A 57,671-nucleotide genomic window follows, 5' to 3' on the forward strand; every position below is an offset into this window, starting at 1 on the left:
TGATATAAATATTCTTTAGCATGAAAACGATCCACTTCAAAATCAGCTAAAATAATAGGTTTCTTTGCACTATTTATTTTTGAAATGGCATGTAGAAGCATTTTATCCAGTGTTTCTTTATTACTTAAAATCGGTTTATGTAAAATTGGTTCTGTAGGTTTATTAATTGGTTTATTATACACATCAATCGGCAAATTAATATGAACAGGGCGTTTTTCATTCCAACATGCACGTAACACACGGTCAATTTCCTCAGCAGCATGTTCTGGGGTTAAATTAGTTTGTGCAACGGTAATTTCTCGATACATATTGGAAAAGTGATTAAACTTTCCGTCGCCTAACGTATGATGAACGAGCTCTCCATTTTCCATTACAGTTGTTGTTGGCGTACCTGTTATTTTTATAACGGGTACATTTTCAGCATATGAACCAGCAATTCCGTTAATGGCACTTAATTCCCCAACGCCAAAGGTGGTAATAAGAGCACCGATTCCTTTTATACGAGCATATCCATCTGCAGCATATGCCGCATTTAATTCATTACAATTGCCAATCCACTCTACATTTTCATGTGCTATTACATCATCTAAAAAAGCCAAATTATAATCACCAGGGACACCAAAAATATGTTCAATTCCTAATTCGCTTAGTCGGTCTAATAAATAAGTACTAACAGTATATTGCGTTTTCAAGTGAATCATCTCCTCGTTGTTTTGCTGTCTTGTAATAAACGAAAGTAGCTCTAGAGTATGGATTTAAAAATTCATTACGAGAATGTGGTATAATTTACATACAGGGGGAAAGTAGATGACACAACATAAAGAAGAACAGATGAATGAAGCATTAGCCTTATTTTACTTTGCATATAAAACATTTACTGAAAAGCCAGATGAAATTATAAAAGAGTATGGTATTCAAAGAGTACATCATCGAATTTTATTTTTTATCGCACGCTTTCCAGGGATAAGTGTAAATGAGTTATTATCACTACTAGAAATAAGTAAACAAGCTCTTCACGGACCATTACGACAACTTGTGGAAAAGGGCTTAATTGAGAGTAATGAAGCTACACATGATCGCCGTGTGAAACAGTTATCTTTAACAGAAAAAGGTACCGATTTAGAGAAAAAACTGAGCGATGTACAAAGGCAACAAATGGGTGCTATTTTTTCAAAATTTGGTGAATCGTGTGAAGAAAATTGGCATCAAGTTATGAATGAAATGGCAAATAGCCGATCAGGTTTTGACGCTTGGATATCGAAACGGGAAATACCAGTCGATCAAAAATAATGAAAAAACTTCTGTTTTTATCGTTTGAAAAAGAACAAATTTTATCCATACATTTGGCAACTATGATTTGGTCATAGAGTGAATGGATAAAAAGATACATTACTAGATACTTTATACGTGTACGCAATGGAACAATAAAATTCACATTTCCGAAAGGGGAATTATTATGATAAAACTTGTACTTATTCGTCACGGACAGAGTTTATGGAATCTTGAAAATCGCTTTACTGGATGGACAGATGTAGATTTATCAGAGAATGGATTAAGTGAAGCGAGAGAAGCAGGAGCGATATTAAAGAAAAACGGATATACTTTTGATGTAGCTTATACATCTGTATTAAAACGAGCAATTCGGACGTTATGGATTGTACTTCATGAGATGAATCTTGCCTGGGTGCCAGTACATAAATCTTGGAAGCTAAATGAAAGACATTATGGTGCATTGCAAGGTTTGAATAAAGATGAAACCGCGCAAAAATATGGTGAGGAGCAAGTTCATATTTGGAGAAGAAGTATTGATGTAAGACCACCGGCTCTTACTGAGGATGATCGCAGGTATGAAATGAATGATCCAAGATATAAAGCACTGAAAAAAGGTGAGTTTCCATTGACAGAATGTTTAGTGGATACGGAGAAAAGAGTACTTGCTTATTGGCATTCAGAAATTGCGCCGAAATTAAAGAATGGTAACAAAGTAATCATTTCATCACATGGTAACACAATTCGCTCGCTAGTAAAATATTTAGATAACCTTTCAAGCGATGGTGTCGTTTCATTAAACATTCCAACGAGCATACCACTCGTGTATGAATTAGACGATGATTTACGTCCAATTCGTCATTATTACTTAAGTATGGATGGAGAAGTACCTGAAGGGGAAATTCCGAAACATATTTCTTTTTGACATGAAAATTTGAAACACATGCTTGTCTACATATACAATGTAGATTCAAGGTAAAAGACGTGGTACCTTCTAATGTATATGCGATGTAACTAAATTTAGAAGCTTGTCCACGTCTTTTGTCATAAAGAGAGTTGCTTGTGCATGTAATGATATCGTGAGTAGTTTTTGAATGGAGGGTGATGTCATTGGTGATCTCTAACATTCGAATCGGCTTATTTATTTTAGCAATCGTTTTTCTAGTACTTGTTTTCTTTTATTGGAAAAACGAAGAGTTGTACGAGGAGAAGAAGCAACGTATTAGAAAGACTTGGTATGGGTTGTTTATAATATCAGTCACCGTGTATTTCATGATAAAAGGAATTGATTTAACCCTCTGGAAAAATCTTTTAATGTTCACTGCAATGGTTATTTTCGTTGATATTGCATTTATTTTAACACCTAATATTTCAGAAATATGGGGAGCGAAATTTAGCGATATCGGCAAGACGGTTCAATCGATAAAACGGTCATTAATTGCTTCTAAAGCAAGGGGAGAAATATACACAACAATCATTCAAAATGTCAATCCAGCAGTGTTCGGTACGATGGAATGGCATACGGAGGAAGAATACACAAAAAGCTTAAACGCATTTTTAGATTCGTATGGGGAAAAGATTGGAGCAAAAATTGTTGTATTTGAAGCGGCAAAGGAATTAAATGCAAACTTTCGCGGTATCCGTTCTCAATTTAGTACGATTATTCCATTAGAGTACATTGAGCAATTGAATGAGCAGAAAGCAGTACAAGTAGAAAATGTCGGAATTATACCAGCAAAAATAGTGAGTGATGTTTTCATTGTTATTGATGGGAAGAAAAATAACCTGCAAGATCGGGATTTTGAAAATGTATATAATTTAACAATACATCATAGTTATTTTAGTAAATAAGGACAGAAATTTTTTCTGTCCTTTTCACTTATACATAAAGGTAAAGCGAATTTAGACAAACTTGTATAAAATCGGACAATCATTCCTACACTAGCACGTAGAGGTGATTGTAGTGATAAAAGATTATGACAATGATTTTTTCAAAGAAGATAATGAAGATACAACTGATTTCTCTTTAATAAAAGGAGATACGTTGCAGCAAGTAGAAGAGTTAGAAGAAGAATTAAAAAGAAAATGATACTTGTACATGCTATTTACATTTACGATATAATATAAATAGAAGGTTGTATCTTTTTGAAAAGGGGGAGAAGAGATGGCTGAAGTAAATGTACAAAAGTCTTCGTTTTTTAAAGAAAAAAAAGAAGAACCAAATACAGATTTCTCTCTTGTGAAAGGTGCATTGACTCAAAATGTAGATCGATTAGAAAAATTTGTAGAGGCAATTCCATATAAGTATATAAAAGAGAATGCGTAAAAGCATTCTCTTTTATATACACTCTTTATGATTTGCTTATCTGCTATTTCTTTTTTGTTTAAAAATGATTTTATACATATAATACCCAAGGGCCGCAAAAAGGAATCCAATAACAGCACCAACTATTTCTTTCATAAACAATAAGTATAACGAAGCAATAATTAGTGTAAATAAGATTAAAATTAATACATACTTTGAAATAAATTCTAACCCTTTGTACACTAGTAGAATGACACCTGAAAGAACAGTGATGATGGGTAATATCCTATTTTCGAAAAAGCCTTCCTTTTTTTTGCTAGAATGCTGTTGTTTATTCAATATAAATATACTCCCATCTTAAAGGATTAATGTTTTATTAGTTTTGCTATTTCATTTTCGAAAAGATTTTTGGTTAAATACGTTATATCAAAGGAATCATTTATTATATTTCGAGTTAATAGCCATTGAGTGTTTGGTAATTCAATAACAAAGAATCCATTGTTAGAAATAACCTCATTCTTTTCTGTTGTATCTAGACGTATAATAGTGTAAATAGAGTGTGTTGTTTTTAAATCTATTATGTGTGAAAAATTATTTTAATCATAAATATATTAGATTATAATTCCAATAAAATCTACTTTTTTATAATATCAAATATTATTATTAAATAGTAGATTAATATTGGTAATTTTATGATAATTAACAAAAATGAAAAAGAGAGAATGCCAGGTAGGAGTTGAAGATACAACGGATTTCTCGTTAATAAAAGGAGATACATTACAGCAAGTAGAAGAATTAGAAGATGAATTAAAAAGAAAATGATACTTGTACATGCTGTTTACATTTACGATATAATATAAATAGAAGATTGTATATTTTTGAAGAGGGGGAGAAGAGATGGCTGAAGTAAATGTACAAAAGTCTTCGTTTTTTAAAGAAAAAAAAGAAGAACCGAATACAGATTTCTCTCTTGTGAAAGGTGCATTAACGGAAAATATAAATCGATTAGAGAAACTGATGAATAATAGCAGTTCAAAATATATACGAGTCACAAAAACAAAAGAAAATGCATAGAGCATTTTCTTTTGTTTTTTATTTAGCATTTAATTTTTCTTTTACTTTTGCAGGTAACTCAGCTTCCTGAACCTCTTCATATGACTTCACTTCAATTGATGAGATTTCATTTTTGCTCTTATCATCTTGATTTACATAAAGACATAAAAATGCATTTTCATTTAATTTCTGTTCGTTTGATGCTTTCTTACTTCTAAATGTAATTTGTTTTTTTACTCCGTCTTCGTCATAAGCAGGCAGTGTGTAGTTTCTTAAGTTTTTACCTTCAACTTTTCGATAGTTCCCTCGTCTTGTATCTGTACGTAATATACATCTTTACCAATTCGATTTAGTGATGCTCTCTCACAGCCAATAGTAAAACTAGAAAATAATAAACATAGTGTAATAATTGCTACAAACTGTTTCATTTTCTTTATCTCCTTCAATTTGTTTCTTTACACAGTATATGATTATTGTGAAATGAGAAAAATCGATATAAATTACAACATCCTTACAATGTTGTAATAGTGTTGTACATAAAATGAACATCATATTAAAAGTTAAAAGAAAAGTAAAATTATGAATCATGGTATAATGATAAAAGACTTACATATTATTTTGTTATTTTGAGAGGAGCTTAAAAATGTATTCTACTTTAGAACAATTAACAAAGCACCCTGTATTTTATCATTTTGCAGAAATTTCAAAGATTCCTAGAGGATCAGGTAATGAAAAGGAAATTAGTGATTATTTAGTTGGCTTTGCAAAAGAGCGTAACTTAGAAGTGATTCAAGATGAAGCATTAAATGTCATTATTAAAAAAGAAGCAACTGCTGGTTATGAAAATGTACCAGCTATTATCATTCAAGGTCATATGGATATGGTGTGTGAAAAAAATCAAGCAACAGTACATGATTTTGAAAAAGATCCAATTGAATTACGAATCATTGGGGACATGTTATATGCAAATCAAACGACTTTAGGCGCTGATAATGGTATTGCAGTGGCGTATGCGATGGCTTTATTAGATTCGCAAGACCTTCCGCATCCAGCACTTGAAGTAGTTATTACTACTGAAGAAGAAACAACAATGGGCGGGGCTTTTGCTGTTGATGCAAATCACTTTGATGGTAAGATTTTTATAAATATTGATTCTGAAGAAGATCATAAATTACTTGTAAGTAGCGCAGGTGGTGCGAAAGCTGTTGAAACAATTCCAGTGATTTGGGATGAAGCGCCAGCGAATACGGATGCATACCGTCTATATGTTGGTGGTTTAAAAGGCGGACATTCTGGTATGGAAATTGATAAACAACGTGGTAATGCGAACAAAGTATTAGGACGAGTATTACGCGATTTATCAGCAAATATTCAATTTGATATAAGTGAAGTTCACGGCGGATTAAAAACAAATGCAATTCCGCGTGAAAGTGTAGCTACAGTTGTATTACGTACAGAAGATGTAGAGAAAGTAGAAGAAAAACTAGAATCTTGGACGAGAGTATTACAAGAAGAAATGCGTGCTGTTGATCCAGATGTTCACGTTACACTTACAAAATTGGATGAGAAAGTAGAAAAAGTATTTGCTAAAGAGACACAAAAGCAACTTATTTCATCATTATTCTTAATTCCAAACGGCATTCAAAGTATGAGTATGGATATTAAAGGTCTTGTAGAAAGTTCAACAAATTTAGGCGTTATTGAAACGTTACAAAATGAAATTAAATTACGTAACGAAGTGAGAAGTTCTGTAAGTAGTTTAAAACAACATGTTGCAGATGAGATTAAATGTATCGCCGAGTTAGTTGGTGCAACATTTGAAATCGAGTCAGAGTATCCAGAATGGCCATACAATCCGAATTCACAAATTCGTAATTTGTTTGAAAAAGTGCATCAAGAAAAATACAATAAAGATGTTGAAATCTTCGCTGTACATGCAGGGATTGAATGCAGTGTATTCGTTCAAAAGATGCCTGAATTAGATGCAATTTCATTCGGTCCAGATATATTCAATGTTCACACTCCAGATGAACATATTAGTATTTCTTCTGTTGTGAATAACTGGGGATTCTTCGTTGATGTAATGAAGGGTACGAAAGAATTAGCTAAGTAATAATGATGAAATGAAAAGTAGCCTATAAAATTTTATAGGCTACTTTTTTGTATAGAGTTTTATTAGAAATTCATTTTTACGTCATTATTTAATTTTTGGTTTTATTTCTAGAGGAGATCGAACCAAAGACTGCTCCAGAAATTGCTCCGATTAAAGTAATAAAAATTGCACTCCATGTTGCAAATGACATTTTTACACCTCCAAATAATCAATTATTGTTTCTTAGTCTTTTGAATAGAAATGATAATTGCAATAACTATTAAGAAAATAAGTGGAGACCAAGAATAGAAAGACATGTAATATTCTCCTTTCAATATTAATTTTAAATATTTTTATAGATAAATTATCGCATTTTTAAAAAGTGAACATATAGAATATGCAATATTGCATATTAGATTATAGAACTTAATGAGGTGAAAACAGTTGTTGAATAAAAAATATAATTTATAAAGAAAGTAAGGGTTTTTTTAACTTTAAAAAGGGAAAATAATCAAAAGGTCCTCTATCTTATATAAGGTAGAGGACCTTTTAAAATGGTTTTTGTCTAATAAAAATAGTATTTAATATTTTTTGATGAGGTTTAATTATTTTGAGATTTTAAAGCTGCCTCCATAATAATAATTTTCTCCAAGTTTCATAACAGCTACATATGTTCCAGGATTATAAGCCTTAGTAATAGGTGTTACAAATCTACCATAATTATGATTCAAACCCGAGTCATAAATGGTTTTATATCTATGTAAGTTTATTTCATCATTTTCATTCCCGCTCAATTGATATATTTTTACAATACCAGTATCTTTACCACCAGTATATATAGTAACATCGAATGTATCTCCATGTTTTAAGTCACCAACTGCTAACTCTTCTATAAAATCTGCATTATGATGTAATAAAAAATAGCTTTGCCAACGACAATTATCTAAAAATTGCGATTCCTTTTGTATAAGTTGCGATTCAGCAGAAACAGGTGGGAGCGTACCAATTGTATTCGAAAATAAAAATCCTCCAACAGTCAATGCGCCAATAATTGTGGATTGCCTTAAAAGTTTCATGTTCTAAACCTCCTATTTACTTAAGGATTCAGAAATCGTTTTGTGAAAAACTGGCTGTGAAATCTAATGGATGATAATATCTTCTATAATCATATTAACATTTATTGATTTATCAGACAAATTAAAATGTAATAAGACTATATCGAGGAAGTTACGGCTATTACAGGAAAGAAGTTAGAGGTATAGTTAAGAAATCTTTATCATATGTAATTGGGATTTGTTATTTGAAAATTCGATTGTTTTAATGTTTAAATTTCAATTCATACTTTAAGTTTCAATACATCATTTTACAATTTGACTTATGTAATTTAACACGTTATGATTTTTTTATTATAACAGAAAGGCTTGAATATAATGATTCGTCGTTTGAGAAAGCTAAAAAATGTAGCAGTCGTATTAAGCTTCTAAGTGAATTACAAAGATCTACAATACTTAGAAGCGAGGAATAAAGGTATGAAGTATCCATTATATAATCATTGGTCAGAAACGAAGTATTTAAAAGATATAGTTACAAATCCACTCATTGAGGTAGGAGAGTACTCCTATTATTCAGGTTATTATGGTCATCAAAATTTTGAAGATGGCTGTGTAAGGTATTTGTGGGGGGATGCTAAGTCCCGAGCACTTTTCAATCCAATTGAACAGATGGGATGGCATCTTGATAAACTCATTATTGGGAATTATGTTTGTATTGCCAGTGGAGTAGTCATTTTAATGGGTGGTAATCATAATCATCACTCAGAATGGATTACAGTATATCCATTCGCTGAGCAAATTGAACATTCATATGAACCGAAGGGTGATACAGTCATTAAAAGTGACGCTTGGATTGGAATGAATGCTATAATAATGCCTGGCGTTACAATTGGTGAAGGTGCAATCGTTGCAGCAGGAACTGTCGTAAGTAAAGATGTTCCGCCGTATACAATAGTTGGTGGAAATCCTGCTAAGGAAATAAAGAAGCGGTTTAATGATACAGAAATGAATATGCTGATGGAAATGCGTTGGTTTGATTGGAATAGAGAATTAGTTGAGAAGGCAATGCCTATATTATCTAGCTCATCTATTAAACTATTATATGATTTTTATAAAAAGGAAGTAAAAAATAGATAAGTCTGTGAAAAAACTACATTCTGTATAGGATGTAGTTTTTTATTATAAAAATTAATAGTCTAGACTAAGGGAAATTCATCTCTAGTATAAGTATAGTAAATAGCTGAATTAAATAATAAAAATCCTTAATAGCTAATAAACAAATGCTTAACTGCCAGTTTGCCTCGATAATTAATCAGGACACACTGGTTTTATTTTTTGTAAATATGGAACAAATGGATTACTTAGATTGTCGATTAAGTGTAATCCTAAAAAATATGAAAGTACGAATCATTTTGAAAAATACAAAGGTGTTAAAAGTGTGGGTAATAAGTGTCAGTTTGTCTAAAAGAGCGGGATGAAATATTCTATATGAAAGTGGTCCTAATGTCTTATATTTAGAATTTGATAACGTTGTCTATTTTTGAAGGATTATGTCAGAATAACGCTTTTTTGAGTACAAAGATATTGGAGGTAACAGAAGTGAAAGGTATGTTTTGCAAGAGATTTATTGCAATAATAACAGTGCTTACACTATTTTGTAGCATAACTGTTATATCTGGAAGTGCATCAGCGGAAACAGTTTCTGCTATAGAAGTAGAAGCAGGATCAGCAATTTTAGTAGAAGCAAATTCCGGGAAAATTTTATATGAAAAAAATGCAGATGAATTATTAGCAATTGCTAGTATGACAAAAATGATGAGTGAATATTTAGTTCATGAAGCGGTGGAGAACGGAAAACTTAAATGGAATCAAAAAGTTAAAATCTCTGAATATGCATATAAGATTTCGCAAGATCGTTCCTTATCAAACGTTCCATTAGAAAATGGAGGCTCTTATACGGTCAAAGAGTTATATGAGGCAATGGTAATTTATTCTGCAAACGGTGCAACAATTGCTTTAGCTGAAGAGATTGCTGGGAAAGAAGTTAATTTCGTAAAAATGATGAACGATAAGTCAAAAGAGTTTGGAATGAAAAATTATAAATTTGTAAACTCAACAGGTTTAACAAACTATGATTTAAAAGGACATCACCCAGAAGGGACAACTCCAGACGAGAAAAATAAAATGTCCGCAAGAGATTGTGCGATTTTAGCACAACGTCTTATTCAAGATTTTCCGAAAATATTAGATACTGCAAAAATCCCTAAAAAAACATTTCAACAAGGTGGTAAGTATCCAATTGATATGACGAACTTTAACTGGATGTTAACAGGTTTAATTAAGCAATACGAAGGTGTAGATGGGTTGAAAACAGGAACTACCCCTGAAGCTGGGGATTGTTTCACTGGTACAGCAGAAAGAAACGGTATGCGTTTAATCTCTGTCGTGATAAAAGCAAACTCTCATGCAGCACGTTTTGTTGAAACGAAGAAATTATATGATTATGGATTTGCGAATTTTGAAATGAAGAAAGTTTATGGAAAAGATTCAGTAGTAAACGGGCATGAAACAGTGCGAGTAGCAAATGCAAAAGACAAAGATGTAGTTGTTCAAACGAAGCAAGCTGTTTCACTTCCAATACCAAAGAGCAACAAAGACGTATATAAAAAAGAATTTAAAGTATTGAATGAAGAACAAGAAGCACCTATTAAAAAAGGTGTAACAATTAGTAAAATGATTATCTCGCCTAAAGATAGTACAGATCCTGGTTTTTTATTAGGTAAATCATTACAAGTAGACCTTGTAACAAAATCTGATATAGAACAAGCAAATTGGTTCACACGTTTTATGCGTAACATCGGATCTTTTTTTAGCGGTATGTGGGACAGTGCGTTTGATATAGTAAAAAGCTAATTTTATAGTCTGAAATAAAAGCTTTCAAAGTATTATAGATTTTTATGTTGATGGCTTGGAATTGAAGAAGGCATTATTTTTTCATATTTGTCCGTCGGAACTTTTTGTATTGCTATTAAGCTAAAATAAATTTGTATCTATATAATCCCTAAAACGCTATCTTTTTTGTAGAAATATAAAAAAGGATGGAGTTTATTTTGATTTTGAATTTAAAGCACCCTGGTACAAGGATAGTTTAATAAAGTTACACAGGATGGAAGAAGATTCATTATTCAATTAAATTACAATGAAAATAGATATACATTGTGAACTATTATATAGTGTAGATATAAACAACAAAAAGGGGGAATACATATGTGGAAGCGATTTGTAGCGATTGGTGATAGTTTTACCGAGGGCATAGGGGATGAAGTTGAGAGGATTGCATTAAAAAGCTGGGTAGATCATTTTGTTCAAATATGTGCATTTGATATGGAATATGCCAATTTTGCAAAGCGTGGTTTAGTAACTAAAGAAATTCGCTCGCAGCAATTGGAAAAAGCATTAACGTTTAATCCAGATTTGGTAAGTCTAATCGCAGGTGCAAACGATGTATTAAAAGGACGTTGGAATCATCAAGAATATAAGAACGATATGGAATTTATGATAGATACATTAAGTAAAGCAGATGCTGATATTATTATAGGAAACCTTCCAGATTTTACAGTTAGGCTTCCTTTATCATCTAAAAAAAAGCAAGTAGTAAAAGAACAATTATTAGAGGCAAACGAAGTTATACGTTCACTGAGTAAAGAGTATAAGCTTCATCATGTTGACTTTTGGGATCATCATTTAGTTAATGATGATACGGTTTGGTCTAAGGATTTAATTCATCCAAACTCAAAAGGATATGTGAAAGTTGCTGAATTAATTCATAGTAGTTTACCTGTACATGACTCTTCTAAATAAGCTTTAGAGTGAACGAATCCCCAGTCGCATACAGCATATGGGTTTTGATGCGGAATAGAAGATATACGGCGTCTATAAATTAAATTTTAAGTAATTCTTTTTTATTGTATACACTTAGTTATTTTTTGTTGAAGGACCCTTAGAATAAGGGCCCTTTTTCGTGTTAAATAGATCCGCTTCTATTGTTTGTAAGAATCTTAAAATCTTCTCCTTCGAATGTAACTTGATCATAAATTAAATTTTTTTGTAAATGTGGAACAATTTCATTACTTATACTGTCTATTAAGCGTTACAACATTTTTTATTTAATTTATTAAGAAAGGAATAAACATTTTTAACTAAGGGAGAAGATTGAATTGAAAAAATTATGGATGCTGCTTTTCTTTTGTTTTGCAGTTATATTGGTAGGATGTAATAAAAACGAATCGCCAAAACAAGCATTTGAAGAATATATAAATTTATGGAATGATAGAGAATTTGCAAATATGTATGATCGTTTATCTGAACATGCCCAAAAAACGATTTCTAAAAAGGAATTCACAGAGAAATATCAAAAAATTTATGAAGGGATTGGCGTTAAGAATTTAAACGTTAAAACGAAGGGAGAGAATGCTAAAGATAAAGAACTTTTTCTTTTTGAAGTTAAGATGGATACGGATGGAGGAACAGCTTCATTTATCCATGAAGCAAAACTTGTGAAAGATAAAGATGCTTGGAAAGTAGATTGGACACCAGATTTCATTTTTCCAGGTATGAAAAAAGATTACAAAGTACGTATGCAAACAGAAGATGGAAAACGCGGGGAAATATACGATCGAAATGGGAAAGGTCTTGCAATGAATGGTAAAGCGACTGAGGTTGGAATTATTCCAGAGAAACTAGGCGAAATGGCAGCTGAAACAAAAGAAATAGTGGCACAGTTACTGGATATGTCTATAGAAGAGGTCGATCAGAAGCTTACAGCGAAATGGATAAAACCAGACTCCTTTGTACCAATTGGTATTTTAAAAGAGGGAACTAGACAGAATGATTATATTGAATTAGAAGGAGTATCATCTCGTCCAGTAAATATTCGTATGTATTCATTAGGGGAAGCAGCGGCACACTTAACTGGCTATATAGGAAATGTGAATGCAGAGGAGTTAAAATCGCTTCAAAAAAGAGGTTATCAAGCTGATGATTTAATAGGTAAGACAGGTTTAGAGAAAGTACTGGAAAATAAATTGCGTGGTGAAAAGGGTGGACGCGTATTTATAGAAGATGAGAGTGGGAAAGAGATTAAAAACGTAGCAAAAAAAGAAGCGAAAGCAGGGGAAAATGTTACGTTAACAATTGATGCTGCAATTCAAGAAAAAATCTATAATGAGATGAAAAATGAAGCAGGCTCTAGTGCAGCGATCAATCCTAAAACAGGTGAAACAATCGCACTAGTAAGTAGCCCTGCTTATAACCCAAATACAATAGTTAGAGGAGCATCAAAGGCCCAACGAGAAGCATGGAATAACGACTTGAAACTACCAATGATGAATCGTTTCACACAAGCATTTGTGCCAGGTTCCCTATTTAAAACGATTACAGGTGCAATTGGTTTGGAAACAAACACAATAAAACCTAAGGAAGAATTTAATATTCAAGGACTAAAGTGGACAAAAGATTCCTCTTGGGGAAATTATTATATAACACGTGTGAAGGATGCAAGTCCAATTGATTTTGACAAGGCAATGAAGTACTCAGATAATATTTATTTTGCTCAACAAGCCTTGAAGATGGGAAAAGATAAGTATGTAAATGAATTTAAGAAATACGGATTCCATGAAAAATTACCAATCGAATACGAATTTCCTATTTCAATCATTGCAAGAGATGGGATAAAAAATGATATTCAACTAGCAGACACGGGATACGGACAAGGACAAGTATTAATGACCCCACTTCATTTAGCATTAACATATGCACCGATTGTAAATGAAGGGAATATTCCGTCGCCTCATCTTTTAAAAGAAGCAAAAGTAGAAGGGAACTGGAAAGAAAATGTGGTTTCTAAAAAGAATCAAGAGATATTAAAGAGTGCATTAATAAAAGTCATTAATGACCCTGATGGCGCGGGGAGAATTGCTAAGGTTGATGGTATAACTCTTGCTGGTAAAACCGGTACAGCAGAACTGAAAGAGTCCAAAGAAGCAGATGGAAAAGAACTGGGATGGTTTGCAGCTTTTGATGCAAATGAGCCGGACATGCTTGTTACCATGATGATCGAAGATGTAAAAGGAAGAGGGGGGAGTAACGTACCCGGTGAAAAAATAAACCATATTTTCCGGAAATAATAATTAATTATAAAGTAAAATCTTTTACAACATTTATTTTTTGCTTAACACAAAGGTATAAATCATGCAAAACAAAGTATAATTAAGCTTCGAAAAAGCATTCTTCTTACTCGAGAATGCTTTTTGTTGTGTCTGTAGAACATTGATACCTCGTCTTTATTTTCATTTTTGAAAGGTTACCATCGTTAATGGAACAAATACAACTTGTATCTTGTCTATATATTGAAACCATAATAAAAGCGAGGGTAGTTTTATGTTTATTCAAATAAGTTCGAGGTGTGGAAATGGAACAGAAGTTTATTGAAGAATGTAATCATGAGGAGCTTGAATATGTTATAAACGATTATTGGCAAGATGTATGGAATTATTCATTTATTATTACGAAAGATCCACACTTATCAGATGATATCACGCAGGATGTATTTATAAAGGTATTTAAAAATTGGAATTCATTTCGAAAGGAGTCATCTATTAAAACGTGGATATTAAAAATTACAAGAAATACGGCAATAAACTATTTGAAATCCTCCTATTTTAAAAGGATATCTTTAGTAGGATTTTTTAGTGATGATAAACAATCCCCATCGGCAGAAAAAGAATTTTTTAATCAAGAGGAAATGAATGAAGTGTGGGATGTTGTATTAAAACTACCTAAAAAACACCGTGAAATAATAATTTTAGACGCGAAATATGAATTATCTTATGAAGAAATGGCTGAAACACTAGGAGTATCTATTGGAACTGTAAAATCTAGATTAAGCCGAGCGAGAAGTAAGGTTTCAAAATTAATTGGGGAGGGTAGTAGTGATGAACAATAAACAAAATCCCGACTGGTATAGTAAATTAAAAAAAGGTCCCATGGAGAAGCGTAAAGATGAAGAAGAGTTTATTTTTAAAATAAAGCAGTCTATATATGAAAATAATGAAGCGGATTTTGTAAAACATAAAAGACCGTTTCGTAAAAAAGCGCTGCCTATTGTAGTTGTTTTCGTTTGTACAATGTTATTTGTTATTGTTCAACAACCTTGGCTTGATGATAATAAATCACCAGTCCAAAGCAGCACTCAAATTAAGCCTAAAACGAAAGATGAGTCTGCTCAAGATCCAACATTAAAACAATTTATGAATGATTTATATCAAAGTACAAATGCAAAAAACGAAAATGACTTGAATAGAGCGTTAAATGATGAAGTTTTATTTAAAGGGAAGAGTTATAAGAAGGATGAATTGAAGTTTGATGAAGATATTTTTCATGAGTTGCAAGTTGCCCTTACAATGGGGGGAGAATTTACAAATGATACAAAACAAGCATACAAAGTACCAAGTGGATTGACAGAAAGTAATGAACCAAAGCAAGCACATTTTATATATGCAACTATTACTGGAAATAAAACAAAAATTTTAGCTGAACCAAAACGAGAATCACGAGTTTTATATGAAGTATCTAATGAAATGGTAAAAGCTTGGATTCCGGAAAAAGTGCAGAATGATGGATATATAAAAGTATCGACAATTGGCGGTAATACTGGATATGTACAAAAAGAGTATGTTTTAACTGATATTAAATATTCTTTCATGTTCGAAAAGGATCGAGAAGGTAAATGGAAAATAACGAATATTGATTCTATATGGTAAAAGAGGAAGGTTCACTTTAATGAACCTTCCTCTTGTTTTTATTCTCTTTTTGAAGTGTATTCCAAGACTCTAAAATTTCTGATGTAACGAGAGCAGCGATGTTTTTCTCTGAATTACTACCAGGAATAACGACAGAAACGGCAATTTGTGGATCTTTGGTAGGAGCATATGCAATGAAAAGAGAATGATTAATCATTCTTGCTTGCTCATTCGGAAAACCTGTAATTCCTGTTTTACCTGCGACGTCAAAGGGCAGCTTTTTAATCTCCTCTATATTTTGACTCATTCCACCTTGCACGACATTCCAAAAGTTCATCGGATAATGATTTGAACTTTCTAAAATGGGTTTAAACTTTTTTGTTTCCTTACCATTTGGACCAGTAATAGCACTTGCGATGTGAGGTTTATATTTGTCACCTTTACTAGCTAAAGTCGCTGCATATTGAGCAAGTTGAAGAGGAGTGTGTACTTCATTTCCTCCCCAAGAGGCATTTAATAAAGCTGAGATTCCATTTTCAAATTTATTAGATGGATGAAGCTCATATTGTCCGTCTTCTTCAAATGGTAAATCAATCCCTGTTTTAGAACGAAGACCGAATTGCATTAAATAATCGGTCCATATGTTTGCTACTTTTTCTATATTACCATTATTTTCGTTGAATAAAGGTAGTGCTACTTTTGCTGTCATAAATGTGTTAGATGAATTGATGATAGCCTGCCGCGGTGTAATCTCACCAGTTGGCGTTCCAGGTGCATTCACAATGTTATTTTGATTATCATACTGAAAACTACCCTTATCTAAATAAGTATCTTCAGGTTGAAAGAGCTTTTCGTTTAATCCAATTAAAATAGAAAGTGGCTTTATAGTAGAGGCCATATTTACATAAGATTCACCGTACTTTAATTTTTGAATTGCTTTATTTTGCGAAAGTGATTTAATGTTTTCTTTTTCAGGTGATGTATGTAATATATTTGGATTAAACACTGCTGAGTTGGCCATAGTTAAGATTGCGCCAGTTTTCACATCGGTTACCACAACATAACCAGCATTAATATCAGTTATTTTCTTAATTTGAGATCTTAATGCTTCCTCGGTTTTTTGCTGTAACTTAGAGTCTAAAGCTAATTGGACATCTTTTCCTTTTTGTACTTTTTGAATATTCCATAAGAACTTTTTGTTATTTATTTTAAAAATAAGAGTTTTACCCGGTTTTCCTTTTAAATCATTTTCATATTGCAGCTCAACCCCACTTTTTCCAACAGGCATATACTCTGAATTAAGGTCATTTTCTACATAACCAATTACTTGTGAACCAATTTCATGCTTGGGATAATATCGGATCACTTCATTTTTAATTATTACATTATTGGGTTTGTTCTTATTTACGAATGTAAGTTCACTCTCATTTATGTCAGAGTATAACGGTATATCATTCATAGTTTGCTGTTTACAAGATTGTTGTAAGTGTAATTTTATGTCTTTTGCAGAAATGTCATGTTGAAACTCGCTTGAAAATTGATGGAAAAAAGCTAATGTGTTTGATGTATCTAGTTTTGATATCTTTTCATCATTAAAAGTGCAATATAGAGACTTAACTTTCTTATTTGTAGCTAGTATTACACCATTTTTATCAAGTATTTGTCCTCTTTCGGCTGAAGAAGTTTCGATAGTAATTGAAAAGAAATGACTTTTAAACAAAATTATTAATATAAAACCTACAATAGAAAGAATCGCTATAAATCTCCATCTTTTTATTTTTGTATGTAACATAAAGCCCTCCCTTTTTAGCTTATTCCATATTATAGTTAATTATTTTTTTTGTAAATGTGGAACAACTTAATTATTTAGGTTGTCTATTAAGTATTACAGCATGAAGAAAGGAATAAATAGTATGAAATTTCACTTTTAAGATGAGTCGTTATACAGTGTAGCATTTCTAATGCAAACGACAAAAAATAGAGAGAAAACAAGAAAGGAGAGTTTTGAATTACGCAGCAAAACGAAAAGAAATGGATGCTTACAATGGTTTATTGAAAAAGTCGAAACGATATTTATAATCGGCCATCGTTACGTAATATATAAGCAAATATATGGAGGATTTATGGAAAAGCAAAAAGGAAATAAGAAGACATATATATCTATTCGATTAAATATAATGTTCCTTTGCATATTTTTACTATTCTCAGCTATTATTGTTCAACTAGGAAAAGTGCAAATTGTAGAGGGAGAGGCTTATAAGAACCAAGTGGAAAACAATCAAAATACAACAACTAGTATCCCAGTTCCACGTGGACAAATACTAGATCGAGAAGGAAAAACAGTTGTTAATAATAAATCTCTTCGCACAATTACGTATACAAGGGTAAAGGGAATTACGAGTGAAGCTATTTTAAAAACAGCAAAAGACTTGGCAAAAGTACTTGAAATGCCTGAACAAGATATAAACAAATTAACAGATATCGATAAAAAAGATTTTTGGATGCAGTTGAATACGAAACGTGCGGAAGCAATGATTACGAAAAAAGATATAGAAAAGTTTAAAGAAAAGGGAATAGAGGGAAAAGAGTTAGATAAAAAAATAGAAGAATTAAGACGAAGTCGAGTTACAGAAGTAGAATTGGCAGAATTAACAGCACAAGATTTAAAGGTGTTAGCTATTAAAAGTAAAATGAATTCAGGTTATCAACTGACACCACAAATTATAAAAAAAGATGTAACAAATCAAGAGTATGCGCAAATCAGTGAAAATCTTGCGGAGTTTCCTGGGGTAGATGCAACAGTTGATTGGGAGCGCAATTATGTAAATGGTGATTTATTTCGTTCCGTGTTAGGTAATATTACGAGTAGCGAAGAAGGTCTGCCAAAAGAAAATTTAGATTTTTATTTAGTACGCGGATATAACCGTAATGATCGTGTAGGGAAAAGTTATATTGAACAACGATATGAAGATGTGTTACATGGTACAAAAGAAGAAGTGAAAAATATTACAGATAAATCAGGAAATATTATAAATACAGAAATAATTTCTAAAGGAAAAAGTGGTAATAGTTTAACATTAACGATTGATATGGAATTACAAAAGAAAGTGGAAGAAAGTTTAGAGAAAAATTTGAGAGCTTTTAAGAGTTCAGAGCCACTATTGGACCGAGCTTTTGTTGTTATGACAAATCCGAATAACGGACAGATTTTATCTATGGCAGGCAAAAGGATTGTAGAAAAAGAAGGGAAAATGGAAATCGAGGATTTGGCATTAGGTAATATGACAACTTCGTATGAACTAGGGTCAGCTGTAAAAGGTGCAACTTTATTAACTGGATATGAGACAGGGGCAATACAACCAGGAGATCAATTTTATGATGCACCGATGAAATTTAAAGGTACACAAGCTAAGAAATCGTGGAATGTATCCGGATTTGGTAATATTAATGATTTACGAGCTCTACAAGTATCTTCGAATGTATACATGTTCCAAACAGCTTTAAAAATTGCGGGCGTTAATTACGTACCAAATGGTTCATTGGATATAAAACAAGAAGCATTTAATACGATGCGCTATTATTTTAAGCAATTTGGCTTAGGAGTTCCTACGGGTATTGATTTACCGAATGAAATAATTGGACAAACTAGAAAAGTAGATAGCCAGCCTGGTTTTTTACTAGATTTTTCTATCGGTCAGTATGATACGTATACGCCATTGCAATTAGCGCAATATATTTCAACAATTGCTAATGGCGGTTATAGAATGCAACCTCAAATTGTAAAAGAAATACGAGAGCAATCAATAAAAGAAGAGGTTGGCAAAGTTATTCGCTCAATAGAGCCTGTCGTATTAAATCGAATTGATATGAAGACAGAACATATTAATCGAATAAAAGAAGGCTTTAGATGGGTATTCCAAGAAGGTGATGGAACTGGCGTGAAGTATTTCAAAAATGCTTCATATAAACCAGCAGGAAAGACAGGAACAGCTCAAACTGTATATGGTGGAGATGATCCAATTGGTAGAAATGCAAAAGGAGAACGTATGGAATGCTACAACTTAACGTTAGTTGGATATGCTCCATATGATAATCCAGAAGTAGCATTCTCAGTAGTAGTTCCGTGGCTTCGTAACGATAAAAGTGGAATTAATTCTATAATTGGAAAAGAAGTTTTAGATGTATATTTTGATTTAAAACAGCAACGTATAAATGGTGAAACTACTCATACAGATGTTCCGAATCAAAATTAGAAAAACGTATACGCTTTTCTTATGGAAAGACATACTGTTTATATAAAGGTCTGTATAAAAGAAAAATGAGATTGGAAATAAGAGATAGCGACGATCATTGTGGCTATCTCTTATTTTGCTAATGACTCTCATACTAGCTAAAAATTTTTAAAAGTTTATGGAACAAATTTGTTTTGGTGATTGTCTATTATGTGTACGTAAAAAATGGTTAAGAACTTGAAAGGAATGATGATTTTGAAAAACAAGAGGATGCTAAAAATAGGAATATGCGTTAGTATATTAGGTTTAAGTTTTACAAGCCTCGAAGCTTTTACAGGAGGGCCATTGCAAGTTGAAGCGAAAGAAAAGAAAGGGCAAATAAAACATAAAAATCAGGCGACGCATAAAGAGTTCTCTCAACTTGAGAAAAAATTTGATGCTCGATTAGGTGTATATGCGATTAATACTGGTACAAAACAAACAATCGCTTATCGACCTAACGAAAGGTTTGCTTTTGCATCAACTTACAAGGCTTTAGCGGCAGGAGTATTACTGCAGCAAAACTCTACTATGAAATTAGATGAAGTTATTACTTATACGAAAGAAGACTTAGTGGATTATTCACCTGTTACAGAGAAACATGTAGATACTGGAATGACACTAGGAGAAATTGCGGAGGCTGCTGTTCGTTACAGTGATAATACTGCAGGGAACATTTTATTTAACAAAATAGGCGGACCAAAAGGATATGAAAAAGCGCTTAGACAGATGGGTGATCGTGTTACTATGTCTGATCGCTTTGAAACAGAATTAAACGAGGCTATTCCAGGAGACATTCGTGACACTAGTACAGCGAAAGCAATTGCTACGAATCTTAAAGCTTTTACGGCCGGAAATGCACTTCCAAATCATAAGCGTAACATTCTTACAGAGTGGATGAAAGGAAATGCTACAGGAGACAAACTTATTCGTGCAGGTGTACCAACCGACTGGATAGTTGCAGATAAATCAGGGGCTGGAAGTTATGGGACACGAAATGATATCGCTATCGTTTGGCCGCCAAATAGAGCACCAATTATCATCGCAATTTTATCTAGTAAAGATGAGAAAGAGGCTACCTATGATAATCAACTTATTGCAGAGGCGGCTGAAGTTATAGTTAATGCTTTTAGTTGATAATCTCTCAATTCTTTATGTAATGTAATTGAAAATATGAACTTGGAAAGCGATTCTTTTTAATGTGAAAAGAATCGTTTTTTTGTATTTCTAATACATTTATAATCCAGCTAACAAAAGAATTAAATATATTATATGTAGTATTACCAATAGCTATACTGTTTAAGATTCCTATGGAGGCGCTTTATTCAGTAAGAGAAATATGTAATTATACATATTTCTTTTTTATAATGTTTTTATATGCAAAATCCTTTACGTATGCATTATCGATTATATTCAAAATGTCACAGGCCTTGATATGTCTGTAAAAACGTATCAAAATTTTACTTTAAGACACACGGTATATAAATTTTTGATTGGGCAAATTCCTCTTTTTTAGGAAGAGTAAAAACACCTACTATAAAAATTTTCACAACAGAGCCAGATAACGTGATAAAGTATTTATTGCTGTGCATGTAAATATCAAAAAAAGCCTTACAAAATGATGTTTGTATTGGTTTATTTTTTACAATTTTAGGAAATCAATAGCATTTTATGACGTTATTATTAACCTAGTTTTCAAGAAATAGAGGTGAATGTAGGATGACTAAACCTTTTAAAAAAAATAGTCGTTATATGGTAGGGTTGGACAGTCTAAGGGGTCTAGCTATACTAGGTGTTATTTTGTATCATATTAATTTTAATTGGATGCCTGGAGGGTTTTTAGGAGTTACAGTATTTTTTGTACTTTCAGGTTATTTAATTACAGATATTCTAGCCATGGAGTGGAAGAGAAATAAGAGAATTGATTTGAAAAAGTTCTGGCTTAGTAGGGCAAGAAGATTACTTCCAGGAATGATTGTCATGCTCGTTATAACATTGGCATGGATTACGATTTTTCATAGCTCTTTACTTGAAAAAATGCGTGGAGATTCATTAGCGGCATTATTTTATGTTAGTAACTGGTGGTATATTTATCATAAATTATCGTACTTTGATAATTTTAACCAGATTTCGCCATTAAATCATTTTTGGTCGTTAGCAGTCGAAGAACAATTCTATGTTGTCTGGCCGTTTATTATTAGTTTAGGACTTTACTACATAAAAAAACAATCCCGTATGATTTTATTGATTTGTCTAGGAATATTTGCTTCAGCTTTAGCAATGACAATTTTGTATGAACCTGGAGTTGATCCGAGCAGAATATATTATGGTACAGATACGAGGGCCTTTTCATTACTTATCGGAGCGGTACTTGCCTTAGTTTGGCCAAGCAATAGGCTTGCTAATAAAATTATCCCGAAGGCGCGTTTCATTCTTGATGTAGTGGGTGGCATTGCTCTTATTATTATTTTGGTTATGTTTTGGAAGACCAATCAATATGATCCATTTCTATACAAGGGAGGAATGGTTCTTTTATCAATTGCAACAGCATTGTTAGTGGCAAATCTAGCTCATCCAGCTAGTCGCATTGCTCAATTTTTACGATTTAGACCTTTACGTTGGGTAGGGGTAAGATCGTATGGCATATACCTCTGGCATTATCCAATTCTCACATTAACGACTCCAAAAGTAACTGTAGGGGATTTTTCAATAATAAGAGCAATCCTTCAATTTCTTCTAATAATATTGATTGCGCAAATTTCATGGAAGTTTATCGAAAAACCAATCCGACAAGGTGCGCTCCGGAACATTCAGTTTAAGAACTTAAGACTTCAAAATGTCACTTTAGGTGTTAAGTTAGCTTTAGTTTGTTCATTATTCTTTATGTCAATAGCAATTTTAGGCTTATTAAATGCTAGTAAGGCTAAGGGGAATAATCAACAAGATAAGGTGGAAGCAGTACAAACACAACCCGTGCCACATCCAGTTGCTGTTTGGGAAAAACCAAATCAAGAAACGCCTCTAAATCAAGGGGAATCAAAAGAAGCAAATTCTGCACACCCTAAAAATCCAATCACAGTTACTGCGATAGGCGATTCCGTTATGATTGATATTACTCCATATTTAAAAAATACTTTTCCTGATATTAGGATTGATGCGCAAATTGGCCGTCAGCTGTCAAAAGCGATTCCAGTAGTTGAACAGTTAAAAAATGAAGGGAATTTAGGAAACTATGTCATTGTCGGATTAGGTACAAATGGAGCCTTTACTACTGAACAACTTGTTTCATTAATAAAATTAATTGGAAACGAACGTAAAATAATATTTATTAATACGAGAGTGCCACGTCCGTGGGAATCAATTGTGAACGAGAGACTGAAAGTAACAGTAACTAAATATCCTAATGTAACTCTAGTTGATTGGTATGCGGCAAGTGCTGGAAAGAAAGACTACTTTGCACCTGATGGTGTGCATTTAACCAATGTAGGTGCAGAAGCATACGCAGTCCTTGTGGCTAAAGCGGTTAATCAATAATTAATTATATTTGATCAAATTCTTTTGCACAGTTAGCTGAAATAAAAAAAATCTATGTTTGAAGAAATAAACTTTTGGCATTTAGCAATAATCCCTGTAATTCATAATACAATGACAAGCGAAGTTTGGTTGAAGACTTCGCTTTTTTGTACGGGACATGAATGGTGTCGATACCTTTTACTATACATATGGCATAACAAAAATGTTGAATTTCTGTGGTTTTAACAAAATGGTTGTCACTTTATATGTTAATAATCCTGTTCTGTAGGGCTCTTTAACGGGCTACTTATATTTTTCTTACAAGATAATGTATTAGTTCAGTTAGTAATCTTTTAAATGATTTTCTATGATTAATTAAATATTTCATTTGTTAATATTGATGTATGTAATTTTATTATCTTTCGAAAATGTAATGTTGAAGTCATGTTTTTGAATTTTTCTTCAAACGAAAACAGATTAAGATTACAGTATTATAAAAAATCAATGAGGTGAACAATATGAAAAAATATATGTCACTTTTTAGTCTTTTAGTTGTATTTGCAAGTCTACTAGTTGGATGTGATATTAATATCATCACAAAAGATGAATATTATGTTTAAATTAAAAAAGATTGAAAAGTGAGCGTTTCTTTCTGATAAATTTTGGGATTAATTTACTAAGGACTATGACAAATTTAAGAACAAGAAGAAAAGTATTTGATACTAGAATTCTGGAAGCGCTAGGATAGAAATTAAATGTTTTTGTAAAAAAAGAATTGACTTATATACTAGTTGTAACTAGAATGGTTACGTACATGTGTAATCAAGTGAGTTACATCAGGTGTCTGTTTTTTTTTATGTGCACAGTTATCTTTTGTTAAAAATCAAATTTAATCTTTTTTGAAAGGGTTAGTTTTGAAAAATATATTAAGGTAACTCAAAAAAGAACAAGATATAAAAAGATGTACTTATATAAACCCGAAATTTAGCTGAGCTGGATAATAAAAATAAAGGTAGGAGATTTAAATGGAGACGAAACAAGATAACCTTATTTATGTATGGGACGCTTATTGTGGATGGTGCTATGGCTTTTCAGAAAGTATTAAAGGGTTTTACAAAAACCACACTGAAATACCGTTAACCGTTTTATGTGGAGGTTTATTTTTAGATAATTTACCAATGAAAAATTTCTCATATATAGAAGAGGGAAATAAAAGAATTAATCAACTCACAGGTGCAGAATTTGGTCCTTCATATCAAAAATTGGTGGAAGAAGGTACTTTTAAAATGAATTCGAAAGATGCTGCAATTGGTTTTTCGGCATTACGCTCATTAGCTCCAGGCCGTTTGTTAGAATTCACTTCGGCTATGCAAAAAGCGTTTTATTATGAGGGACAAAGTCTAAGTGATCCTGAGACATATCGTAAGATTGCAATCGAGCATGGTTTGGACCCTGAACAAGTATTAGAACGCTTAAACGCTCAAGAAACAGTAATAGACGTCCAAAATGATTTCAATAAAGTTCGACAGCTTGGTGTTAATAGTTATCCTTCATTACTTTTACAAAAGGATAATCAAATTATTCCTATTGGTGGCGGGGTAATGACGCCAGATAAAATCGAAGCACGTTTTAAAAGTTTATATTAAAAAATCTTAAGCTACAGTATATTGCATGTAACGTTTTAAGAAAAACTACTATAAGTAAATGGACTAAACCTTTTTTATAATAGTTGGTTTCAATTTGTATTTAAATAGTCCAATTTTATTATAGGCCATAGTAATAAACATATTATCTTACGCCAACTGACATTTATCTCCCGAATAAATGTTTGTGCTGTCACACTTTCAGGTGAATTGAATAGGGAGTTTCTATTTGAACAAGAAAAAATGTGTGATTTATTTAATAACTTTAACAAAAGGAGAGAAACATTCTATGTTTAAAACAATCGATACAAATCAAAAAGATGCGAAATTAACGGTTTTTCGTTCGGATGAAAAAAGTTTTATGGTCACTGCAACCTTAGTTGAGAAAGCAGGACATGCATTTTTAATAAACTCAAAATTTACTCAGTCTGATTCGAAAGAAATTGTGGATTATTTGAAAAACAATAACTTATCTCTAGATAAAATCTTTATTATCCATGGGGATCCTGATTACTATTTCGGGTTAGAAAGTATTAAAGCTGCATACCCAGAAGCTATAGCGTATGCTACGGAGTCTACGGTTGAACATATTGTTCATTCTGTATTAGGGAAATTGAAAGTTTGGAAAGATGCGCTTGGAGAGAATGCGCCAAATAATGTGGTATTACCTCAAGTGTTTAAGGGAAAATCTATTGATTTTCAGGGGCTAACATTTGAACTAGTAGGCTTAGACGATTACAGAACTAGCTTATTTAACAGAGAACTGAGATTGTTAATTGGGGGAATAGATGTATTTAACGAAATCCATCTATTCTTAGCAGATACTAGTTCAAAAGCAGCAATGGAGGCATGGATTGAGAACTTGAAAGTGTTACAGGCTTTAAATGCTGACGTAATTATACCGAGCCATGGATCAATTGAAAAATCATTAGATAGTCAAGCGATTACTGCAACTATGGATTATTTAAGAACTGCAATTCAAGCTTCTGAGGAAAGTAAAACTTCAAAAGATTTTGTAGCAAAACTTGAAACAGCATATCCAGGCTATGCTAATAAGGGTGTATTAGAGTTAAGTGCAAAAGTTGTAACGAAAGAAATGCCTTGGGGTTAATGCAATGAATAAATATCAAAAATTATTACATGAAACGTATGTGTTAACTGGCGAGGGAAAAATGGATGCTTTCAAAACGTATTTAAGTGAAAAGGTATCTTGGACAGAAGCTGCTGGGTTTCCATATGCGGGCACTTATGTAGGTCCTGATGAAGTAGTGAAAAATGTACATGAACGTCTTGGAACTGAATGGGATAACTACAGCGCTAAAGATGAAATTTATGCTTTTAATAACAATACTGTTATCGTGTATGGAAAATATAGTGGAACATATAAAGTAACAGGGAAATCATTCATAGCAGATTTTTGTCATCTTTATGAGTTTGATGAGAACGATAAGGTTAAAAAGTTTATTCAAATTGTGGATAGTGCAACTGTTAATGAGGTATTAAGTTAGAGTTACTAGTTTCTAATATATCTCGTATAAGAAGTATTGTTAGGATAGATGAATTTTCCTAACAATATTTCTTACATCACATTCTGGGAATGATTTTTCCTTTATTAAGCGTGTTATTGAAGATGAATTATAAAATTAGAAGAGGTAGGTATATATGAAAGTAGAGAAAAATTTAATAGTAATAATTATTTCTGTGTTTATTTTAGGAATTGTGTCGACTTTGATATTTCAAGCTTCAACTGGTAATACCAAAGGTCACTCAATAAAGAGCGAGAATGTTGCACCAGTATCGAAAGATAATGTGACAGAAAAAGAAAAGAATAAAAAGATGGTAGTTGATTTCTATAATGAGGTTTTTAACAAACATAATATCGATATTATCCCTAAATATGTAAGTGAAGATTATAAGCAACATAATCCTTTTGTTGCTGATGGACGAAAAGCCTTCATGGATTTCTTTAAGGAGGACTTTGTAAAAAATCCAAATTCCTCTGCAGAGATTAAACGTGTAGTAGCTGAAGGAGATACAGTTGCTCTTCATGTACACTCTCGTACTAATTCTCAAGATAAGGGAGTTGCTATAGTGGATATTTTTCGTATAGAGGATGGGAAGATTGTTGAACATTGGGATGTAATTCAAGAGATTCCCAATGAGGCAGCTAATAATAATACGATGTTTTAGGTAGAAGATATATCTAATAAATGTTTAATTGTTAGAGATATCTAGAATCTTGAAATTTAGACAAGTTATGTTTTAAGGTGAGTAAAAATAAAGGGATGCCCTAGATATGTTACTAGGACATCCCTTTTTGTTTTAATAAGATTTAATCTAATATGATGTATAGGGTACTTATTGTATGTATTTTTTATCATTAAATCACTTTATGATTAATGACAATCGCTTATGTCTTGAAAAACTATTCATTTATTTGAAATATAGTTTCATCAGGTCTAGAGAATCCATACAATTTCCTTGCGAACTTTAAAATACCTTCTTCGCTCTCTGTTAAAGTTTTAATATCGTTTTCATAATAACGTCCTATGATTTCTAATTCAGACAATCTTTTCTTTTCTTTATTTAGTGTAATTTGTTTTTCTTGAATCATTTGTTCTTGCTTATAAATGCAGATTTGAATGGAAATAACCATAGGTAGCATAAAAGCAAGTGCTAATAAAAGACGACGTCTTAGCTTTTTATTCGTTTGTAGATTCTTGTTAGGATTAATTTGTGTTTTTGAGATGGATTGTTGTGGTAGTGAATTTGGGATAGTCCCCATTTTAATGCCTCCATTACCTATGTATAGAATTTAAACTGCTTAAAAGTATTATATATGCTAAATAGATAATTTTGAACTTATATGTGTAAAGAGAACTTTTATGAAATTTAAATAAAATCCCTATTTAGTTGCAAATAAAAAGCACCATAAAAGGTGCTCAATAACTACCACTGAGTTGATCATGATTACTTTACGTATGTTCTTGATAAATGTGCACTTTTGTATAAAAACTTTATTTTATCAATTTGTAGGTTGATACAGTTCCCCAAACGAAAAGAACCAAGTAAAAAAGTCTTTGTAGTAGGCCTGCAGGTAAGGGGAAAAGAAAAACAAGTGAGATAAGGATTGTTATTACTATTAAGCTTAGTAAACAGAAATATGTCCATTTTCCTGCTTTTTTAAGATTCTTAGCAAAAATAAATAATCCTGGAAATACAGTAAGCATACCTATCCAAACTAGAATAGAATGTCCAATTAGGTTTATATCTGCAGGAATTAATCCTGAAACTATAGTAGAGACTCCTATTATAAGTATAAAAAATGTTGCTATTTTATTAATTTTTGTTTTTTCTAGATGTTGTGAAATATATAGTACTCCAATACAAAATGTTATTCCATTAAGAATAAAGAGTAAATTCATCCAAAAGTGATTAGGGGAGCATATTTCATAAGGCGCTATTTTGTAGGTGAATTCTCCACAGGTTGTTACACCTAGGTCACTCATTGCATGATGCAAATAGTTATAAGGTGCTGTAGAAGTGAAAATAAAGAAAGGTTCAATTAAAAAGTATAGGCAAGTTGCAATCCAGCTAAATAAGCCAATCCTATTTGATATATACATTAGATTCCTCCCTTGAAAAAGTATAGTTCCATTATAGATGGTTACAATATTGAAAGTGAAAATAATAAATTGAGAGTCGATAATTCTGTTCAATAATATAGGATTTTCTGGACAAATATGTTTAGCGGAAAGACGTATAAAAAATGGATGGAGCAAAACTTAACAAAATAGTTATTTGAAAATAACTAACGGCAAAAACGTCAGGCAACCAATTAAGTTGCCTGACGTTTTTGCACGGTAAAGGATAGATTCCTCTACAAAAGGGAGAAATAAAGAAAAATGTTTTTAAATGAAATTCATAAAGGATTGATAGGCACTACCGAGGGAAAATACCGTAGCTATCGCATGGGCAGTCCATTTAGGCTATTTAATTTTAATATGGTGTTGTGTAAGATTCCGTATACGATATAAATGATCAATACAAATGCAACTAATTGAAGTGCTAACAAAAATAGTGGTTGTTCTAAAACACTAAAGTCAAGTTGTTCCATTAATTTATCACACTCTTTATTTAATATATTAATATAATTAAAATGAAGGGTGTGAAAGTTTTTACTATAAAGTTTCAAATCTGTATATATTTTACGGTAGATAAGTGAATGTTAACCAAAACCCTACTGTATAAAAAAAGAGAAGCGCTTAATCCGGACGCTCCTCTTAATGCCAATATACAATAACTATTCCATTATAATGTATAAGCGTAAAATATTTAACAATTAGCTATGTGGTAAAAATTTCATTTTGTGTTAGTTTAAAAATAAAAACGAGCACGTAATAAAGTGCTCTCGTGACGAGATTCATTTTGTAAAGACGATTTTATAAAGAAAGGAACACTGAATATTATATGTGCGTGCAGTTAATTGAGTTCGTTTTTTACAAAAAAGAGCAGTTAGTAAAAGCTAACTGCTCCAATCATGGAATATGGTTCGAAATGGGTTGTCTATATTATTGACGGAATATTGAGGTTTATTCAGGGATACCTAAAGGTTTTCTTTTTAACTTAATCCATATACCACAAACAAAATAATGGCTAAAAATACAGATAATGAAAATGTTAGAAAGACTGTTATTATACTCCTAAGCATCGCTTTCCAGTTGCTTACTTTAGTTGTATTCTGCCATTATGCTGAGATTTGTAATTCTATTAAAAATAGTAACAGCTCGTCCAAACTTATCTAATCTATCTTACATAGTATGTAGTAATAAATTGAAAGGAGGAATCTAGTATGTCTTATTACTACGATGATTATTGTAAGGATTCCAAAAAGAAATATCATGACTGTCATAAAAGCAGTAAGAGCTATGACAAATGTGATAAAAAACATGAGGAAAAGCCTTGGGTTAATGTAAAAGTGAATTGTTGTTCTGATGATAACGGATATAATATTGTAAGAGCATCTGCTTTTAGAGCTGTGAGTACAGTTAATCAGAATTTGCCAGCAAATACATTTGTTAAAGTTTTATTCCAAAATGAACAATTTGATTTAGCAAATGAATATAACCCTACAACATCCATTTTTATACCAAAGACTAGAGGTGTTTACTCTGTTATTGGAACAATTGCGTTCATTCCCAATAATCTAAACGCAAACTATAGAGCACGGGTAGAGATTCGAGTAAATGGAAATCCGGCAATTGCAATAGATAATGATTTTTTTGGTCCAATAAACTTTGCTAATGTTGTAGCTGTTTCATCGATAATTCAATTAAATGCAGGGGATATAGTTGAGGTTTTTGCACAAAGTAGCGTAGCTGGAGTTATTTCAAATGTAGAAAATAGTACGCATTTTGAAGCTGCAAGATTCCCGTCTCCACAAGTATAAGTAGTATGAAATTTTGTCAGTAATTTTATCTAAGTAAAGTCCCTAATTTATATTTGACCTGCATAAATGCAGGTCTTTTTTCTTTGTAAAAAAGTTATTCGAAGAGGAAAATAAACGAATTTCTTCCTAGTTGTATAGAAAGTGGTGGGTGATATGAAGTGAAGCAAAAACACGTGTTAGCTCAAGAAGATTACATGAAAGGTATGAAGTGCAAGGAACTGGCTGAGAAAAAAAGCATGGTTGGAATCGAAAAGGGCTGCACCTAGATGCCTAAAGGTGAAAGAACAAATTGTTTGGTAGTAACATTGCAAACTTATCAATCTATTCTAGGGTTTGTTACAGGGTACGATGAGACTAAGAAGTTCTTAAAATTGAAAAAATCCCCTTAATAATGTTAAAGAGACCTTGCTCACGCAAATAATATTTATAAAGAATTGCTAAAGAATGAAATTACATAAATGCTTTTAGAAGTTCTTGAATTAATGGGATTGCTCCACCAATAAATTTTAAAACTGCCATTACGATTTCCATATTATTCTCTCCTCTGTTTTTGTATTAAGATGTGTGAATCTTTATAACCACATTATAGTAAGCGCTTATATTTATAACAATACATTTTTGTATGCAATATATTGAATGTGAAATTATCAAAGTTGATTTAATAATAATTATTGTATTCTATAATCATCGTGATTGCAGGAGATTTTTTCTGGAATAATGAGATAGTAATGTTAAAATAGATTAGTCTTATGAAGCACGAATTAAAACTATTGGATAGGATTATTGATGTCTTTAGGCAGTGGAAACAAAAGATAGATTAATTAAAGGTGGTGGATATCTTGAAAACAAAAGCTAAATATCAAACTTGGATACGAATGTACAAACTACTGATCTTTTTGGTTATTTCACTTATGCTTTTTTTAGTGACATTATTATCTGTTAATTTATATCTACGAATTCTATCGGGGTTTTTAGCATTACCTTTTATTTATATAGCAATTATACTTTCTTATTCTGTTTACCAATTTACAGCATTCGGGGGGGGATTATCAGTCAAAAATACATGATTTAATTGTTTCTAAGGTGAATTGGGATGGAAAGGGAAAAATACTGGACATCGGAACAGGCAGTGGTTCGCTGATTATTAAATTAGCAAAGACTTTTCCTAAATCCTTTTTAACTGGAATCGATTATTGGGGAGGAAATGGGGAATATTCGAAAGCCCAATGCCAACAAAATGCGGAAATAGAGGGGGGCTATAATAGGATTAATTTTATAAAAGCTAGTGCTTCCAAAATTCCTTTTAATGATGAGGAATTTGATGTAATTGTAAGTTGTTTAACATTTCATGAAGTAAAAGACGCAGAAAATAAAATGGAAGTAATTAAGGAAGCATTAAGAGTATTAAAGCCTGGCGGTGAATTTGTCTTCTTAGATTTGTTTATGGATGAAAAAATGTTTGGGGAGAAAAAAGAACTCTTAAACATTTTAAAAGAATATGATGTATCTGAAGTTAATGGCTACAAGCTTGCTGAAGAAATGAAGATACCAAGGATTTTATTGAACAAAAAAGTATTAGGAAATGCAATGATTTTGAGTGGGAAGAAATAAAAATGTATTTAATTTAAATCCTGTATACATCTTTTGTACTAGTAGTCCTAAGTCTAAAAGTATGTACAATTACACCATTTGACTAATGGGTAAACTTTCTAAACTGATATATACTAGTATTGTGTCTTGCATTTTTAGATGCAGTACACAGCCGGTGATTGGCTAGTGGATGTCCTTCCATTTTGCCAGTGCCGGTTTTTTATTGGATAATAGAGAAAATGAAGTTTTTATAAAGAAAGAAGGGGTTGTTTTGAAAGATTTAAATTCTATCTTTATGAGAGAAAAGATTGCTAGTTCTTATCTTTATTTTATTTCTTTTCTTGGTTTGGTTACTATAACTATATCTTTACTTGAAATTAAAATCCCTTCTCATCCAACAATACTCATATTGTTGTTACTATTTATGGGGATTGCAGAGTATTTTCCTGTAAGATTTTGGAGAGGAACTAGCTCGCTTACCTTTCCGATCATTTACACTATGAGTTGGCAGTTTGGAATCCATATAACTATTATTGCTATTGTACTCGTAACACTAATTATTCACCTGTATCGTCGTTCACCGATACAAAGAATGTTATTTAATAGTACTCAGCATGCACTTAGTTTGATCTTGGCCGAATGGTTTTCAAACAAATGTATGTCCTTATTAATTAATAAGATAGTTATGTCAGTTCTATATGAAAATTTAATATCTTTGTTATTATTTAGTGTGTTTTTTTGTTTTTTCAACAATCGTTTTTACGATTTGTTAATGATACTCCTTCCGCAGCCATATTCAATCCATCAGTGGTATAAAAAAACTGTAACGGTATTTCTGTGCGAAACTTTTGGTTTCTCTTATGCGGCATTGATGCACGTATTAATTAGTACATATAGTGTGGAAGTAAACGAGATTACAGTACTGTTTTTCTTTTTTCCACTTGTAGCAACTTCCGTTATTAGTTCTTTTTCTGTACGAATAAGGATGGAGAAGGAACGATTATATGAGTTATTTCTTATTACGACCGAAATTAGTCGAGGATTAACCGGAGGAAACTTGAAACATATTAAACAAGCACTTAAAGGTTTTTTTGGCATACAAGCATATGTAATATGGACAAAAGATGATGGGGACTGGAATATTCTGTTAAAAGATGGGAAAGTCCGCTCTGATATATCTGATGATTCAGAAAAGTTTAGGGGGTTTGAGGAACTTTCTAAAAATCTTGTATTTAATGATTGGAAAATTGGTACGGCTCCTGGAGATGAAATATTTGATAGTGTTATACGCTCACTTGTATATTTTCCTCTTATAGTAAATGATGAATTAGTCGGAATGTTTGTTGCAGGGAAAAGTAGAAATGCAGGTTTCTTTCCGGAGGATGTACAGTCGTTAGCTACATTTTCTAACCAATTAGCTAACGTTGTTAAAACAAGGATATTGATTTCTGAACAGGAAAAAAGAATAATCTTAGAAGAAAGAAATAGAATCGCCCGTGAAATTCACGATGGTATTGCGCAAACATTAGCCGGGGTGATATTCCAACTAGAATCTGCGCAGAAAAAATACCGTGATAAACCAAAAGATATGCAGCAAGTAGTTGAGAAAAGCATAAAAGATTTAAGAGGAAGCCTAGGAGAAGTTCGCTATTCTATTTATGCTTTAAAACCATATCCGACACAACAATTAGGCTTTAAGCAGGCAATAGCAAGTAAAATAAAATCTTTAAAACAGGAATATGAACTAGACATTACCTATCATGAAAGAGGTCATGCACGGGCGCTTAGTTTTTCAAAAGAAAGAGTTATTTTTGATACGTTGCAAGAGAGTTTGCAAAACATTGTAAAACATGCACAAGCAAATAAGGCAGATGTTTTACTCAGTTATCAAAGTGAGCACGTGCTTTTAAGGGTTAAGGATAATGGAGTTGGCTTTTCACTATTTGAGTCTATGGTTAAAACAAAGAATGAGCCACATTATGGTATATTACATATGAATGAACAAGCTGACCAATTAGGAGCTACTTTACAGATTGATAGTTCTGTAGGGAAAGGGACAGAAATTACACTGTTAATTCCAGATTCACAAACAAGGGGTGCGTAAAATGATTAAAATATTAGTAGTAGATGATCATGCTTTTTTACGAGATGCAATTCGGAGCATACTAGAGGACGAATCTGATATGAAAGTCGTTGGAGAAGCTAGCTCTGGGGATGCAGTATTGGGAAAAGTAGAAAAATGTCGACCAGATTGTATTTTGATGGATATTAATCTTCCAGGGAAAAATGGGATTGAAGTTACAGAGTTAGTGAAGAAAAATTATCCGAGTTGCCGAGTACTTGTGTTTACAATGTATGAACATGATGAGTATTTAATGGATGCACTTCAGGCCGGTGCTGATGGTTATTTATTGAAGGATTCCTCATCAGAGCAGGTAGTAGCAGCAATTCGAATGTTATACCGAGGTGATTCAGTTATTCATCCGCGTATGACTAAAAAATTAATTACATATCATCAGCAAAAAATGAAAGTAGAATCAAATGAAAATGAACTGACGGAACGTGAAAAGGAAATTCTCTTTGAACTAGTAAAAGGACTTAGTAATAAAGAAATTGCTGAAGTTTTATATATTAGTGATAAAACAGTTAAAATACACATCAATAAAATTTTTAAAAAACTAAATGTAAAAAGTCGATCGCAAGCGGTGATTTATGCAGTTCGAAATCAATTGGTTCCGCTAGACTAAATAAGAAATCTTTCAAAGAACTATCATATTGCTTTATTCTGTATCACAAAGAATAAAGGACAAGATAGTTCTTTTGTACTATGTAGGCATAGAATTCTTACAGAAAAGATACTCCTTTTGTTTAATTTTCAGAATAATCAAAATGTGAAATAATGAAAATAGAATTACATTTTAACTTTATTAATAATTCATTTTGTGAAAATTTTTTATTGAAAATAAATGATGGGAGGCTCTTATAGAAAGAGTAAAGTGAGTAATTAGCTATATGAGGTATGGGGATGATAGTAGTATTGGAAATCTTTCATGATACAAAAGATTAAGATTGATAGAGTTTCCAATACTAAGTAGGAATGGAAGAATCTATTGGTTTCAAAAAAATATGAATAATGGGGAGATGCAATATGAAACGAGGGAAATTTGGAAAGATTCTTATTGGAACGTTAACAGTTGGAATGTTATTGTCTCAAGGAATTCCATATAACGTATTAGCGGAAGAGGTAAATACATCTACTTTAACCGGAATTGATGATGCAAATGCTATCTTAAAAAGCCTTACAAAGGAACAACGTAATGCCTTAAAAACGTTAGATACAAAACCAGGTTTTGTTATTTCGCCAGGTATCAATACAGCAAGTCCTGATAATGTGAATGTGATTATAGAATTTAAGCAAGCACCTAGCAAAATTGAAGTACTAAAACAAGCGGCTAAAGGGAAAAAGGTAGCTCTTTCAAATGCGGAACAAAAGGTAGAAGCATCACATAAAGGATTTAAAGCAGAGCTTGAACAGCTTCAAAAGAATAAAGAGAAAGGGACAACTGTAAAATCTGCAAAGATAACAAGAGAATATAAAAATGCTTTTAATGGTGTAGCGATTTCTTTACCAGCAAATATGATCGAAGACTTAGTTCGTACCGGTATTGTTAAGCGCGTATGGGAAGATCATGAGGTTAAAATTGATTTGCCGAAAGACACAGCTAAGACTGCTGTTGAACCGAAAATGGCAGATAGTGTACCGCAAATTGGTGTGGACAAGCTGCATGATGAAAAAATAACAGGTAAAGGAATTAAGGTAGGTGTACTGGACACAGGAATTGATTACAACCACCCGGATTTGAAAGATGCATATAAAGGGTATCGTGCAAAACAAGGTGAAGATCCGAGTAAAATAGATCCGAACTCAATAAAAGGATGGGACTTTGTTAATAATGATGCTGATCCAATGGAGACAACGTATAAGGATTGGCAAAATTCTGGAGGATATCCTGAGATTTATGAGGGAAGTGCATATTATACATCCCATGGTACGCATGTAGCTGGGACAATTGCTGCAGACAAACAGAATAGTGTGGATTATGCAGTGAAGGGCATTGCTCCAGATGTAGATTTATATTCATATCGCGTATTAGGTCCATATGGAAGTGGACAAACAAGCGGTATTCTTGCTGCGATTGATAAAGCAGTGAAAGACGATATGGATGTTATTAATTTATCACTAGGAGCATCTATTAATGATCCGTTATATCCTACCTCTGTCGCAGTGAACAATGCGATGTTAGCTGGTGTTGTTACAGTAGTAGCAGCCGGTAATAGTGGTCCGGGAGAAGGTACCATTGGATCACCTAGTGCAGCGGCACTTCCAATTACAGTTGGAGCCAGTGACGCTGCAATGAATATCCCAACGTTTTCCGCCGATGCAGGTGATGTACATGTAGATAAGATGATGCTACTTGGAAAAAGCTTTACTGATAAGATTGAAGATTTGAAAGGACAATCCTTATCGGTTGTATATACAGGGCTTGGGAAATCAGGTGATTTTACAGGGAAAGATGTGAAAGGGAAGTTAGCTCTTATCCAACGCGGTGAGATTACATTTGATGAAAAAATTAAAAATGCTAAGGAAGCAGGTGCAAAGGCAGTAATTGTATATAACAATGTAGATGGGGAAATTACAAGTTATCTTGGGGAAAGTACTTCATCTATTCCTTCGTTCCGCTTAACAAAAGTAGATGGTGAGAAATTACAAGCAAAAGCTGTACAAGGAGATGTGTCGTTAGCGTTTGGGGAACTTAGTAATATAAAAACAGAGGGAGATCACTTAGCTGATTTTAGCTCCCGTGGTCCTGCAACTAAAACAGATGATATTAAGCCAGATATTGTAGCACCAGGTGTGTCTATTTTCTCAACTGTCCCTGAATATATTAATGATCCAAAGGATGGAGAAAATTATCCGGTAGCGTATGGACGTATGTCAGGTACATCTATGGCAACTCCTCATACTGCAGGAGTTGCAGCACTCATTTTACAAGAACATCCAAACTATAGTCCATTTGAAGTAAAAGAAGCACTTATGAATACCGCGGTTGACCTAAAAGAAGAGCGTTCTGTATTTGAAGTGGGCTCAGGACGAATTGATGCATATCGTGCAGTTCATGCGGATACATCTATCGAGGTTGTCGATAAAACATCCAACGTTGTAGATGATGAAGAAGTAGAAATTGAAGAAAAAACAGGTTCTATTGCATTTGGGTATAAAAACCAACTCGAAAATGGACCTATTAAAGATAGCCGAAAAGTCTTAATAAAGAACAGCAGTAAAACAGAGGGGAAAGAGTTTAAATTAGAAGTGGAGTTTTCACCTACAAGTGTAGGTGTGCAAGATGCAGCGAAGAATGGTGTGAAGCTAAACGTAAAAGATTCTATTAAAGTAGCTCCTGGTACATCAGAAGAAATTAGCCCTGAAATTATCATTCCAGATAACGCTGAATTTGGTAGATATGAGGGGTATATTCATATTTCAAATAAAAGCAATGAAAAAGAAGTATATCAAGTACCATTTGCAGTTAAATTCAAAGAAAAAGGGATTGCGTCTGTAGATTTACTGAGAGATGCAATGGCAACAGATGCATCGAAATTCCATCCATTTATGGAGAGACCAAGTTCGCCTTTGACATTTAAAGTAAATAGTCCTCTTGAAACTATTGATGCAGTTGTGAAGGACCGTAAGACAGGGAAGGCATTAGGAGTCGTTGGTACACTTGATGCAAGTAGTCTAACACCGAATGTTGAATATATGATGTTTTCTGGTATGGGAGGGTATGTACTTCCATTTACAGGGGATCCAGCTCATCCAATTGGGGATAAACCTGTTATGTTGCCTGATGGAGATTACGAATTAAACTTCGTTGGATATGATAAGGAAGGAAAATCGTATACAAAAGGCGATAGCATTATCATTGATAATGTTATACCGGAAATGAAATTTAAGGATGTACAACCTGGTATACACGAAGTAAATGATTCTATGTTTAAAGAAGAAGACGGCCAACATGCATTATGGGTGCATGGTAATATTTATGATTCTACAGTAGATGCATTAAAAGCAAAAGGCTTGCAGTATGATCAAAAAGCGAATCAAATTGTATATTATCAAAACTCAGCCTTCCCATCAGGTTGGTTGAATACAATTCAAGCAAATGGTGATTTTAAATTTGGAGTACTTCCAGAGGAAATAAATGAGCCGTTAAATTTAAGATTATTTGGATATGACCTTGCCACTGCGGGGAATATGGCAACTGGATATAAAGATTATGTCTTTGTAAAAGAAGGGACAGAATACGCTGTTCCAAGTTATGACAAAGATAAAATAAAATTAGGTGAAAAAATTACGTTAACTTTGAATCTCAATAATGTAAAACAGCTTATGTCAGGTACATTTGAAATTCCTTATTACAAGCAGCTCTTTAAATTTACAGATGTGAAACCAAATCCAGCACTTACGGAATATGTAAAACAACATGGACTGAACCTTAAATTAGAAGATCCGAAGGTAAGTGAAGAAGGAGCTTGGGAAAACAAGGTAAAAGTTGGCGCGTCATTGGAAGGAAAAGAATTTAAAGGATTAGATGGAGATACACCATTTTTAGATGTTACATTCGAGATGACGAGTGATGAATACTTTAATGATTTAACTGCATTTGGAGTAGATAAGTTCTCTTATACAAAAGTTGGTGCAACAGAAAGCAATGAGATTCCTGTGTTTAAAGATAAATCTTTTGCGATTGTTTCGAAACATTCAACGGTTACAGGATATATTGGTCCGGAAGCTTTCTTGAATGAAGAGGGCTATTTAGGTAAGAAAGACTATACAAAACTAGGAGCAAAAGTGTACGCAGTTGGCAAGGATGGAAAGAAATATACAGGAACGATTGATGATAACGGGCATTTTGAGATTCATAGTGTTCCAGTAAGCGATAAAGAATATGATATTTTCGTAGAAATGCCAGGTCATTTAAATAGTAAATTAACAACAAAAATAGGGAAAATGCAGGATGGAGAATTAGTAGGACAAAACTTTAGAGCTGACATAGATGATAACCCTGCAGGTGATGTAAATGGCGATAAAATGGTTGATATTCAAGATGCTAGAATAGCAGCTTTATCGTATGGAAAAGGAACAGTATCTGTAAAAGATGGAGATATAAATCAAGATGGTGTTGTAGATGAAACAGATATTCGTTTTATCGAGAAAAACTTCTTGAAAAAGGGTCCAGATGCTAAAGAAAATCAGAAACCGAAAGAAAATGTAGGGCCAGTGACATTAGATAAAATCTTACGTTCTATTGGCTTAGAACCAAAAAAATAAGTGGACAAACTTCTAGAGTAAATAATGCAATCAGACAATGAATAGTAAATGAAATGAGATTGGCTAACAAATAACCGGTAATGATATACGGTAACATTACCGGTTATTTTAAAAGTAATAGTCGTTGGGGTACGTGAAGTAACTAGTTTAAAGAGTATTTACTTTCGTTATGGAACAAGGTGGTTGCTTAATGATTATTGTTTGTGGGATGAAAATAAGGATTGTAGTTTGAACTTTAAAAATAGGGGGACTTGTGAAATGAGCATAAAGAAAAAACTTGGTATGGGTGTTATAACTGCAGCGCTGGGCTTATCTTTAATTGGTGGGGGAACATATGCGTATTTTAGTGATAAGGAAGTATCACAAAACACGTTTGCAGCGGGTACTTTAGATTTGAGTGTAAATCCTGAAGTGGTTATCAATGTCGACAATCTGAAACCGGGTGATGAAATGGAGCGTGGTTTTCAATTAGTTAACAAAGGAACCTTAGCAATAGGAGATGTGAAACTCCTGACAGATTACAGTGTAATCGATGCGAAGGGGGATAATGGAAATGCTGATTTTGGTGATCATATCCGTGTGGACTTCTTGTGGAATTTGGATAAAAATGAGGTTCCAATTTGGTCTACTACATTATCTGAATTAAAGGTAGCTACGGAAAATGGAAGTATTCCTGACCTTGTAAAGAAAGGTATTGTAGATCGAGAAGGAAATGGACTTGCTCCTGGTGATGATGATACCTTTTATGTAATGTTCACATTTGTAGATAGTGGTGAAGACCAAAATGTATTTCAGGGAGATGCATTGAAATTAAATTGGACGTTTAATTCCATGCAAGCAAGCGGTGAAGAAAAGTAAGTGTAATGATTTGTATACTGTATGTTTAAGACGTATAGTATTCGATTAAAAGAACGGTACTAAAATTGAAGAGTTTATCGTGAATGGTAAAGCTCCTCATAAATATATAGATTAGAAAACTGATGACGATTTCGCTTTTATAATACATCGTAAAATATATTTTACGATGTATTTTGTTGTAAGTTGAATAGTATAGGAATATTAAATAATTGTTCAGCTTTTGAGATGCCTTGAGGGAATTTAGCGCTTTACGCTAGCTTTGCAGCTTTCCTGGCCCTTTATCCCCAAAAACTAAAGTATTTACTAAAGTCTTTATAAGGAGATAAAAAGCTTTTTAATTCTTGACTAATATCTTCTAGATTCCCATATATATTATCTGCGGCTAAATTAATTTCCTCATTAAAGTTATATAGCTGTTCATCTACATAACTGAATTCCTCACAGCAATTATTATGTATCAAATTAAATATAAATGGTTTTATTTTCAATACATTTTCTTCATTTAGAATAAATTTATCCCATAACAGTCCCAATATTATTTTTATGGGTAATTTTTTATCATACGTTCCTTTTATATTTTTTAATTTAGGTACGATGTCAATCAACTTATCATTACTAGATAGAGAAACTTCTATAATTTCAATTGAAGGACTATCTAATGTTTCGATTGTATGATCAGCCCAATCAATTACTTCAGTTTTTGAAAATAAACCAATTTGTAGCCCTATACTCAGAACTTCAGCTGTTGTTTTTATATTATTCATATATATAATTCCTTATGTTTTTTGATAATTATACATCGCAGTAACCTAAATTTCAAAAAGGGTGTTGCTAGTATGCAGTAACTACAGGGATTTTTAAATTTAGCATCCCTCCACATTGTTACCCAGCCAAAAGATAAAATTCCTCCTAAAACGAAAAAAGATGAACAAAATAATAAAAAAGGTTCATTTCTATTTCTTTTTTAGTTTCTATTCTTTTGTAAAGGAACTTAGTAGATGAAAAGGAGACATTGCACAATTAATTGGGAGATAAGTACAAGTAACTTTGAACAATATTAAGTTCACCATTTTTATGGTGCCCCTTTTTCTATAACGGTAAGTTCAAATTATGTTTCTATTAAATAAAAAATACATCCTTATAGGGATGTATTTTTTATTTAATAATAATGTTATAAATTATTCTACATGAACCGATATACTTTTAGATAATACTTGCATTGAGAAAGGAACTCTAGCTTCAAAAGCTATAGTGTTTGTTGAATTTGATGTGTTTGAGAAGATGTACGAATCTTTGATACGTAATCTAAATGTTTTTTCAAATCCGAATGGACCAGTATAAGAACTGACTTCGTCTAAAGAACTTCCTGCATATCTAATACCATTAACAGTTAAAGCTTCTGAATATGAATCCGGTGTGCCTACTTCACTCACTTTCACATAAAGGTAATCGCCCTTAAGAACAGGAATAGATAAGTAAGAGCTTGCACTATACATTTTGTTATTATCACCTATAGCACTAATGCTTACACTTCGTAGTGGAGAAGAATCCGCTTTTGAAATAGATGGTAAAAATGCTAGTGTTAGTGCAAAACACATAGCTAACATGCTCATGAATTTTTTCATATTAACAACCCCTTAGGTATTTATTTAACATCCTGTATTTTACAGGGTGAAAATGTAAATTTCAATATTGTTATATAAAGAATAAATATGAAATTATGCATATTTATTATAAAGCATACCAAAACGCGGATACATAACTCCCTTGTGGTCACAGTCGGGATACACAAATAACAAAAAGAAAAAGGAGGTTTCTTTCTAAGAGTAGGGGATCTCTTTGTTCTTGGTACCGATAATGATACGTTATACTAACTTGACATGTATAGAGTATACAACCAAAATCAAACAACAAATCATTTCTTTCAAATGGTAAAATAGGGAAAAGGAAGTCCTGTATAATGCCTTTAGAAAACTCTATTTATTATATTGGAGTTGCTATTATATTAATGATCATCGGTGCATTGCTCGGGGGGATTATACGTATAATTCGATATTCTAGCAATCGCAAAAAGCAAGATTCAGTTGAGCAAAAGTTAGATAAAGTTATTCAACTATTAGAAAAACAAAACAAAGATTGACCTTACTCAAAATAGAATTAGTTTGCGATAGCTCCCAATAGCGAAAATCATGTAAATGAGCTGTCCATATGGACGGTTTATTTTATTTTTTCTTAGCGTGAGTTTTCTTCAAAATGCTGAAGGTATCCAATCACTATCAAGCTAACAAAAGCAAATATCAATAAGTCGGTCTTTGTCAAAAAGTAGGTGTTGTAACAGTGGTGCGGTCCCCTCATTAAAAAACAGTTGATTCAGTCACTCCGGGCTGATGAGTACTTTTGTTGATGTTTCTAAACAGCTGGATAACTGGGCTAAAGAAGTTATAGCTATATTTTGGCCGACTCATACACATAAATTTACTAAACCTTTTGCTTGGTACTTACTGTTTTGTTGCACAAAACGAACATCTCTAGCAAGATACTGTAAGGTATATGTAGATAAAAAAATTCGAATTTCGTGAGCAATTAGTTCTAATTCATCATACAGAGAAACAGACATGAAAAAGCCATCCGTTCCTATAATTCTACAGAAATTATTGCCTATTTTTAGATTTGTAGGATGGTTTTAGATGAAAAAATATATGTTTGCAATCTATATGTGACTTAATGTAATATATAGATTGCATTTATGTTAATAATAATTTAATATATAGAATATAGGATTTGGATATGAAGTTAACTTTACAAATGGGGTGTATGTAGTGTTTGTAAGTAAAGTGAAAATTGCAAGGGTTAAAAAAGGCTAGCTCAATTGGAGTTGGCCGATGTTGTAAACGTTACGCGACAAACCACTAGTCTTATTGAAAGTAATAAGTTTACCCCTTTTATTAAAATTTGCATTCATATAGCTAAAACATTAGATAAAAGTTTAGATAAATTATTTTGGGAGGAGCTTTAAAATGGAAAAACTAAAAAAAATGTTTTCACTCAGTACACATTCAGATGAAAGAATTCAACAAATTGAAATGAAAATTTGGGCTCAATCTGGAATTGTTGTCCTATTATTAGCTTTTATAGATGTTATTATAAGGGGAGCATATCTACACCGCCCATTCCTAGAATGGATTGCTTCATTAGCCATTATAACTTGTTATATGATTTTCTTCTTTATTAAATCTATTCTAACTGGTGTTTATGAAACAGATATTAATAATAAAGAGCAATTAAAAGAAAAATTAAAAGAAAAAATGAGTGATACCTTTATTTTGTGTTTTGTAGCAATAGGTGCTACCACATACAAATATAATTTACCTGAAGATTTCGTTGGATGGTTAGCAGTAATAGCAAGATTTATTATACTTTTCGCTTTCCTATTTGGTATACAATATCTTATTACAGTATTAGCATGGAAGAAATCCAATAAAATTTAATAAATATAGAAAAAAAGCTTATCCTTTAGCACTTAATGATAAGCTTTTTTAGTATTTTTTTCATTATTTTTATGTTTTTGTGTACTTACTTCTGTTAGGTTGATGGCAATGTGGTGCTACCCCATCGCCATCAACCTAACAGAAATAGAAAACTAAATTCCAATGAACTTAAGTTCGACTTCTGTCTGCTTCTTGTATTTGAGAGTTGTAAGAAATCTATGTCCGTTAAGCGAGATATCCCACTCCTCTTAGCTGGGAAAATTGCAAGTCCAACTGTTTTCGGATTCCTTAGACCAAGGGTGTTATTGTCAAGTGCACATATGAAAGTATTAGATGAGCAACAGTTACGATACATCTTTCATCATGAATTAGCTCATATCAAACGAAGAGATGTTGGTGTGAATTGGCTTATGCATGGTTTACTGATTCTAAATTGGTTTAACCCAATTCTTTGGTATGCCTACTCATCCATGCGGGAAGATCAGGAACTGGCGTGTGATGCATTTGCTCTTACATATATAGATTCAGAGGAAAAACTTGCATATGGTCATACCATTATTACCCTTTTAGAACACTACTCAAGTTATTATCAAGTACCAAGCTTAGCGAACTTAAGTAGAAATAAAAGAACATTAAAAAGGAGAATTCTTATGATTAAAAAATTAAAAAAGAACTCTTATCGTTGGTCTGCATTTGGAGTTGTTGCTATTATTGCTGTATCATCTGTGTCTTTATTAAATGCACATGCAGATATAGCAACTAAGGCATGATTAGAATTGAACTGTACTTCAAATTAACTTGTACAATATAGCTTTTATCTTTACTGCAAATATCTATCATAATCAACTGAAAGTAAGCCTACTCGGCTTAAATTGGTATTAGATGTTGGGTTTAAATGGATATTAGAATTATCCATTTAAATTACAAATTCCGGTCTCGTTAATAAAATAAATACTATCTCAAATTTCTTAGAAATGGGTTTTGTTTTCGTTCATTCTGAATATATGTGACATCACCATGCCCACTTAAAACCAGAGTTTTTTCAGGGAGACTAAATAGTTTTTGTTGGATTGTTTTCATTAATAGATTGTGATCTGCTCCGCTTATATCCGTTCTGCCAATACCACCTTTAAAAAGTACATCTCCTGAGATAAGAATATTTTCATTTTTGATATAGTAAGATACGCTCCCAGGTGAGTGCCCAGGGGTAAACAATACTTTGAAAGAAAAGGAACCAATATGAATTTCCTCTTCCGTTTCAATTAGATAATCTGCAGGATTTGCCGTTGTTTTCTTTCTACCAGGTAGAGCGGAACGATTTAATTCGGCGTCTGAAAGCCAATCCCGTTCTGCCTGATGAAGATACACGGGGATATCCCACTTTGTTCTTACCTCATCTACTGCCCCAATATGATCAAAATGAGCATGAGTTAAAAGAATAGCTTTGGGAATTAAATCATTTGTTTGTATGTATTGATTAATTTTGTCTGGTTCACCACCAGGATCAAAGATGACGCAAGTTTTGTCGACATTAGATAAAATATATGCATTTGCTTTGATTGGTCCTACAGGGATTCGTATCCATTTCATGCTGTACACTTCCTTTGCGTTAATGTTACTGAAATACTTTTACAATACAATAAGAGCATTCCAATTAGAAATAACATTATTCTAGCTTAAACTACAAGTAACCTTTGATACAATATCCTTGTAAAGGATGAAGGGGAAAGAAAGATGCTACTTTTAGATAGTTTAAGGACCCATCAGGACGAAGTAGATTTGAATCTTTTAACTTTCCAAATCATTATATAAGACAAAAAAATCCGTTATACATTTACTAGTGGGATCATACACAGAATCAGGATTTTTTATTTGGATTTTGTTTGAGCCCGTTAATATGTTCATTTTTAAGCGTTTATTGCATTTAAAATTGAAACTTTATTTGTCGTAAATAATACATAATTTTGTTTTACCGTTTTTATTAAAATACGGTCCGTTGTTCCATATGCAGTTCCAATACGGATTGCACTAGTATCTTCAACACCCGCATAGGTAGCATCTTCAGTAACTTCAATTACATCACGTAATGGAATCGTAATCTTCGCCAATTGCCATGAAATTATTAACTCTTCTTTTGTTTTTTTTACATTAATACCTAGCATTATACCAAGACCTTTCTATAATAGAATGCTACACTTCTAATCTTATTATACAAATTTTTAGATTTTTTTCTATATGTAGGAATAGAATTGTTTTCTGCGTGTTAGCATCTTTAGCGTATCGAACGAAAAGGAGGATATACTGTCTTTTTGTTAAGAAATATGTTAAGAACAAAAGTTCACTTCAAATTAATATGAATTTGATATGGTTGTAGTATTATGAACGAGAAACATTAAGAGTGGCAGGAAGGAAATGAATAATGAGAATTAAATTAGTATGGATTTTTACTTGTATGATTGTGATACTTGGTATCTTTATCGTTTATACCAATCAATCTATTGGTAAAGAACAAAAAACAACAAACTATGAAACCCATGAAAACTCCATAAATAAAGAGAAAAAAGGTACTTCAAATAACATAGCGAGTTCTTTTGCTAGTGTACAAGCTGTAGTTAATAAAGAATCTGGATTGCCTGAAGACTATAAACCGGAAGATTTAGTTGTACCAAATGTACCATTCTCATTCAGTGGAACGCTAGAAAAGAGTTACCTTCGTAAAGAGGCAGCAGAAGCACTAGAAAGGTTATTTGATTTAGCAAAGAAAGAAGGAATCCAGTTGAATGCTGTTTCAGGGTTTCGCTCCTATGATTATCAAAAAAAACTGTATGCAAACAACGTGAAAAGAAAAGGACAAGAGCATACAGATCGCTTCTCGGCAAAGCCTGGACATAGTGAACATCAAACAGGATTAACGATGGATGTTTCTTCTAAAAGTGCAAATAATGAGCTAGAGCTAGTCTTTGCGAATACGAAAGAAGGAAAATGGCTGAAAGAAAATGCACATCGTGCAGGATTTATCATTCGTTACCCAAAAGGTAAAGAGAGTATTACTGGATACGCTTATGAACCGTGGCATATTCGCTATGTAGGGGATATTGCTGAAAGTATATATAAGGAAAAATTGACTTTAGAAGAATATATGAATCTGTGAAAATAGAATTGAAGAATTAAATTGGTTTGCGATAGCAGTAAGGTTGTAAAAGATAGGGTTATGAAATAAGGTATTTCTTAATGCTCTTAAAGGGTATGTCATGGGATTGTAAACGATACTACTATTTTAGAGATGAAAGATGGCGAGTAATATCTTTACAGTAATGTGAGATGTAGGATCTTGCGTCAGGTGCAGAATGATAGGTATTAGGTTAATATATGATGGAATCAGAGAGCAACGTAACAGAATATAAATATTACGTATTAGGTTTTTTACTAAATAATAGGGCATCATTTTAATTAGAATGATGCCCTGTTATTTTTGCATAATCTATTGAATTACTTTTTCAATTTTAGGCATTACAGCAATTGGTGGTAAAGATTTGGTCCATGCAGCAGCATAAACATTTAAATGTTCACCTATAGTGTAATTTTCACCATCTGAAATAGGAACCCTTAAAATCTTATTTTGATTTACTAACTCCCACCAATCATTTTGGTAAGCGAGAGCTTCATCTTTTGTAGATGTTGAAGCAACCACTAAATAATTGTTTTCTACTGAAATGACATATCCAGTAAAAGGATCTTGTTCTTGTTTATGAATAGAATAAATAGGTGCAGTGCTTACAGACGCCTTATTAGAATCTGCAAATGCCGGTGTTAATCCGAAAGTAAATCCACATCCTAATGTTAAAGCTGTTACGGTTGTTACTAATTTTTGTTTTTTTGTAAACATAATACATATCCCCCTTATATTTTATCCCTACACTAGCAATTTTCTAGTTCTATCATATAAAACCTTTTAATATTAAGATGTTTAACAGTTCTGTCACATATAATCCATAAATGTTAAAATTATCTATTAATGGAAGTGGATTTGTGTTATAATTCACTAAGTGAAATATTATTATTACATTCATCCCCTGATGAATGTATACCCTTCCTTAATTGTAAATATGTTTGATTTTATTGGTGAAGAGGGAGGAAATCTCTCTTCTTTTTTTGTTCCTTCTAAAGTTCGAAGGTGCCTTGAGCAATAAAATTTGATTTTTTTAAAACAGTTGAATTACACACGTTCACTTTATTTAGAAGTGAGAGTGGGGGAGTTCAAAGAAAGATGGGGAAATAAAGCCCTGTCTCTTGATAAAAACTTATAGAAATAAAAATAAGATAGTTACTGTTGGACAGATAGTAAATCACGATTAATATACTAGGTATTACGAGTACGATAAAAAATATATAACTTCATAAAAAGAACTCCTATGTTACTTAGGAGTTCTTTTCGGATGAAGTCAACAAATTTATAGAATGTTGAACATTAGTTTGTTTTTTCAACAATAGGAGAAATAGCCTTCGCAGGAACACCAGCAAGTAAAATAGGGCTAAACTCAAAAGATGCAGCATAAACGTTCACCGTATCACCGATTATAATATTTTGTAATACTTCGGTTGAAGTTTCAACTTCATAAGTTATGTTGTTACTTGAAACTAAGATTGAATTATCAGATTTCCCTGTAACATTTCCTTTGATTTTTTTGTATTGATTCTCTAAAATATTTTGTTCATTTCCTTTTTGAATAATCGCGTTTCTTGCATCGAAAGGTAAGTCCATTAGAAGAATAGGGGCCATTTCAAATGCTTGAGCATAAACATTTACTGTATCGCCTATCTGAATGTTTGGTAATACTTTTGGATTAACATGGGCAAGAATGGCTTGATTTTCACTTGAAATTTCTAAGCTATCTTCGGATTTTTTTGTCACTGTACCAGAACGTTTTTTTAGTTGTGCTAAGAGTTTTTGTTCTTTATCTTTACTCATTACATGGTTTTCTTGTTGTTTGTTAGATTCTTCGTTTATTTTAGAAATAGAACTTACATCAGTGTAAAATACAGTTTGTCCATAGATTTTTTGATGTTTCCATTGATCTTTGTTAGCAACTTTAACTTTGTCTCCGTTTTTAAAATTAGAGTTACTACCATTCGGGAAGTCTATAGTAACTTCTTGATTATTTCCATTAGCATTTTTATATGCAACAGTCACATAATAAGAATCTGCATCATTTATTACACCAACTACAGCATTTTCTTCTTTCTTTGTTTGGTGGTCGATTTGATCAGACTTTGCAATAAATTGTGCAGCCTCTGCACGGGTAATTGGTCTATTAGGGGACCAGTTTTCTCCATCTTCAGTGCCCTTAGAAATTTCTGTTTGTATTAAAATATTGGCATATCTTTCTCCCCAATGCCCTTTTAAATCCTCAAATGTAGTTACGCTATTTTTAGTAACTTTATTTTCTAATTTATAAGCATTTGCCACCATTGAAGCCATGGATGCACGATTAATCAAACCTGTTGGAAGGAAGTTACCATTTCCATCTCCTTTAATAACACCTGCTTTTTCAACAGCTGCAATGTATGGTGCTGCCCAGTGGTTTTGAGCATCTTGGAAAGATGGTTTAGCATTCTTATTAATTTCTAATTCAAGCATTATAGCCATTATTTTGGCAGCTGAACCGCGGTCAATTGTTTCAGCGGGGGCAAAAGTACCATCGGGTTTTCCATGTAATGCGCCTTTTTCAACTAGGTAATTTACAGAAGGGCTTGCCCAATTTGGGACATCTGGAAATTTATGAGTATTTGCAAATGCACTAGATGAGTAGGATAGTAGACTTCCAGCAAGAATTCCTGTAGCAATTAATTTGTATTTCAAAATGTAACACTCCTAAAATAATATTACAGCTGGGTAAATCTATCATTTATAGTGAATCTTATAAGTAATATGACTTAGTTTAAAGAATAGAGTAGGTTGGCAAATTCACTATAATACAGGTAAATAATAATTAGTTAATTTAAACTATTATTTCGAAAAAAATCTATAGACATACACTTATAATAAGGACTATTTGATATATTTACCAAGATCTTGTAACCAGTATAGTTACTTATATGTACGAGTGTCAATTAAAAAAGAATTACATTTTTGTAAGATAACCATGTTAATAATGTAGTAAGTAATTATTATATAAGGTGAATAATTACTCATTATAATAGCTATAAGGATGAATAAATTTATTTTTAATCCTATGTAGTGAGAGGGCTCTCTAGATAAAAAAACTTACTTCGTGAAAAAGTTACTTGATATATTATTAACCTTATTACCTTACAAAAGTGTAATGATCTTTTTGTTGACGTTCTTTAAAAGTTGTAACTATAATGATTACACGCTAATTGATAATGGAAATCAGTTAGTGAATAGATATGATTGGAGATGTTTTAGAATATGAAAAAAGTCATCTTAGCTGGTGCATTAGGATTTGCAGCATTAACGGGAAGTAATATACCAGGAGTAGATTCACTAACAGCAAGTGCAGCTGTACAAGAGTTCAACACTACAGTTGAGGGGAAAGTAATAGAAGTACAGTCAAAGTATTTTATCATTGAAAGTAAAGAATTAAATGAAAGTGTAACTATTTATACTGATTTTCAAGCAAATGCAAAACTAGGTGAATATGTAAAAGTAAATAGTAATGGTCCATTACTTCAAAACGCATTTACTACAAGCTTAACGGCTAATTCTGTTGAGCATTTTGAATTAGCTCCTGGAAACTATGAGAAATATACAGTAGGGCATGTAAGTGAAGTTTCTTCTAATGAGTTATTAGTTACATATATAGATAATAACGGAAATCCAGAGGATCTTCGTGTGCCTCTAAAAAATACTCATAACTTTAAAGTTAATGACTTAGTGAAAGTAGAAAGTGATTTTTGGGCGAGATCCATACCACCTATAGCTGTAAATGCAAAAGTAGAAAAAGTTAAAACGCAAATTAATGATTATAGTACTAGTACTAAGTCTTTAGAAAAAGAAGGTACAACATTGAAACCAGGAATGTATGAAAAAGAAGATGGTCAACCTAATTTTGTAATCGGAGAAATTACAAAAATAGACAAAGATTATACCGATTATGTAGCTGTCAAGTACCCTTCTAAAAATGGGAAAAATGATGTTGTTTATGTGGATTTAACACAAGGTCAACAATTTAATATAGGTGATATGGTTCGAGTAGATTTTCATGATGGATCTAATTTCCATGGAATGGATAAAACAACGTATGACCATATCCAGAAAATTAACGATAAAATTAAACAGAATACAAATAAAGAGCAATGGGTTTGGTCTTGATTTTAATAAAATAAAATTATCTATCTATAATGTATATACCAATTCAAAAAGTCTTGTAATATGTTACAAGGCTTTTTTGAATTAGTTACTTTAAAACATTATCTTCTGGTTCATTTTTATTAGCTGCTTGCAAAAATGTTATATTTCTGTCGTGAACACCCATTCATATAAGTAACTATAATAGCTACATCAATTGGGTATATGTTACATTTATATAATTTCTCAGAGATACATATTTATATAATGATTTTCCTGTTTATATTCTTTTGACTGGAAAGTCTATACATACACTTAATTTCGGAAATTTTTTTTATAGAGATATAAAAACTTTTTTGTTGCTAATTATTCATCTTATGTAATAATTAATCACTGCATTATTAATATAGTTACCTTACAAAAATGTAAGGTTTTTTTGTTTGACACTCGTACACACAAGTAACTATACTGGTTACACGATGTTGGTGAAAATATCAAACGTTCTTTTACTATAAGAGTATTTCCATGGATTCTTTTCGAAATAATAGTTTAATTTAGTTGAATATTGAATATGTGCAATGTATTGATAATATAAACTTAAACGATTGTTCTTTAATCTAGGTTGTATTTCTTAAAACTTAACTATAAATGATATATTTACCAAATTGTAATAATTTTTTAGAGGTGCTAAATTTTGAAGAAAAAATTAATTGCTACAGGAATTCTTGCTGGAAGTCTACTATCTTATTCTTCTAGTATTTTTGCAGATACTCATAAATTCCCAGATGTTCCTGCATGGGCTGACAAATCCGTTAATTATTTAGTTGATAAACAGGTATTGAATGGTTATCCAGATGGGACTTTTGGTTCTAGCGATACATTAGATAGAGCTTCTGCAGCAACCATTATGACAAAAGTTCTAGGTATACAAGTTGATACAAATGCAAAACCTTCTTTTACAGATTCTCAAAATCATTGGGCAAGCCCTTATATTGCGGCTGCTGAAAAAGCAGGAATCATAAAAGGTGAAGGGAATGGATTATTTAATCCTTCTGGAAAAGTTACTCGTGCTGCAATGGCAACAATGTTAGTAAATGCATATAAGCTACAAGATAGAACAAATAGTAATGGGCAAAGTAAATTTGATGATTTAAAAGGACATTGGGGTGAAAAATTCGCCAATATTTTAATTGATTTAAAGATTTCTGTTGGTATTGATAATGGTTGGCAACCAAATAAATTCATAACACGTGCAGAAGCTGCACAACTTACTGCCAAAACAGATACCCTTCAATCCAGTCCGAAAAACCCTTTAGAAAGTAAAACGATCATTATTGATCCTGGACATGGTGGTGCAGATCCTGGAAAGCCCACAAAAGGATTGTCAGAAAGTAAAATCGTATTAGATACTTCTTTACGCCTACAACAATTGCTTGAAAAGCATACACCATTTACAGTTTTACTAACACGTGAATCTGATACTAGGCCTGGACATGACCAAAAAAGCTCTTTACAGGAACGTGTTAAATTTGCTAAGCAAAATGAGGGTGATATCTTTATAAGCATTCATGCAAATGCTTTTAATGGTAATGCAAAGGGGACAGAAACATACTACTATAATTCTTCTGAATCCGAAAAAACAAATCCTCATGTAGAAGAAAGCCGTGTTTTAGCGGAAAAAATTCAAACACGTTTAGTAGAGGCTCTTCAAACGCGTGATAGAGGCGTTAAACATGGAGATCTTCATGTTATAAGAGAAAACGATATGCCAGCTGTGTTAACGGAATTGGCTTTTATAGATAATGGTATCGATTACAGTAAACTATCTACAGCAAACGGCAGACAGATTGCAGCAGAAGCTATTTATGAAGGGGTTTTAGATTATTACGAATGGAAAGGAAATAATGTATCTGAATATAGATTATGATAAGCAAAAGAAGATTTAGCAATTCTAGTAATAAGTAATTTATAAATTGCTAAAGTATAGTTTTGTTATTTGTAATGATTTTTAGTTTTATAGTGTATACTGGCGCCGACTTATTAAGAATTATAAATAAGTCGGTGTTTTAGTTAGAGTCCTTCATGAGTCTATAAAAAGTTATGGACAAAAAAAGATGAATAGTTCGACTAACAATAAGTTATTTTGAAAGAAATCTTTTGAAATGGACATAATAGAAATAATAATTAGAAACAAATTTAATAAAAAATGATGAAAGACTTAAGAAGGTGAATATATTGCGTAAACATTCACATGTGCAATTTTATGTATTAATATTGGCTCTATTAGCTTATTTAAGCTTTTGCTTTATATTTTTATTTGTTTTTCCGAATCTTTATTTTGTATCAGATTTTAATATACGACTCTCATCTTTAGTTGTTGAAACTATTGTACTTATTTCATTACTCTATTCTATAGTATCCAGAAAAGTTAAGTTAGGAGTATTTTGGACTTGTATTACTATTGCAATAGGTTGTTTCTTGATAGGGAATTTTTTATCTGCTTTTCAAGTACTTAATATAGAATTACCAATACAAAATTTTAATATCTCTGATGTGTTTTTGTTGTTTTTCTTATTCTTCTTTCTCTTTGCGTTCTTTTATAAAATCATGATGGAATGTAACAAATGGGAAAAGGCGTATTTGATTTGTGATTTATGTATTGTTGTTACTGCTATTTTTACCTTAGAGTGGTACCTATTTAATAAACCTTCTGCAAATATTTTATTCTTATCAATTGGAGATGTTTTTCTTTCATTTATTTTCCCGATTATAGATCTATTGCTTCTATTACTAGGAGTTAGCCTTGTTTTTCGACCAGCAATTTTTAATACGAAAAGTAAATTATTTATTTTTATCTTAGTATTAACTGGCTTGTCTATTACGGACTATTTATATTTCTATTTACAAGATGATTTATCACATCGTTCACTCATATTATTAAGGTGTTTATATAGAATTTTTCTATTATTTATTGCCATTGCCGCTACTATCCCAAGGAGTACATATTCTAGAAGAAACTATTTTATTATTAATCCGACATTTGGAAAGAAACTTCTTGTCATATTTCCTTATCTTGCAGTTGCAATTTTAATTGGTTTTACTTTAAAAGAGCAAACTGCTTCCTCTACACTGATTACGGGAAATTGTATTGCCTTTGTATTTGTACTGATTCGTCATACAATTGTACGAATGCAAAACAAAGATTTAACCGAAACATTAAAAGTGTTTAATAATCAATTAGAGAAAAAAGTATCTCAAAGAACAGCGGATTTAATAAAAAAATCTAATGATTTGGTGAAAAATCAAGAGAGGTTTAAGTCCTTATATGAGTACCACCCAGATCCTATTTTAACGATTGATTCAAATGGTACCATTTTAAATATAAACCAGTCTGGAAGTATATTATTAGGGAAAGACAGTGCTGCATTAATAGGAAAAGAGTGCTTCTCTATTTTTTTTGATGAAGATAAATCTGAATTGGAATCGGCTATAAAGAAAGGGAAACGATGTAGTTCATCTTCGTTACAGTTACGTGTGAAAAATAACAATGAGAAGGATATACTTTTTTGGTATGTCACTATAGTTCCTATTATGATAGAAGGACAACCCTTTGGGAGCTATGTAATGGTAAAAGACATAACGAGGATGAAACAACAACAGGAAGAGATAAATTATCTTGCATTCCATGATACGGTGACGGAGATTGGAAATCGTATATTCTTTCAACAAGAATTAGATAGATCCATTAAGCGTGCACAAAAAACAAAGGATAAGTTTGGCCTCTTGTATATAGATTTAAATCGTTTTAAGACTATTAATGATACAATGGGTCATTCGATTGGTGACAGGGTTTTAAAAGAAGTTGCTAAACGTTTTAGGACATGTCTGTCACCGCCTATTCCTCTAGCAAGAATAGGTGGAGATGAGTTTGCAATCATTGTCCATAACCACACGGAACAACAGCTATTGGATTTGTGTAAAAATCTATTTCGTATAACTGATGAACCATTTGTAGTAAATTATCATAGTTTTTACTTATCTCTTAGTATAGGAATAGCAGTGTATCCGTTTGGAGGAATAAATACTACTACACTTTTACAACACGCTGATATCGCTATGTATAGTGCAAAGGAAAAAGGTAATAATGCTGTTTGTATGTATGACGAGACATTATCTCAAAAAGTAACTCGTCGATTACGATTAGAACAGGATTTACCAAATGCAATTGAAAATAATGAATTGTTTTTATTGTATCAACCACAAATTGATAGTAAGGAAGGAAAGGTTATTGGTGCAGAGGCTTTAATACGTTGGCAACATCCAGAGCTTGGGCTGATTTCTCCTTTTGAGTTTATACCTATAGCAGAAGAAACGTCGCAGATTATTTCAATTGGGAAGTGGACGTTACAGAAAGCGTGTCAACAACTGAAAGAATGGCATTCTACGGGCTTTTCAAATCTAAAGATGGGGATAAATTTATCAGCTATAGAGTTTGAACAGAAAGATTTTGTTCAAACGATTATTTCTACTATAGAAGAAATAGGAGTACCAGCTAACTTGATTGATTTGGAATTAACAGAGCGAATTGCCATGGTAGATGAGAAAGAAACTTTATCGAAGTTAAAAGCCTTAAAATCATATGGTGTACATTTATCAATTGATGATTTTGGTACAGGATATTCTTCATTAGCGTATCTACCTTTGTATCCAATTGATACTTTGAAAATTCCAAGAGAATTTGTGAATAGAATTGGAACTTCAAATGATGGAGATGAAATTATTCAAACAATTATTTCGTTAGCCCATACTTTAAATATGAAAGTAATAGCAGAAGGGGTAGAAACAAAGGAGCAATTAACAGTGTTACAACAAAATGCATGTTATCTAATTCAAGGTTATTACTACAGTAAGCCTGTAAATGAAGATGAATTTATTAATTTTTTAAATACGACACAAAATATATAAGTCCCAAAAAATATATGAATTAAAGTGAGAAGACGTTCTACTCATATGGAGTAGAACGTTTTTCTTATGTTTACTTTCAGAAGGTATGCAGTTAAGTTTCTGTTTTTGAGAGTAAATTTAGTATCCATATTCTCATTATTAGATTTGTTTTGAACTACACGCTTATTTAAGTGAATAAAAGTTAGAATAGTTAAGGAAAAGGATAATTTTGTTCTCAATTAACATAATTTTCAAAAATAAAATCTGCGGATGTTAAGATTTGTTATATAATATAGTTGTCAAAGTACTACCCCTGTAGTTTCTATGATGAATTGGTAAGATAGTTTGTTTGTCCCATATATTCACGTGATATAAAAAAACTTGTAGAGATTCCTGCAAGTTCTTTTTTTAAGGATTAAATGTGAATCTGAAATAAAGTAACGAGTTTTTGAGGGGAGAAAAGTAAATGTTTATAAAAGCAGAAAGATTACTAATACGAAAATTTGAATTCAAGGATTGGGAAGCTGTTCATGAGTATACATCAGATAGCGATGTTATGAAATACATACCTGAAGGGGTTTTTACTGAAGAAGATACAAGAAATTTTGTAAATAAAAATATGGGGGAAAATGCTAAGAGCTTTCCTGTGATACTAATAGGTGAAAATATCCTGATTGGTCATATTGTTTTTCATAAATATTTTGGTGAACATACTTATGAGATTGGGTGGGTATTCAATCCTAAATATTTCAATAAAGGATATGCTTCTGAAGCAGCACAAGCTACATTGAAATATGGGTTTAAGGAAATGAAATTACATAGAATTATAGCTACATGTCAGCCAGAAAATACCCCATCATATCGAGTGATGGAGAAAATTGGAATGAAGAGAGAAGGCTATTTCAAGAAGTGTATACCCCATGGAAATGAATGGTGGGATGAATATTATTACGCCATTTTAGAAGAAGAGTAGTGTCTCAGAACGTATTATTAAAATCATAATTAAAATTGTGCTATCATTTTTTGAGAATTGCTTGGTCTATAAAATAATTAAAATGTGGGTGGTGCTCTATGCCTATCAAGCTAACATTATACAAGTTTAATTTCATGTAAGATTTTTTCTTTTTTCTAAAGATCCAGTGTAAGTTCTTTAAAAATTTGCATACTAAATAAATCCTATCGGGCTTCAATTTTTTTGATTACGCTACCTGATTGTGGGACATAGAAAAATTATATACGATGCCTAAGATATCAATGACTGTTTTCTTCTTATACCTATCGGATTTTCGTCCGTTTTTCTGTAAGAGATTAAACAGATGAAACAATATCTTTGTTAATTCTTGGGTTTCTTTTGTAAAGATTGATAAAGAAGTGAAAAATATTCTTTTATGATATAAATCGCTTTATATTCGCTTAATTTTCGTTTCTTTTTGCTGAAGAGTAATTGGTGCATTTTGAAACATGGTGGAGGAATAAAAAAAGGTGCTAATTAATTGTCCATATAAATGACATTTAAGTCGTCCTTAATTGATGTACACCCCAAATGTTAGACACGAACAACAATTGGAGTGTACTTTTTTATGGTTAAATTTACACGAGAGGAAAAAGTAAAGATAGTAAGAAGGTTAGATAAACATGATGGAGTG

General features: G+C 32.2%; 44 protein-coding genes and 10 pseudogenes (1 of these 54 running past the window's edge). 36 read left to right on the top strand and 18 right to left on the bottom strand.

Features of this window, described 5'->3' with window-relative positions; translation table 11 throughout:
- On the bottom strand, window positions 1-701 hold the 5' end (the start) of the coding sequence (locus tag BGI23_RS11925; protein ID WP_070806029.1) for an alpha-keto acid decarboxylase family protein. The gene continues 985 nt to the left of window position 1, outside the view; the window shows 701 of its 1,686 coding nt (coding positions 1-701); its start codon is at window positions 699-701; its stop codon lies beyond the left edge, outside the window.
- Between the two features lie 106 nt (window positions 702-807).
- Here BGI23_RS11925 and BGI23_RS11930 point away from each other — a divergent pair, with 106 nt between their 5' ends.
- The 5 genes from BGI23_RS11930 (at window position 808) to BGI23_RS28410 (ending at window position 3,595) form a co-directional block, all read left to right on the top strand.
- On the top strand, window positions 808-1,290 hold the full coding sequence (locus BGI23_RS11930) for a MarR family winged helix-turn-helix transcriptional regulator (RefSeq protein ID WP_000191902.1): 483 nt from the start codon (window positions 808-810) through the stop codon (window positions 1,288-1,290).
- 166 nt (window positions 1,291-1,456) lie between these two features.
- On the top strand, window positions 1,457-2,194 hold the full coding sequence (gpmA, locus tag BGI23_RS11935) for a 2,3-diphosphoglycerate-dependent phosphoglycerate mutase (protein WP_070806030.1): 738 nt from the start codon (window positions 1,457-1,459) through the stop codon (window positions 2,192-2,194).
- A gap of 188 nt (window positions 2,195-2,382) precedes the next feature.
- Window positions 2,383-3,120, top strand: a complete 738-nt coding sequence (locus tag BGI23_RS11940; protein WP_070807299.1) for a type II toxin-antitoxin system SpoIISA family toxin — start codon at window positions 2,383-2,385, stop codon at window positions 3,118-3,120.
- 112 nt (window positions 3,121-3,232) lie between these two features.
- Window positions 3,233-3,358 (top strand): hypothetical protein, encoded by a 126-nt coding sequence (locus BGI23_RS11945; RefSeq protein WP_000588712.1) that lies wholly within the window; start codon window positions 3,233-3,235, stop codon window positions 3,356-3,358.
- A 75-nt stretch (window positions 3,359-3,433) separates the two neighbouring features.
- Window positions 3,434-3,595, top strand: coding sequence for a hypothetical protein (locus BGI23_RS28410; protein WP_000852626.1), 162 nt, complete (start codon window positions 3,434-3,436; stop codon window positions 3,593-3,595).
- 36 nt (window positions 3,596-3,631) lie between these two features.
- Here the strand turns inward: BGI23_RS28410 and BGI23_RS11955 are convergent, their stop codons facing one another.
- A complete protein-coding gene (locus BGI23_RS11955; RefSeq protein WP_070806031.1) occupies window positions 3,632-3,913 on the bottom strand; it encodes a hypothetical protein in 282 nt (93 codons plus the stop codon).
- A 558-nt stretch (window positions 3,914-4,471) separates the two neighbouring features.
- On the opposite strand from BGI23_RS11955, the gene spoIISB reads away from it, so the two are divergent.
- A complete protein-coding gene (spoIISB, locus tag BGI23_RS28415; protein WP_000852621.1) occupies window positions 4,472-4,648 on the top strand; it encodes a stage II sporulation protein SB in 177 nt (58 codons plus the stop codon).
- Window positions 4,649-4,666: 18 nt separating this feature from the next.
- Here spoIISB and BGI23_RS11965 read toward each other — a convergent pair.
- Window positions 4,667-5,055, bottom strand: a pseudogene (locus BGI23_RS11965) (YxeA family protein).
- A 215-nt stretch (window positions 5,056-5,270) separates the two neighbouring features.
- Between BGI23_RS11965 and pepD the strand changes: the two are divergent.
- Window positions 5,271-6,740, top strand: coding sequence for a beta-Ala-His dipeptidase (gene pepD, locus BGI23_RS11970; protein ID WP_070806032.1), 1,470 nt, complete (start codon window positions 5,271-5,273; stop codon window positions 6,738-6,740).
- A 584-nt stretch (window positions 6,741-7,324) separates the two neighbouring features.
- Here pepD and BGI23_RS11975 read toward each other — a convergent pair.
- Window positions 7,325-7,795, bottom strand: coding sequence for a DUF5065 family protein (locus tag BGI23_RS11975; RefSeq protein ID WP_070806033.1), 471 nt, complete (start codon window positions 7,793-7,795; stop codon window positions 7,325-7,327).
- 453 nt (window positions 7,796-8,248) lie between these two features.
- Here BGI23_RS11975 and BGI23_RS11980 point away from each other — a divergent pair, with 453 nt between their 5' ends.
- The 6 genes from BGI23_RS11980 to BGI23_RS12005 all read left to right on the top strand — a co-directional run bounded on the left by BGI23_RS11980 (window position 8,249) and on the right by BGI23_RS12005 (window position 15,591).
- Window positions 8,249-8,908, top strand: coding sequence for a CatB-related O-acetyltransferase (locus BGI23_RS11980; RefSeq protein ID WP_070806034.1), 660 nt, complete (start codon window positions 8,249-8,251; stop codon window positions 8,906-8,908).
- Between the two features lie 462 nt (window positions 8,909-9,370).
- Window positions 9,371-10,684, top strand: a complete 1,314-nt coding sequence (locus BGI23_RS11985) for a D-alanyl-D-alanine carboxypeptidase family protein (RefSeq protein ID WP_070806035.1) — start codon at window positions 9,371-9,373, stop codon at window positions 10,682-10,684.
- 354 nt (window positions 10,685-11,038) lie between these two features.
- Window positions 11,039-11,632, top strand: coding sequence for an SGNH/GDSL hydrolase family protein (locus BGI23_RS11990; protein ID WP_070806036.1), 594 nt, complete (start codon window positions 11,039-11,041; stop codon window positions 11,630-11,632).
- A gap of 356 nt (window positions 11,633-11,988) precedes the next feature.
- Window positions 11,989-13,956, top strand: coding sequence for a penicillin-binding transpeptidase domain-containing protein (locus BGI23_RS11995; RefSeq protein WP_070806037.1), 1,968 nt, complete (start codon window positions 11,989-11,991; stop codon window positions 13,954-13,956).
- Between the two features lie 284 nt (window positions 13,957-14,240).
- Window positions 14,241-14,774, top strand: coding sequence for an RNA polymerase sigma factor (locus BGI23_RS12000; protein ID WP_044791791.1), 534 nt, complete (start codon window positions 14,241-14,243; stop codon window positions 14,772-14,774).
- The gene (locus BGI23_RS12005) at window positions 14,764-15,591 is read left to right on the top strand and encodes an anti-sigma factor (protein ID WP_070806038.1); all 828 of its coding nucleotides are present in this window, start codon (window positions 14,764-14,766) and stop codon (window positions 15,589-15,591) included. The genes BGI23_RS12000 and BGI23_RS12005 overlap by 11 nt, the downstream gene beginning before the upstream one ends.
- A 16-nt stretch (window positions 15,592-15,607) precedes the next feature.
- Here BGI23_RS12005 and BGI23_RS12010 read toward each other — a convergent pair whose 3' ends face one another.
- Window positions 15,608-17,362 (bottom strand): peptidoglycan D,D-transpeptidase FtsI family protein, encoded by a 1,755-nt coding sequence (locus BGI23_RS12010; RefSeq protein ID WP_083322716.1) that lies wholly within the window; start codon window positions 17,360-17,362, stop codon window positions 15,608-15,610.
- 331 nt (window positions 17,363-17,693) lie between these two features.
- Here BGI23_RS12010 and BGI23_RS12015 point away from each other — a divergent pair, with 331 nt between their 5' ends.
- On the top strand, window positions 17,694-19,823 hold the full coding sequence (locus BGI23_RS12015) for a peptidoglycan D,D-transpeptidase FtsI family protein (protein ID WP_070807300.1): 2,130 nt from the start codon (window positions 17,694-17,696) through the stop codon (window positions 19,821-19,823).
- Between the two features lie 204 nt (window positions 19,824-20,027).
- The gene (gene bla, locus BGI23_RS12020) at window positions 20,028-20,978 is read left to right on the top strand and encodes a class A beta-lactamase Bla1 (protein ID WP_369805061.1); all 951 of its coding nucleotides are present in this window, start codon (window positions 20,028-20,030) and stop codon (window positions 20,976-20,978) included.
- Between the two features lie 7 nt (window positions 20,979-20,985).
- Here the strand turns inward: bla and BGI23_RS28420 are convergent.
- Window positions 20,986-21,153 (bottom strand): annotated as a pseudogene (locus BGI23_RS28420) (undecaprenyl-diphosphatase); the annotation flags it as partial.
- Window positions 21,154-21,560: 407 nt separating this feature from the next.
- Between BGI23_RS28420 and BGI23_RS12025 the strand changes: the two are divergent.
- The 6 genes and pseudogenes from BGI23_RS12025 to BGI23_RS12045 all read left to right on the top strand — a co-directional run bounded on the left by BGI23_RS12025 (window position 21,561) and on the right by BGI23_RS12045 (window position 27,187).
- Window positions 21,561-23,375 carry an acyltransferase family protein gene (locus BGI23_RS12025; RefSeq protein ID WP_070806040.1) on the top strand — a complete coding sequence of 605 codons (1,815 nt, stop codon included), beginning with the start codon at window positions 21,561-21,563 and terminating at the stop codon, window positions 23,373-23,375.
- Window positions 23,376-23,872: 497 nt separating this feature from the next.
- Window positions 23,873-23,971: pseudogene (locus BGI23_RS29060) on the top strand (YxeA family protein); the annotation flags it as partial.
- A 408-nt stretch (window positions 23,972-24,379) separates the two neighbouring features.
- Complete coding sequence (locus BGI23_RS12030) at window positions 24,380-25,000, top strand: DsbA family protein (RefSeq protein WP_048554401.1); 621 nt, start codon at window positions 24,380-24,382, stop codon at window positions 24,998-25,000.
- A gap of 286 nt (window positions 25,001-25,286) precedes the next feature.
- Entirely contained in the window at window positions 25,287-26,108 is an 822-nt protein-coding gene (locus tag BGI23_RS12035) for an MBL fold metallo-hydrolase (RefSeq protein ID WP_070806041.1), read from the top strand.
- A 4-nt stretch (window positions 26,109-26,112) separates the two neighbouring features.
- Window positions 26,113-26,505: a nuclear transport factor 2 family protein gene (locus BGI23_RS12040; protein ID WP_070806042.1), complete on the top strand. Its 393-nt coding sequence runs from the start codon at window positions 26,113-26,115 to the stop codon at window positions 26,503-26,505.
- Between the two features lie 154 nt (window positions 26,506-26,659).
- Window positions 26,660-27,187, top strand: coding sequence for a nuclear transport factor 2 family protein (locus BGI23_RS12045; protein WP_070806043.1), 528 nt, complete (start codon window positions 26,660-26,662; stop codon window positions 27,185-27,187).
- A 235-nt stretch (window positions 27,188-27,422) separates the two neighbouring features.
- Here BGI23_RS12045 and BGI23_RS12050 read toward each other — a convergent pair whose 3' ends face one another.
- The 3 genes and pseudogenes from BGI23_RS12050 to BGI23_RS27380 form a co-directional block, all read right to left on the bottom strand.
- A complete protein-coding gene (locus BGI23_RS12050; RefSeq protein ID WP_070806044.1) occupies window positions 27,423-27,782 on the bottom strand; it encodes an FtsB family cell division protein in 360 nt (119 codons plus the stop codon).
- 232 nt (window positions 27,783-28,014) lie between these two features.
- Window positions 28,015-28,623 (bottom strand): DUF998 domain-containing protein, encoded by a 609-nt coding sequence (locus BGI23_RS12055; protein ID WP_048554411.1) that lies wholly within the window; start codon window positions 28,621-28,623, stop codon window positions 28,015-28,017.
- Window positions 28,624-28,908: 285 nt separating this feature from the next.
- Window positions 28,909-29,114 (bottom strand): annotated as a pseudogene (locus tag BGI23_RS27380) (hypothetical protein).
- 735 nt (window positions 29,115-29,849) lie between these two features.
- Between BGI23_RS27380 and BGI23_RS12060 the strand changes: the two are divergent.
- Window positions 29,850-30,446, top strand: a complete 597-nt coding sequence (locus tag BGI23_RS12060) for a complement C1q domain-containing protein (RefSeq protein WP_070806045.1) — start codon at window positions 29,850-29,852, stop codon at window positions 30,444-30,446.
- 450 nt (window positions 30,447-30,896) lie between these two features.
- Here the strand turns inward: BGI23_RS12060 and BGI23_RS28955 are convergent.
- Window positions 30,897-31,079 (bottom strand): annotated as a pseudogene (locus BGI23_RS28955) (hypothetical protein).
- 203 nt (window positions 31,080-31,282) lie between these two features.
- Between BGI23_RS28955 and BGI23_RS12075 the strand changes: the two are divergent.
- The 5 genes and pseudogenes from BGI23_RS12075 to BGI23_RS12095 all read left to right on the top strand — a co-directional run bounded on the left by BGI23_RS12075 (window position 31,283) and on the right by BGI23_RS12095 (window position 40,284).
- Window positions 31,283-32,057, top strand: a pseudogene (locus BGI23_RS12075) (class I SAM-dependent methyltransferase).
- A gap of 250 nt (window positions 32,058-32,307) precedes the next feature.
- On the top strand, window positions 32,308-34,140 hold the full coding sequence (locus tag BGI23_RS12080; RefSeq protein WP_070807301.1) for a GAF domain-containing sensor histidine kinase: 1,833 nt from the start codon (window positions 32,308-32,310) through the stop codon (window positions 34,138-34,140).
- A gap of 1 nt (window position 34,141) precedes the next feature.
- On the top strand, window positions 34,142-34,783 hold the full coding sequence (locus tag BGI23_RS12085) for a response regulator (RefSeq protein ID WP_000590665.1): 642 nt from the start codon (window positions 34,142-34,144) through the stop codon (window positions 34,781-34,783).
- A 401-nt stretch (window positions 34,784-35,184) separates the two neighbouring features.
- Window positions 35,185-39,426 (top strand): S8 family serine peptidase, encoded by a 4,242-nt coding sequence (locus BGI23_RS12090; protein ID WP_070806047.1) that lies wholly within the window; start codon window positions 35,185-35,187, stop codon window positions 39,424-39,426.
- Window positions 39,427-39,684: 258 nt separating this feature from the next.
- The gene (locus tag BGI23_RS12095; protein ID WP_000023360.1) at window positions 39,685-40,284 is read left to right on the top strand and encodes a CalY family protein; all 600 of its coding nucleotides are present in this window, start codon (window positions 39,685-39,687) and stop codon (window positions 40,282-40,284) included.
- Window positions 40,285-40,562: 278 nt separating this feature from the next.
- On the opposite strand, the gene BGI23_RS12100 is transcribed toward BGI23_RS12095, so the two are convergent.
- Both BGI23_RS12100 and BGI23_RS12105 read right to left on the bottom strand, forming a co-directional pair.
- Window positions 40,563-41,048 (bottom strand): hypothetical protein, encoded by a 486-nt coding sequence (locus BGI23_RS12100; RefSeq protein WP_070806048.1) that lies wholly within the window; start codon window positions 41,046-41,048, stop codon window positions 40,563-40,565.
- 414 nt (window positions 41,049-41,462) lie between these two features.
- Window positions 41,463-41,909 (bottom strand): hypothetical protein, encoded by a 447-nt coding sequence (locus tag BGI23_RS12105; RefSeq protein ID WP_070806049.1) that lies wholly within the window; start codon window positions 41,907-41,909, stop codon window positions 41,463-41,465.
- Window positions 41,910-42,244: 335 nt separating this feature from the next.
- On the opposite strand from BGI23_RS12105, the gene BGI23_RS12110 reads away from it, so the two are divergent.
- On the top strand, window positions 42,245-42,424 hold the full coding sequence (locus BGI23_RS12110) for a DUF4083 family protein (protein WP_048554421.1): 180 nt from the start codon (window positions 42,245-42,247) through the stop codon (window positions 42,422-42,424).
- A gap of 237 nt (window positions 42,425-42,661) precedes the next feature.
- Here BGI23_RS12110 and BGI23_RS28680 read toward each other — a convergent pair.
- A pseudogene (locus BGI23_RS28680) lies at window positions 42,662-42,901 on the bottom strand (IS4 family transposase); the annotation flags it as partial.
- 202 nt (window positions 42,902-43,103) lie between these two features.
- Between BGI23_RS28680 and BGI23_RS28685 the strand changes: the two are divergent.
- The 3 genes and pseudogenes from BGI23_RS28685 to BGI23_RS12125 form a co-directional block, all read left to right on the top strand.
- Window positions 43,104-43,300, top strand: a pseudogene (locus BGI23_RS28685) (helix-turn-helix transcriptional regulator).
- Window position 43,301: 1 nt separating this feature from the next.
- Window positions 43,302-43,772 carry a DUF6773 family protein gene (locus BGI23_RS12120; RefSeq protein WP_070806050.1) on the top strand — a complete coding sequence of 157 codons (471 nt, stop codon included), beginning with the start codon at window positions 43,302-43,304 and terminating at the stop codon, window positions 43,770-43,772.
- Between the two features lie 197 nt (window positions 43,773-43,969).
- A pseudogene (locus tag BGI23_RS12125) lies at window positions 43,970-44,527 on the top strand (M56 family metallopeptidase); the annotation flags it as partial.
- Window positions 44,528-44,726: 199 nt separating this feature from the next.
- On the opposite strand, the gene BGI23_RS12130 reads toward BGI23_RS12125, so the two are convergent.
- The gene (locus BGI23_RS12130) at window positions 44,727-45,362 is read right to left on the bottom strand and encodes an MBL fold metallo-hydrolase (RefSeq protein ID WP_070806051.1); all 636 of its coding nucleotides are present in this window, start codon (window positions 45,360-45,362) and stop codon (window positions 44,727-44,729) included.
- Between the two features lie 317 nt (window positions 45,363-45,679).
- Window positions 45,680-45,934: a SunI/YnzG family protein gene (locus tag BGI23_RS12135; protein ID WP_000900688.1), complete on the bottom strand. Its 255-nt coding sequence runs from the start codon at window positions 45,932-45,934 to the stop codon at window positions 45,680-45,682.
- A 257-nt stretch (window positions 45,935-46,191) separates the two neighbouring features.
- Here BGI23_RS12135 and BGI23_RS12140 point away from each other — a divergent pair, with 257 nt between their 5' ends.
- Window positions 46,192-46,923 carry a M15 family metallopeptidase gene (locus BGI23_RS12140; RefSeq protein ID WP_070806052.1) on the top strand — a complete coding sequence of 244 codons (732 nt, stop codon included), beginning with the start codon at window positions 46,192-46,194 and terminating at the stop codon, window positions 46,921-46,923.
- A 330-nt stretch (window positions 46,924-47,253) separates the two neighbouring features.
- On the opposite strand, the gene BGI23_RS12145 is transcribed toward BGI23_RS12140, so the two are convergent.
- Together BGI23_RS12145 and BGI23_RS12150 are read right to left on the bottom strand one after the other, a co-directional pair.
- On the bottom strand, window positions 47,254-47,658 hold the full coding sequence (locus BGI23_RS12145; RefSeq protein ID WP_070806053.1) for a DUF3221 domain-containing protein: 405 nt from the start codon (window positions 47,656-47,658) through the stop codon (window positions 47,254-47,256).
- A gap of 582 nt (window positions 47,659-48,240) precedes the next feature.
- Window positions 48,241-49,632, bottom strand: coding sequence for an S-layer homology domain-containing protein (locus BGI23_RS12150; protein ID WP_070806054.1), 1,392 nt, complete (start codon window positions 49,630-49,632; stop codon window positions 48,241-48,243).
- Window positions 49,633-50,202: 570 nt separating this feature from the next.
- On the opposite strand from BGI23_RS12150, the gene BGI23_RS12155 reads away from it, so the two are divergent.
- From BGI23_RS12155 to BGI23_RS12170, 4 genes are all read left to right on the top strand, one after another.
- Complete coding sequence (locus BGI23_RS12155) at window positions 50,203-51,105, top strand: hypothetical protein (protein WP_070806055.1); 903 nt, start codon at window positions 50,203-50,205, stop codon at window positions 51,103-51,105.
- Between the two features lie 670 nt (window positions 51,106-51,775).
- Window positions 51,776-53,008: an N-acetylmuramoyl-L-alanine amidase gene (locus BGI23_RS12160; RefSeq protein WP_070806056.1), complete on the top strand. Its 1,233-nt coding sequence runs from the start codon at window positions 51,776-51,778 to the stop codon at window positions 53,006-53,008.
- 308 nt (window positions 53,009-53,316) lie between these two features.
- The gene (locus BGI23_RS12165) at window positions 53,317-56,046 is read left to right on the top strand and encodes a sensor domain-containing protein (RefSeq protein WP_070806057.1); all 2,730 of its coding nucleotides are present in this window, start codon (window positions 53,317-53,319) and stop codon (window positions 56,044-56,046) included.
- A 445-nt stretch (window positions 56,047-56,491) separates the two neighbouring features.
- Entirely contained in the window at window positions 56,492-56,998 is a 507-nt protein-coding gene (locus tag BGI23_RS12170; RefSeq protein ID WP_070806058.1) for a GNAT family N-acetyltransferase, read from the top strand.
- A 226-nt stretch (window positions 56,999-57,224) separates the two neighbouring features.
- Here BGI23_RS12170 and BGI23_RS27390 read toward each other — a convergent pair.
- Window positions 57,225-57,545, bottom strand: a pseudogene (locus BGI23_RS27390) (IS4 family transposase); the annotation flags it as partial.
- Window positions 57,546-57,671: the final 126 nt, after the last annotated feature.

The sequence above is a fragment of the Bacillus sp. ABP14 genome (assembly GCF_001831375.1).
Lineage (GTDB): Bacteria > Bacillota > Bacilli > Bacillales > Bacillaceae_G > Bacillus_A > Bacillus_A paranthracis.

Bases quoted from the DNA above. Each gene is read 5' to 3' on its own strand.
- BGI23_RS12030 (WP_048554401.1), top strand. From the start codon at position 24,380: ATGGAGACGAAACAAGATAACCTTATTTATGTATGGGACGCTTATTGT.
- BGI23_RS28410 (WP_000852626.1), top strand. From the start codon at position 3,434: ATGGCTGAAGTAAATGTACAAAAGTCTTCGTTTTTTAAAGAAAAAAAA.
- BGI23_RS12135 (WP_000900688.1), bottom strand. From the start codon at position 45,934: ATGCTAGGTATTAATGTAAAAAAAACAAAAGAAGAGTTAATAATTTCA.
- BGI23_RS12130 (WP_070806051.1), bottom strand. From the start codon at position 45,362: ATGAAATGGATACGAATCCCTGTAGGACCAATCAAAGCAAATGCATAT.
- pepD (WP_070806032.1), top strand. From the start codon at position 5,271: ATGTATTCTACTTTAGAACAATTAACAAAGCACCCTGTATTTTATCAT.
- BGI23_RS11930 (WP_000191902.1), top strand. From the start codon at position 808: ATGACACAACATAAAGAAGAACAGATGAATGAAGCATTAGCCTTATTT.
- spoIISB (WP_000852621.1), top strand. From the start codon at position 4,472: ATGGCTGAAGTAAATGTACAAAAGTCTTCGTTTTTTAAAGAAAAAAAA.
- BGI23_RS12110 (WP_048554421.1), top strand. From the start codon at position 42,245: ATGCCTTTAGAAAACTCTATTTATTATATTGGAGTTGCTATTATATTA.
- BGI23_RS12155 (WP_070806055.1), top strand. From the start codon at position 50,203: ATGAAAAAAGTCATCTTAGCTGGTGCATTAGGATTTGCAGCATTAACG.
- BGI23_RS12025 (WP_070806040.1), top strand. From the start codon at position 21,561: ATGACTAAACCTTTTAAAAAAAATAGTCGTTATATGGTAGGGTTGGAC.
- BGI23_RS12085 (WP_000590665.1), top strand. From the start codon at position 34,142: ATGATTAAAATATTAGTAGTAGATGATCATGCTTTTTTACGAGATGCA.
- BGI23_RS12005 (WP_070806038.1), top strand. From the start codon at position 14,764: ATGAACAATAAACAAAATCCCGACTGGTATAGTAAATTAAAAAAAGGT.
- BGI23_RS11980 (WP_070806034.1), top strand. From the start codon at position 8,249: ATGAAGTATCCATTATATAATCATTGGTCAGAAACGAAGTATTTAAAA.
- BGI23_RS12120 (WP_070806050.1), top strand. From the start codon at position 43,302: ATGGAAAAACTAAAAAAAATGTTTTCACTCAGTACACATTCAGATGAA.
- BGI23_RS12140 (WP_070806052.1), top strand. From the start codon at position 46,192: ATGAGAATTAAATTAGTATGGATTTTTACTTGTATGATTGTGATACTT.
- BGI23_RS12095 (WP_000023360.1), top strand. From the start codon at position 39,685: ATGAGCATAAAGAAAAAACTTGGTATGGGTGTTATAACTGCAGCGCTG.
- BGI23_RS12015 (WP_070807300.1), top strand. From the start codon at position 17,694: ATGGAAAAGCAAAAAGGAAATAAGAAGACATATATATCTATTCGATTA.
- BGI23_RS12060 (WP_070806045.1), top strand. From the start codon at position 29,850: ATGTCTTATTACTACGATGATTATTGTAAGGATTCCAAAAAGAAATAT.
- BGI23_RS11975 (WP_070806033.1), bottom strand. From the start codon at position 7,795: ATGAAACTTTTAAGGCAATCCACAATTATTGGCGCATTGACTGTTGGA.
- BGI23_RS11990 (WP_070806036.1), top strand. From the start codon at position 11,039: ATGTGGAAGCGATTTGTAGCGATTGGTGATAGTTTTACCGAGGGCATA.
- BGI23_RS12010 (WP_083322716.1), bottom strand. From the start codon at position 17,362: ATGTTACATACAAAAATAAAAAGATGGAGATTTATAGCGATTCTTTCT.
- BGI23_RS12170 (WP_070806058.1), top strand. From the start codon at position 56,492: ATGTTTATAAAAGCAGAAAGATTACTAATACGAAAATTTGAATTCAAG.
- BGI23_RS12040 (WP_070806042.1), top strand. From the start codon at position 26,113: ATGAATAAATATCAAAAATTATTACATGAAACGTATGTGTTAACTGGC.
- BGI23_RS12050 (WP_070806044.1), bottom strand. From the start codon at position 27,782: ATGGGGACTATCCCAAATTCACTACCACAACAATCCATCTCAAAAACA.
- gpmA (WP_070806030.1), top strand. From the start codon at position 1,457: ATGATAAAACTTGTACTTATTCGTCACGGACAGAGTTTATGGAATCTT.
- BGI23_RS12090 (WP_070806047.1), top strand. From the start codon at position 35,185: ATGAAACGAGGGAAATTTGGAAAGATTCTTATTGGAACGTTAACAGTT.
- BGI23_RS12045 (WP_070806043.1), top strand. From the start codon at position 26,660: ATGAAAGTAGAGAAAAATTTAATAGTAATAATTATTTCTGTGTTTATT.
- BGI23_RS12035 (WP_070806041.1), top strand. From the start codon at position 25,287: ATGTTTAAAACAATCGATACAAATCAAAAAGATGCGAAATTAACGGTT.
- BGI23_RS12000 (WP_044791791.1), top strand. From the start codon at position 14,241: ATGGAACAGAAGTTTATTGAAGAATGTAATCATGAGGAGCTTGAATAT.
- BGI23_RS12100 (WP_070806048.1), bottom strand. From the start codon at position 41,048: ATGAATAATATAAAAACAACAGCTGAAGTTCTGAGTATAGGGCTACAA.
- BGI23_RS12055 (WP_048554411.1), bottom strand. From the start codon at position 28,623: ATGTATATATCAAATAGGATTGGCTTATTTAGCTGGATTGCAACTTGC.
- BGI23_RS12105 (WP_070806049.1), bottom strand. From the start codon at position 41,909: ATGAAAAAATTCATGAGCATGTTAGCTATGTGTTTTGCACTAACACTA.
- bla (WP_369805061.1), top strand. From the start codon at position 20,028: ATGGTTAAGAACTTGAAAGGAATGATGATTTTGAAAAACAAGAGGATG.
- BGI23_RS12145 (WP_070806053.1), bottom strand. From the start codon at position 47,658: ATGTTTACAAAAAAACAAAAATTAGTAACAACCGTAACAGCTTTAACA.